Below are 55,740 nucleotides of genomic sequence, written 5' to 3' on the forward strand. Positions count from 1 at the left end.
TTCTGCGATCTTTTCATACCCTAGCTTTAGAAGATAGTCATGTAGCGTTTCAGTGCTAGGAATATATCCATAATTAAAACCACCAGATTCACGCAAAATACGATAAACAGAGCCTGAACAGTCGCATGTACCATCTGTGTAATAACGAGAACCATACATGCTGTAGTAGCAATTATTTACAAATTTTTGAACTACAGCTAACCCTTTTTCGATATTAATAGCCATTATTTTTTCTCCTCTTTTTCTTCTTTGACGTTTTCGATTTCTTTTGGTTGAGGTTGCAACCCAACGTTTTTGTCATCTGATTTTCCGTAAAGCTCCTTTGCTTTTTTCATATCCATTATTCTTTACCTCCATCATTATCTTTCGAGTTCCCGCTTCTGATTTGTAAAAAGGCATCTTTGATTTGATCCGGAAAGTTGATGAACACTGAAATGTTCTCCAAAAAACTAATACCTTCATTCGCCAAATAGAACATGATCACAATCTCTCGTAAGGGCATTGAGTCTCCAATAACCTTTTCAACCTCGACGGCTACAGCAATGACAACAAAAATAAGAACTTTCTTAATCAAACCCACAAAACCAATACGACTGCTGATCTCTTTTAAATTCCATGCTTTTAGCAATCCGGTAAGATAATCAACAATCACTAAAGCGACTAACGCGTGCAAAATAGCATCCATCCCTCCAAGCCAGCTAACAACCAATCCTCCTAACACCCCTGTAAAAACGGATGCTACATTCAAATATTTATCCAATATGATTTCCCCTCTCAAAATAGAAAGCGACCGACTAAAAAGCCGATCGCCCCAAATACTAAATATTTAACTATTCGCTTTCTTCTTGCTTTTTTGCATCGTTCACAATTTCTGTTACTTGATCGCGAATTGAAGCAGGTACGTTTTCGATTGTTCGTTTTCCGTCAATCACATGTGTTGCATAAAGCATTGCTAATGCTGAGTACATATTAGTCCCCTCCTTTCATTGCTGCTGTAGCAGACAAAACCATATCCGCTAACTCTAAAAGAGCTTCATCAGACATATCTACACGCTGACGAAGCTCTTCATTCTCTTTTTTTAGTTGTTCGGTTTCAGTCAAACTTTCCTCAACGGCTGGCGCATTTTCTGGATCATGAATCAATTTCTTTCCATCATATCGCCAATTGGTAAAATCAGTTGGTTCTCTGTCCGCTTCTACCTCTATCATTGTTTCCTGTGGAATAATCGAATATCCTTTTAAATATCCTAATTCATCTTGAATCCATACTTTCATAGGGTTCACCTCTCTATAATAGGGTAATATCAGTTAGCACAAAATCCCGTCTTTTCACTGTGCTATAATTTTCCAAGATACCCGAAATCTGATTCTTTTGTAAGATAAATGATTTGATGGTATCACTTAGTGGAATTCTATTTTCTTTTCCGTAATTTTGTTCCATGGAAGGTTTTGGAACAAAAGTGGTGTGAACGCCGTAACCAAGTGTTTTACCAGTTGAAGCATCATATCTTTCACAAGTGATTAAAATTCCTTTGTGAACATCTGCTTCATTAAATTTGAATACATTCGCATCTGAGAAGTAAATTGCACCTCTAAAAATATTCTTTTTATATACGTCTTCTTGTTGAATTGCTGCGAAGTTTTCCTGAATGGTTTCCGCACCGTTTTGCATCCCACGATAAATTTGCTTTAATTCCATTTAATCTTCCCTCACTTTACTTCGATTTCCATTGATCGATTATTATCAATGATTAGGTATTTATTTGTTTCAATCAAGGCTGCAGTCTTATCACTCATATGATAAGCCGTTGCAACTTCCAATATTCTATTTGATCCGCTAATTGTATTTTTTAAAATCGTTACGTTTGTTGGTACAGTTCCACCAAAACTTGAACCAGTGTCAAGCCCGCCATTTTCAATCCCGATAGGATCAATTGAATACTTTAAACTCACAACCTCTTTTGTAGTTGGAATTGTAATACGGCCATTCGTAGTCACAGAAACATTGCTAGATTTTGATGATTCATCTTCTCCATCAGTTTCTGTCACTGAAAATACATAGCTTGTTCCTGGTGATAAATTAGTCAAATCAGTATATAGTGTTGAAACATTTTCCTTTTTCACATTGTCCTGGTATACGTTGAAACTCATGGGGCTACACCCCTTTCACCCACGTTAACTTAGCGCTCGTTGCTGTCACATCACTAGCAACCAAATTAGTTGGCGTTTTGACGATTGGTGTTACTGTAACCGCACAAGTTGCGGTTTTACCATTTGTAGTTTTGGCAGTGATTGTTGCAGATCCAGATTTCAAACCAGTAATTAGACCACCACTTGAAACACTCGCAATAGTAGCTGCGCTTGAAGTCCAAGTAATTGTTTTATCTGTTGCATTCGTAGGATCGAACGTTACTGACAATTGGAAAGTAGAGCCTTTCGTGATTGATTTAGTAGAAGCATTGAGCGTAATAGAACTAACAGCAATTGATCCAGTAGTGAATTCGACAGCCGAACATTTTGCTGACTCGTCTTCACCGTCGGTTTCGCTGACCTCAAATGTGTATTTTGTGTTTGGAGTCAAACCTGTAATTGTTGCCGTAAGCTCTGATACTTCTTTTAGAAACGTTCCGTTTCGATAGATTTTGTAACTAATTGCCATTTAACATCCCTCTTTTCCATTTTAGTTCTACAGTTGAATCATCTTTAATAAATAGTTCCAAATTCTCAGGTATTCTAACAACTTCGGTTTGACCATCATTAATATAAGCTTTTGTGATATTCGCACTGCCCATTGTGAAGCATAAAGTTTTATTGCCTTCTATAATTAATAACGTATGTTTATCATGAACGATATAGTCGCCTGCATTCAGCGCATAATAAAGCGGCATTTCAACATGTGTTTTCTTTCGATCAAAACTAAGTTGCGTCGGAACATTGTAGATTGTTCCCCCACCAAAGTAACCATTTGTATCGAGTCCATCTGTTTCAGTGCTAAGTGCATCTTGATAATAAGTAACTTTCACTTCCGGTTGATACTCGGAATCATGTTCTATAGTAATTTTATTGCCTACCGCAATATGCTTGTACACTATAAGATCGAGTTGGTACTTAACCTTTTTGTAGATGTATTCTAAATCAGCAAGCAATCTTTCTTTAATTGAGTCATGTCGAACTCCTTGTAAATCCACTCGCGCATCCATCAATTCAGAAAGCAATACTCCTCCTGGATCGATTGATTTGAGAATATCCTTAATCGATTCAAACCAATTCAAGTAATCCCCTTGTTGTGCATCACGCCAAGCTTCAAACTCTTCTTTTCGGTCCTTCATCCATTGATCGAAGTCGCCCTTGCCTTTATTGATGTAATCGGTCATGTCTGCAATCAAATCTTCGACTGTTTGCCAATAAGATCCCATCTCTCCTTCTGTTTTTGAAACAGCACGAACAACAAAATAAGTGAAGTCTTGAGTTGTAGCAATCAAATCATCGCCTTTGTAAAAGACTAAATTCGCGGTTTGCTTATGAATGGCCTGCATAGAATATTCATCAAATGTGTACTGTACTTTACCGTTTTTGGCATCGATAATCTTTGCAGATCTTTGAATAGCGGAACCGTTGCTGAGCATTGATTCTAAATATGCCTTACATAGTGACAAATCAATAGGTATTCCATTTTGAGTCACAGTGGCTTCCATCGTTTCCGAATTCCTGTTACCTTGCCGGACTTGAATTATGCCAACGTAATTATATGGTTCTGTTGTGCTCAGTGTGATGTTCCATTTCTCCATAAGCCCATCACTCCTTTCTCAAAATCAGGCGGGATACAAATAGATGCGATTTGATCAGAATCGAAAAACTCTCGGTCATACTCAGCAACAATTTCACCCGACTCAGCATTTTGCTCATAGGTTTGAATGCGACCATTTTCAAGCCCTCTGATCACACCGGTATGACCATAATTTTGTGACGCGCACCAATTTGCTACCTTTGCTCCGCGCTTCCAGTTGATAATCGCTCCGACTACTAGTTGACCATAGCGAGGCTCCTCGATTACTGACCAAAGATAGAGTGTCCATTGATACGCCGAACCGATATCAGCTGCCGAAAAAACATTTCCATTTCTAACTTTGATTTCGTACCTCGTGCCGGCCCCCATGTCCGGTCCAATCATTACACCCGCATACTCTGCAGATAGCGCATAACATTGATGATTGCCGACTGGCTGATTCATCAAGCTTTTTAAATGATTCAATCCTTTTTTATCTATCATGTAATCACCTCTATTTCTTCGCTCTGGCAAGACAAACATCGCCTCCGTTTAGTAGCCAACCGAACGACATATCTACACGACCTACTCCGACACCGCCAGATTGCATTCCGCCCATCTCAATGATGGCGGTAGTATAGCCGTGCCAAGCTTCAGCTAAAACCGCAGTATGTCCATTTGCTCCAGCTCCGCCACCCTGATTGACGATAAGCACATCACCAGCTTTAGCTTCGTTTGCTGATATTTCCGTCAGCCAAGTTCTTGCACCCCTTGCATCAGCAGTCATGCTGCCTGTATACCAGCCAACACCAGCTGGTGTCCTGTAACCAGCTTTTGTCAATACTAGCCATACAAAAGAAGAACAATCGGCATAGCCATTCCGGTCAGGATTAGCAACCGAACCAAATTGTGTTCTTAATGGCATTGAGTAATGAAAGTATCCTAGTAAACTCTTGGCTGTATCTAAAATATCTCCTCCACTAGTTGAGGGAATCTTTAAATCTTTAAATTTGTTGTACCAATATTTAGCAAAATCAATCCGTTCAGGATGTGAGTTGAGTGGACGTTCAAAGTTTTTCTCAAAGGCAGTTGTTGCTATAGCTATATCTGTCATTTTTAAAAATTGCTGCCAAGAGTAGGGATACCCTGAAGATGCAATCCATTGTCCATTTGGTCCATGCCAGAAAAGCAACTTCATTTGAGCTTCGCTTGTGTCGGGATTTAAGGTTATTCCAGCTTTCTCCATTAAAGAAATCATATAAACACGGCCTGGAACTCCTTTTAGTGTCCATTGGAATATGCCGTAGCCTCGACCAGCTGCTCCGCCGCCTTCATCTGCAGTTGGACGTCCGTCTGATTCGCCTTGAGCGTTTCCGCATAATGCAGCAGCAACTTCTGGTGTACATCCAGCAGCAATTGCACTCGCCCAGATAATCCAGTATCTCTTATCACGTTCGTCTGTGACCTCTGGCGGGTATTGTCCATTCCAATCACCACCACCAGAAGAACCGCCTTGCCCTGGAAAAACTTCCTGCCCCTTGATGGTTAGTTTGCCTTGAACATCGAGATCACCAAATACTTGCAGTTTGCCTTGAATATTCATATTTCCGTAATGGATTGATAATCCGTTTCCCAACATCACAAGGCCCTTACTCTCAGCTGGTGAAATTAGGATATACTTTCCAGATCCATTTGATCGAATTACTAATGCGTTATCAGGTATCGGAGTGGGAGTAGTAGCATTTGGGAAAGGATTCCCAGCTGAATCGGTAGTACCTATTGTTCCAATTGCGCCTTTATCACTCCAAAATTCCATGCCCTTTTTGGATAGTTCCATTATTCTTTTTTCTTTGTTGAAAATTTGTAGGAGCCCTCCGACTAATTTGAGCGTATCCCCTACACCGTTAAACGATGTCTCCATCATTTTCGCTCGGATTCTTCCTACTCGAATAAAATCTGCATTCAAATCACCATTAATCCCCCATGCATTCACAAAGGGACCTAACCACCCGGTACGAGAAAAACCGATACCTTGGTTGTTTAATACAACCACATCTTTTGCTGTCTCCCTAGAATCCGTATCTAGATAATAGGTAGAATGAGGTTTATTTTTGGGATACTGCAGGACACTTCCACCTTCGACCCCATTGATCAAGTTCGTCACATAGTCGAGGAAATCACTCATGTAACCTTTTTTGGTTAAAGTTTTTATGGTTTCCTGTAGCTCATAATTTTGCTGTGTGTAAAACGCCACTTGAGCATCACCAGCAGAAATCTTTTTCACTTTTTCAGTCAAGCTATCATATAAAACTTCTGTGATCTTTGTTTCAATGTGGATATCGTATAACTTGTGATAAACATAAAAGGTATCGAATAACCCATAATTTCGCAGCTTGGCAAATTCTCTCGCTTCTTCCGAATCTGTCAATTTTTCAAATTCTAGTTCAATGGACACTTTTGGCTTATCACAACCGGGATTAACGGAAACAAAATACTTAGCGGCTGCTTTATCCAAGCTCGCCTGATCCTTGACACCTTGCTCCTCAGTAAATTGAACATGCTTGGCGTAAACGTCCGGATAGTTTTTTATTAGGTCGCTATCAACCTTTTTCCCATAGATGCGTTTTGTTTGACCATCTTCGCTGTCTTGTATATCTGCATATGGCAAACAACGAGTAATGATTGACTGCCAATCAAAGGTGATTTTCAGTCCTTGAAGGTCTTTCCCATACCTGATAGTCCCTACAATATCTCGACCTCTACGCCGTAACAATGACAACCGGAATGGTTCCCGTTTTATTTCTCCGCCCCAATATTGAAGCAGGGATCCTTGCTCGCCAGCAATGCAATTTAGTACATTACGTGCTTCAAACACTGTGCTCGAAACAGTTTGGATATCTGAAAATAATTCAATATCGCTTGGTTGATCCATGCCAGCGGTGATCTGTTTCATAGCACCAGAACCATTTTGCGAATTAATTTCTACGTGCTGCACTTCGCGATTCCCTAACTTATACGTTCGAGATTGCGCATAAATGAGAATATTGTTGCCATTCGCATCCTCATACGTTCGCTTAATCTCGAAGATATGATACTCTTCTTGGTCATTCGGCTTTGCTTTGATCTGGTAGCCATTCTCGAAATACTCCTTAAAACGAGATTTCAAGGGATGTTCGACTTCCAACTCGTAAATGCCATTTGCAGCTTCGCGAACATCTACACGAGTTGCATCGCTTAATATTCCTAACCCATTGTGGCTAAAGTCTTTTTCAGTTGGTAAATAAATTCTTGGTTTCAAACTTTTGTACACCACCTTGGTAGTATTTCAAAACTCGTTACTTTTCCGGACCATTGAAAATTATTCTCGCCCGGTAGTATCTCCGGAAAGTCTAAAAATTTAGTTTTATGATCTTGAACTTCTAAAACTCCATCGACAATTCGATAGGACTCTTCAATTTGAGAATCAATAACTATTTCATTTCCCACATTTACGAGATCATATTTTTGATCGTTGATCCAAAAAGAAATATCCCCCGAACCAACGATGCGAATCTTTGGTTTCGAAGGATATTTCTCCATGTTAAATATTTTTTTTTCGTTTTTTATCCAAATCAGTCCGACACGATTTGCTTTGAATGGTCGAATACTGATTTTAAAGTCAAAGTGAGTCCATAGACCATCTTTGTGTGTACTGGTAAATCTAGGTGGTTCAACGACCACTGCTTGATAAACGTACTGCTCATCAAACTGAAAGATGAAATCCGAATAGTCTTTCATATCTAACCAATGTTTGATCTGGTCTTCCAGAAAGACTAACTCTTCAAACGAATCGGCTTTGGCACCGCACTTAATAGGCCACTCAACATTTTTATAATAGTCATAGTCAACAACCACTGAATCATTTGCAGCTCGTTCACGCAACTCTATTACCCGACTTGATGAAATACGTTCAGGTCTTGCTCGCATATACGCATTGAACTCTTGACTATGTTTACCATTAATCTTGAATTGTCCCGCCTTAAATTCCATTAAACACACCGCCTTTCGGACTATCTTCTCTATCCTTCAGCTCCTTAATGAACCTGACTAACTTTCTAGCCATGTCCATCAGTTGGATGTCTGAAAGCTCCCCTAAAGCTTGAAGATTGATGTTATATGTATCTCCTTGAGTCTTAACAGGATTTCTTTCGCTTACCCCGCGATCAGTATATGGAGTTTCTCGACTTGCAGGAGATAAGGATAGATAATCCAACATTTTTGGAATATCTGCCATAGAAAGATCGTTTGTAGACATTTCAGACGCAAGCAAATCTGCCATAGAAGATACATTTGATTGAACTTTTTTGAACTCATCCATCAAGCTTTGATTCAATCCACCCATGATCGCTTTACCGTGAGGAATCAACAGTTTCCTGTCGTATTCGATAGGACCTTTATGATCTTTGATCCAACTAGCAATACCACTGACAAATTTCTTACCGTTTTCCCAGCTCGATCTTAGACCTCTTACAAAACCATCAATTATCGCTCGGCCAGCATCCATCAAATTAATGTTTGCAAGACCGTGAAAGATATTTTTAATAGTATTGATGCCATTAAATACTAAAGTTTTAGCCGTTCCCATGATGTTCTCAAAGGTTTTGGATACGTAAGACCTAAAACCATTGATGATTCCCATAATCCCATCAAGGACGCCTTTCCAATCGCCTTTAATTGCAGACAGTACAATTTTGATAATCGATTTTATCGTGTTCATGACAAAGTCAAATGAATTTTTTATCTGATCCAGCACCATTGATACAATGGCTAAGATACTTGAAAGTCCTCCTTTAAAGAGGTTTGAAACAACAGTCCAAAGAATTTGTACGATTGACCGAATGGCATTTCCGAATACTGTCCAAAGAAATTCAAGTGTGGTCAATGTCTGCTTTACAACGAATGTGATAGCAATCATTGCTAGTTCAAACACTGATTTGATTACACCCCATACCATTTGAGTGATGGCTAAAATGGTTTGCTGGTTTGTATTCCACCAACTCATTAGTTGACCCCAAACAGATCTAATGAAATCTGAAATGACTTGAACTAAAGGCTGAATGAAATCTGAGAATGCCTTCCAAGCGTTTTGCAAAGCATTTCTTACATTCTCATTCGTGTTGTACAAATAAAATAGAACACTTGCTAGTGCAGCAATAGAAAGAATAACTAATCCTATCGGGCTAGACAACGCTGAAAAAACTGTGCCCAAAATGGTCGTTGAGTCTGAAGCTGCTTTTATTCCTTTCGCTGCCAGACCTCCCACTTTTGAGACAAAATCCATTGTATGGCCTAATCCTTTAAGAAAATTCCCTACTCCGCTAGTAAGGCTCCCGATTACTTTTAAAATCGGACCCAACGTGACTAGTAATAAGGTGAATTTTCCAACAATAGCCAGTATATGCCCTTGCATAGAAGGAGATAACTTGTCCCATCTGTCCATCAGTTTATTTACAAAGGCTATTACACCCTGGAATGATTCACCAAACTTCACCCCGAGATCCGCAGCCGTATCTTCTAGTGTTCCCATTCGTTCATTAAAATCTGCAAGCATTGGTTTTAGCGTTGAAAAGAAGCCTCCACCTTTACCTCCTGCATCTAAAAAGTTTGCTCCGATACGACCAACTGAAGCCCAGATATTCGCGATTGATGCCTTGAATGAGTTCTCACCCATAATTGCAGCCGCACCACCAATATTCTTCTCAATAGCAGATAGGAACATCTCAGACGAAACTTTTCCTTCGGAAGCAAATTTCTTCACTTCACCAGCTGATATGTTAGCCTCCTTTGCGATCCATTGATAAATTGGCAACCCACGATCTGCAAGCTGATTCAGATCGTCCGTATAAGCTTGCTGTCCTGTCTGAACTTTATTAATGATCGATCCCATCTCACTCATAGACGTGCCCGCAATTGCCGCAGCATCCGCTGTTAGAGAAAGATACTTCGTCAGCTCTTGACCAGACTTAACCCCTGCAGCTACCGCACCAGCGGCGGTTGTCGCGGCTTCGTCCATCCCAAAGGACGTGCCTTTTACGGATTCTAGAGCTGATTTCATGATTTTATCGACAGACTGACCGTCATGCCCGAGTCCAAGCAGCTTAGCACGAGCATCATCAATCCCCGTTAATCGATTGAATCCTTTCACTAAAGTGATTCCTACAAGAGCAGACGTAGCCGCAAATGCAGGCTTGGTAATCTTTCTTGTTAGTTGATCACCAGCTGAAGAAATCTTTTGGCCAGCATTCGTAAGATGACCACCCACTTTTCCAAGGGTCTGAGAAAGAGAGCTATCTGCTTTTTTCGCATACCCTACGACATTATCGATCGCCGACTTCGCTGGCTTGTCATCTGCTTTAATGGTTCCAAACATTTCAAAGATGTTAATTGCCAACAAAATCACCTCCCAATAATGCTAATGCTTCCGTCATTCCTTTCACTGCAGTTGCTTCTTTTTGTGCCTTCGATTGTGAGTTTTCAGCAATTTCAGCTAAAGCTCTAGACTTAAAGTCTTCGAAGCTTTCTTCTCTAAATGGATTGGAAATCCACATTTCCCACAAAACGTCATGTCTTTCTGATTCAAACATCACCATTAAAAAATCAGGGAACTCCTCATAAGGAATATCCCTGATTAAGCTTCCTGCATCGGAGTATCGTTTGTAGAATCGATCTCGGAATTTATTTTCTCCTCCAACGAGGTCGATGGCGTAAATAATTTGGCAACTTCGCGCAACTCCGGCTTTGCGAAAAAATCTTTTAGCACCCCTACAAAATCAACAAACGGGATATCGGAAAAATCTTTCTCGGTCATACTACATAAATCGCCTAAGAATTTATAAACTTCGTCCTCAACTCCGTCAATATTTTCTAGCACGATTTCTACTAGGGAAGTAATGGCCTCAAAGCTCTCATCGTTCAGGATCCCAGCCAATTCCTTTAATCGTTTCTCGGCTTTTTCGATCTGAGTTTGTGCTTTTTTGCCTTCTTTCGATCCGGGATTTTTTTCAACAATCAACTGCCACGCCACTTTTTGAGCTAGTAATGCTTTTTGTTCATCCATCAAGTCTCGCGCTTTTTCTTGTTGTTTCAGTAAAGAAACGATCGAGTTTGTAATTCCCAACTTTTTAGCTAAGCGAATCACTTTAAACGTGTCTTTCGCTCTTAACTCACGCATGATAACACTCACTATTCTTCACCTCCTGATTCTTTCTCTTCTGTTGGTGCGCCATCAGGAGTAAATTTAAGCGATTGACCTTCAATCTCGCCTGATGTACCCTCTTTCGGAAAAAGAATCGTGACAGGGATGGATGTATTGTTTACATCCTCAGCGGCCGCTCGTGCCTCAAAAGTCAATTTATAAATGCCTTCTTGTTTGTCCTGAGGTTCAAACTCTAGTCCACCAGTGGGAAAAGCATGATGCATGATAATAATGATCGGTTTTTCTGATCCTGTAATTGTCCCAACATAAGCTAAGTTTTTGAGATAATCTGTTTCCTTTACCTCTCGTCGAGTAGTAATCACTTCATAGCCAGCAGGATAAGTTTTCCCATCCGAGTCCACCTTATCAGCTAGTAAAGCCATTCTAAGGTTATCAGCAGTCCACTCAATCATGTTAACTTCAAACTTGCCCTCAGATGACTCGATGCTATCTGACCCTACTGTTGCCGTAAATACTCCGTCGATCTCTGCTTGCCGATACGTATTTACTAAACTGATATTAGATCCTCCCGAAGTAGCACCTAAAAGATTACCTACCCACTTCTCTTCTTTATATTCTAAATTGGTGAGCAAAGCCCCGGCATTTAACTGAAATCGTTTAGGCGTATCTTTCGTATAACCTGTTTTTGGCAAATCCGTGCCGTTAATAGTAGCCATTTTATTTCCTCCAATCGATCTTAATGTAAAGCTGCAGTGTGTGTCTCTGTAAGGTATCTGATCCTGTTGGTATTCCAGTATCACTTCGGTATTCAATCTGAGCGAGAAAATCATCCGTTAGCTGATTGAATGGTCGACGATCTGGGAATTTTTCGGTTATTGCAGACACCGCATTCAGTAGATCCACATCACTGCTCTTGTTGTTGTCAAAAATATCCATGTCAATATAAAATCCTTGACCCTGAAACCGAATAGGCTCCCCAGACAAAGTAAATGTCATGTATGGATATTTGACCTCTTTCTTTCTATTTCTCATGTAATAACTTTCGGGGATTAATTCTCGAAAAAGAGATTCCAAGTAATTAATTACTTTGATCCGTTCACTCATCCAATCCCTCCAAATATCTGTTTTGCTAAAGCTTCAATCTGATTCCTTTTCTGGCGAAAAGCTGGTCTGAGATAGGGTTGTGGCGGTTGCCCATATGTAAAGAACCACTCGCCTGATGGATCTTGATAGACCCATCCGCCTTTTCTTCCTCGGCCATTTTCCGCAAACTCACCGGTCCCGAATTCAACATAGACTGCATATTCCACATTGGTACCCACATACCCAACCAATTCATTTTCATCAACGAGATAATCAATGGACCCTTTCAGTCGAGCTGTCTGAACCGCGGCCAACAATACCGCTTGACCTTGAACTAAAATACATGCTGAAAGTAACCAGCGGATCGTCGCTTGATTGATCGCTTGTTTCGCTTGGCTAGAATTATCTTTGAATACCATCAAGTCCACCTCTTACAATAAATTTCGATATGATGCTTCAGCTCCATAACGTCATCGACATAGGTGATTTCAAACTCGATCCCCGTTCGCGGGTTCTTGATTCGGTCGGTGGTCAGCACTTCAAAAGAAGTGTCCTCCGAGATTAGAACCTGCTGAGAGGTTGCAATGAGACTATTCTGATATGTCTGTTCATCCGATCCAGTGATCATGTCCATCAGGCCTTCCAGAGTGTGAATTACAGTCCATTCCATAATTGGATTGTTCCGTTCATCAACTTCACCGGTATCTTCTTCTCGCAAGATTTCAAATGGTAGCATGTTTACCACCTCAACAATCGATACTTGTTAACAAAGGACATCATTGCCGCCGGATAACCGCTGATGGTCTCTGTGCTATTCTGGTCATAGTAGGTCTTGGACATTCTAGATACAGTCTCGGATTTCAACCCGATCTTGTCTGACATTTTGAAATCATATTTCAAGAGCTTTTTCACTCCAGCAATAATATCCGTAGGATACTCGATTTTCGTGATAAAAGCTTGATGATCACAGCTGGTGAAAAAACGAGCTTCAGCAAAAGTTAAAGTATTGCCTTCTATTTCAGAAACAACGTATAAGCCATCATTCCACCTACTCCCTGAGATTTGAATTGTATCTCCTTTTCCGATTCCTTCAACATTCTGATTAACGGTCAATGATTTATCCGTTTCGAATCGGAGCTCATGAAATCGTGCCTTACGATTTTGAAAGGGATTATTTGTGATTTGTCTTATAGCCGTTTCAATCCCGTCAAGATCTTCTTGCGCAACATCAGGATAGATTTTCTGCGCCTCTTCTAAAGAAATGATCATCTGCTGCACTCCTTCCGTAAGAAAAAGGAGACAGCTTACTCGCCGTCTCCCTCAAAGTGTTTAGCATATAATGTATTCAATTTTTCATTGCTAATGTTACCCGGAAACTCAATTTCGGCTTTCTTCAGTGCCGCCATTTTCTCGTCACGAGACAGTTCTGTTGGCGGCTCATTCCAGTCAGTATCTTTTTCCAACTCAGCGATTTTCGCTTTGAGCTCATCGTTTTCAGCTTTCAAAGCATTGTATTCCGCTACCGAGTAAGTTTTGCCGCCAGTTGCTTCCTCAACAATGTCGTACTGGTTTGATTCAGAATTTAGCTCAACAACATCGTAACCTTCAGATAAATAAAAGGCCTTGTCCGCTTCATCCACGGTCAAGACCCGATTTTCTTTTCTTACCTTCATTTCGATTTCCTCCTCTTAGGCATCAATGACAAAAGCCAAGCCTTCGTGTTTTGTTTCGAACAACAATACATCGTCATAAGATTGTTCGTAATACAAATAGTTTCCTGAACTAGCCGCAGAGGGCGCATCTAGTCCAACAAAACTGTATTTTTGCGGAGCCGCCATACAAGGAATATAGATCAGGAAGAAATGAATTTGTTTCGCAGTTGGATCAGCCACCGCACCAGTCGTGAAATCGTATAAAGTTTTCATACGATCAGATGGAATTGGTGGTTCGATCGTCACGTCATCAATTCGATTGATGATTCGATTGATTGACCCGTCTGATCTCTGAACTGGCACTGTACGAGCAAAGTCCTTCAAACCTTTGATAATCTTGTTCACGGTTGGTGTACAAAAAATCGTACGTCCCGCTGACGGTACGCCCTTCTCGTCCATTTCTGTCATCAATTTATCGAAAGTAGCTAAGAAATTGGTTTCATCTAAAGTCATCTGTTCGATACCTTGACCCGTGGCGATGGTATTTTTGCGAGTGAATAAGGTTGAAGTCATCTGCTTATCCATTTCGGGGATCTTTTCCTCGTCGTTATAGACTTTTGTAATGTTTGCAATAGAAGTTGCATAGTTAGTTTCATCAATATCTGAGGGATCCACTAGCGTATCCCAATAGCGCTCATTTTTCAATGTGTACTCTTCCCATTGATTTTCGTAGTTCGCACTTGGTGTGGTAATGGTTCGTCGTGTACGATCCTTACGACCATTTTTGATCAATAATTTAGGCAGCTTGATTGTTCTGGCTCCCGTAAATTTTAACTTCCCATTTGATGGTGAATTCCATAATTTTTGTGTATACAACAATCCATTTGCTGCATAACGTTGTTCTAAGCCTTGTTGGTAGGCTTCTGCATAATTAAGTGGCATTGTTATTCCTTCTTTCTATTATTTGTTTGTTGGTTGCGGGATATCTGACATAAAAGCATCGATCATTTGTTGAGTTGGATCTGGATCTGATTGCTGTCCGCTGCCAGGCTTAGGATTAATCCGTTGAAAGTTATTCATCGGATCCGGATCTTGTTGATTGCTTCCTGCAGGCGGTTCCTGATTTGGATCAGACACTTGAAAATAGTCGGGAATCTGAGTTTGTAAGTCTTTGATTCGATTATCCAAATCTGTGATAGACTTTCCATCCTCTGATAATTCCACATCCCCAAGTTTGAAACGCGCATACTCAATATCGGTTGCTCCGGCTTCACTTAATGCAGTGTTCACCAAATCATCAATAGTTCGCTGTGTCGCTTGTCCTTCTAGCTCTGAGACACGGCTCTCTGCTTGTTCTGCACGTTGGGTTAATTGTTGAATCTCTTCGCTATTAGTAGCTTGGTCGAGCTGCCCTTCTAATTCGGTCGCTCGATTCTCAGCAGTCGTCAATCGTGTTTGCATGCCCTGCACGACCCTACCATGATCAGCCATTACCGCGTCAATCTGTTCTTCGCTTAATCCAAGTGCTCTCAATTGTTCTCTATTCATTTTTCTTTCTCCCTTACGTTTTTTAACGGTGCAACGACACCGTGGGGTGGCCGATTTTACGGCAGACCTGCCGAATTAATTAGTTTACCGTCATAATTAGGACAAAATAAAAAGCCTCGGTTTTTACTGGCTTTATTTCTGTTGATTTTTAAATTACCGATTTATAAACAACTGTCGCCCCCATGCGCTCATACCAGCTCGTTGTCTCTAAAAGATTTGGCAGTGTGTGAGATATGATTGAAATCGTCAAATTATCATCTGGTCCAACAACGACATGTGCATGATTGCCATTCCAATAAGGTTTCAGTTCATTACTGATTATTTCTCCGTCCTTATTTCTAATCGGGTTCTGTTTCCATTGAGGACTATTTTCAGCTTCTATCGCTTTTTTGTAAGCAAAGCCTAATCCCTTATGGACTTGCAACGTTAGAATTACTTCGTTGAAATCTTTCACTTTGTTCACCTCCAATTTTGGGCACAAAAATAGCACCCAATCATTTTCATGACTAAGTGCTATTGTTTAATTGATTCAACTTTATTAAGAATTTCGCTAGGCATTACTCTTTTTGCAGGTTTTTGAAGGGTGATTGAAAGCCCACTTGAAGTTTTGACCCTGCCTTCGTCATTTCTATCAAAAGCCTCGACATAATTCACGATATATTTATAAATTTGACGATCAACTTCTGCATTTTCAGCAGTATCCGTCCACAGTAGAAAGTCCTCAATAATCTCAGGTTTCTCCTGCTGTAAATAAGGTAATAATGAGCCAAATGAGGCCACACCAATTTTTCCAAGCGTCTTTTTATCCGCCTCTCTTAAAGACGGCGTGATATATGATCTCATTGTTTTGCTGCTATTTTTCATTTATACCGTCTCCATTTCTATGATTTGAATGATTCCGTCAGACATTTTTTTTGACTCCGTTTTAAGGACTCTGAATTTAGTACCGGGCTTAATCAAAAATTCTTGCTCATTTTCAAATCGACTAAGTTCGCTAATGTAGCCGCCAATGTTTGAGCCTTTTCGGACGTATATCTTATAAAAGACTTCTGAATAGGTCCCCCCGAACTGCTTCGTTTGAGATTCTAATAAACTGGTACTCATGAATCCATCATCGAATACCTCAACATCACTGATTTTGGGAAGTTCATCAAACGAGCCCGCAATCCTTCGATACGTTACAAAATCTCTTTCAGGGATATATCCATTGAGAATATCAGGCAACCTTTTTGCATTTTCAATTTGTTGTCTCCGATAGGCCTCAGGCGTACCTCTATAAAGGGGATTATTAAAATAATCTTCTGAACTAGTACGTAATATCTCATTAAACTCTTTATAGGCCGTACGGGTGTAGTCCCTAATTAATGTTTTATCATCATCAGATAAAGACTTCAGCCACTGATTATGGGATTCTTGCAAACTGAAGAATTTTCTGACTTCTGTGGATTTATCAGTGGTAAATGCCTCACCATTATTATACAACATTTGACGCTCAAGTAGTTGAGATAATTCTTTCTCATACTTGTGATATAACAATTCTATTTCATCCTCTGAAAGACTTCCCCAATCCTCATTTTCAAATTTCTCCAACTCTTTTTCGAGAAATGAAATCCGATGGCCGATTCTTTCTGGAATCATATCATTGAGAGACATTGCTTTCGAACCTAGCCAGTCATTGTAATTCTTGTAGTCGATGACTTCGTGAGACTCATTATCGCGCCGCAATGACGGTTCATACCCTTCTATAACAGAGATAGAAACGCAACGGCAATTGACATCTTCCGAAGCGACTCCAAACATGTGCGGCTGCAAAGCTCGTCGGCCGTTAACCTCGAAATACTCGTCAATTTCTCGGACCTGTCCATCAAGTTCACGGTGATTATGGCGCGTCTTTCCGTCTAAGGTAGAAATCCATTCCTTTTTGACATACACACCTAGCTCTTTTGCATGATTCTGCGACTTCTGCCGGGCAACACCAGTCACGCGGCCTGCTTCTGTTCTAGCAATGTTCATCGCTCGTCGGTATTCAGCGCCACCGATATCAGAGATCTGTCGTGCCATTTTCTGAGTTGATAATCCCTTCCCAAAGCCCTGTATAAGCACCCTGTTAAGGTTTTTCTTCATCTTCCTCGCGTTACCCTTCAAACGGGTTGAGAGCTTACGAGAAGCGACTGGCGTATTGATAATGACACTTAACTGTTTGTCTGTCAGCATACCAAAGGCAAGCGGGATCTTTTCTGACATCTCGAACTCATAGAATAGTGAGTTATATGCCGTGTCACCGTTATAACGTAAAAAAGACCAGATAGAAGACTTCTGATCCTGTTCGACTATTCTGATTTTACGATCCATCTGATCCCGGATTGCTTCGAGACGTTCCTTCTGTAGCTTCTTTGGAAACTTATCGTTTTCGTCAATCTCTTTCTGCAGAGCAACGATTTCTTTTGAAATATCATCAGCCAAGCTCTTGTACATCTGATAAAGCTCTTTGCTGACATTTCGTTCAGAGGCTTGGAGAAGTTTCTCAATCTCACGTTGATAATTGTTCAAGGCTCTCACCTCTAAAAGGTTGCGATTTTCCAAGGATCAACACTTCGATCGGTACACCCTCATCAAAATATTTCAAAGCTTTTTCAAAGGTGTATCCCAAGCACATTGCTTGATGTGCATATCTCGTTACGTATTCTAGCGCATCAATGAAACTATTGGGGGAATGCGTAGCAAGTTCGACAGCAACTGCTTCGATTTTCGCTTCATTACTCGTCATTATCCTCGCCCTCTTTCGTCACGGGTTCCTTGTAGTCCTGCTCCTCTACTCGTTGCTTGATCTCATCATAATCGATTTCTAACAAGTCGCAGATGGCCTTCAACACGGTCTCATCATCAAGACGAGCTGCTGCATCCAGAAGCGTATCAAGTTCAATCTGTTTACGTTCTGCTTTGGTCTTCTCGCGTTCTTCGACTTCGGTTTCGTCGATCATCGTGTCCCGGGTAATCGTGATCTCGATATCAGATGTATCAAAAGATTTCCCATGACGCTCATTGATGTCTGCAACGATCAGCTCCAGCATCTGCTTGACCAACTTACGCAGCCTTACTTCCATTTTGTTGCATTTTAGATCTAGTAACGTATACCGCGACTGAATTACCACATTGGTCACATTGCCATCCCCGACCTGCGACGAATCAAAGCCCATTCCAAATTTATAGATACCCTCTTTGTCGACCTTCAGTTTTTCCTTACGAGCTTCAACAGGGATATTGACGGTGTGAACATCTAACCCGCCATTCTCACCTGTTCCAACAGCGCCTCGGCTCCGAAGATTATTAATCAGTGTTTCATAACTATCCCCGGAGAAGTTTTTGACAGCAAAAAATGGCTGATCAAAGTCCTGTAAGTTATTGGACAATGCACAGGCCATTAAATCGTAGTCATCTATTAACGGTTTGATTGGTTCAAGGTCCGTTGTTTTATATTTGTTGTTGTCAAGCCGCAGGAACGGAATAAAATCCGATTTACCTAAGGCTGCACCGATCGAACGACCAAAGGCTTCGCTGGTTTTGGGATCAATTCGGGTGTCGTGGTACAACGGATTGACTTGCACATTCGGATCCAGTTTGAAGGTCTTCATATAGTCGCCTTCACTGACGAAATACCAAACTTTCTCTTTGTCCCATAGCTCCGATCGTGTCACTCGAACAGTTTTGCCGTCTTTGTAGACATCCGTGTCATAATATCGGATGATCGCAATCAGCTTGTTGTCTGCATCGTAGATCTCGATCACTTTCAAGCTGTCAGCAACAGAAAAACTCAAGCGATCCTCGCCAAGTTTCGTATAAACGAACTCATAACCTTTCTGTGAAGCTCCTTCAACGGCTTCCTGAAGCATTAGCTGGAAGTCTTCATCGATATACTGATCAAGATAATCCTGCAATCCTTGCTGTTCTGTCGTGATCTCGATCGGATTGGATAGCAGATATTGCGCTTTCTGATCAATCAACTCCGTCAAATAAGGATGTGGGATTTTTATGTTGCTCCGACTGGTCTCCTCATGCATCTTGCCCTCATTGTCAACGTAGAACAGTCGAAACTTCAAAATATCGTGTTTGTACTTGTAGTAGCGGACACCCTGCCGCATTTTATCCTTATACGATGCTACTCGATCCGAGTTAACCGCCTGCTTGATTGCAGTTGCTAATGTTTTCGGATTATCTGATAGAAAATATTTTGGATCCAAGGCATTCACTCCTTTCAGTTTGGTATAATTTGCTTATAGAAAGCGAGGTGAGCATATTGAGATATGAAGAAGACGTAAAAATATACACTCAAGAAATTTGTCTTAACGGCCATCAAATTGATATTAGCTCAGAATCTAATGAGGATCCTAATCCTCCGATTTATTGCGAAACCTGTGGAGAAAAAACAATTCGTACTTGTCAAAATTGCCATGAAGTAATAGATGGTCGCCGACAGTATCCGGATGTTTACGGTATGGTTAGTGTTAGTATTCCGAGTTACTGTAGGAGTTGCGGAAAACCCTACCCTTGGACTGAAACCGTTCTTGCAAGTGCTACGGAATTAATCGCTCTTGATACAGGCTTGTCTTCTGAAGACAAGGATCTGATAAAATCCGCAATACCTGATTTAATAGTTGATACTCCTAAAACTCAGGTTGCTGCTGCAAAGTATCAAATAGTAATGAGCAAAGCTACAAAATTCGTGAAAGATGGCTTGTATAATCTACTCGTTGATGTAGCTTCCGAAACAGCTAAAAAGATTATCTTTCCAAGTTAAGCCCTTTATTTCAGGGCTTTTTTTAATATAGCCATCCGTTCTGCGCCTTCATGTATGGTTCCAACGCATAGCGCAAGGGGTCAATAATGTGGTTGTTCTCATCGATCGGAGTATTCAACCATTTCCCTTTTTTATCCTGCTGGTACACATATGTATTGAATTCTTCCAGCGTTTTCTCGCATAGAGGATGAATGAAAATTTTTAGCCCCTGCATAAAGGTGATCCCGTGCTCTATCGAGTCAGGACCTTTCTTCGCTCCTACAATTCGGGTGACTCCGCTATTCTTCAACTCCGCGATCATTTGCGGGCTCGCACTATCGGCTCGAATAACGGCTTTCATCAATTCTCGTTTTTCTATTTCTCGAACGATCTCCTTGATCAGCATTCCCTTTTTATACAGCTCATCGTAAATCCACAGCTCCCCGGCTTTCTCGTCATAGATTGCACTAGGCAACGTTGTTGGATCATTGGTAAATCCGAAATCCATGCCGTGTATGGTTAAGCCGATTTGCTTTTTCTTGACCTCTGGATCAAAGTCTCTGACCTCATAGCAGCCATCGAAGACTAGACCTTCAGCGATTCCCCAATCGCCGTCACAAACAACTCTGGCTCGCCGTGGATTGGTACGATATAGATCTGTATATCTCGATCTATCCTGCTCGTCTAACCACTCGTTATCCCGGAAAGTCGTTGTGTCACTGAAGACATCCTTTAGCTTAGTTTCCTCATCAAAAAAAGCCGCCTTCAACCAGTGATGCTCTGACCACGGGTTAAAAGTGACTGTGACTTGTTTATAATAATCCTCGGCTTCATATACCCCACGAATAGACTCGACAACAGTATCGAATTTCGCTTGGTTTTCGATTTGATACGCTTCTTCAAACCATGCCCAGCACAAAACACCGACATCGACTGTAATCGAAGTGATTTTCAATTCGTCGTCCAACCCACGAAAAAGTATTTTCTGTCCTGTAGCTTTGACGGTGATTTCCGGTAACGATTCATTGAACTTAAACAAGTGGAATACTTTAAGCTTATGCGCTGCCCACTTAAAGTCTGTGTAGGTGGATTGCTTATTCGTATTGGAGAAGCGCCGGATCACTAATAAGTTCGCCCAGGGATATTTTAGAATATCGTGGATGTAGCAAAGAGCTGCTGACTTCGATTTTTTACTACCGCGGGATCCTTTGACAGCTCGATAGAAGTTGCGACAATGGAAAAAACGATTATATCCTTTTCCCAAAGCCTCACGCATGGAAACTGTTGCCTCAGTCATCGTCATCCACCGGAACATCGTCCACAAAGGTCACTTTCATGTTCGCATTCACGTCTAACTTATCGTTGAACATTCCTAAATGGCGACCGAGCTGATCCAAAGCCTTCGCTTTGTCTGCGATCTTGACTTCTCGTTCAACGCTTTCACCGAACTCCGTCACTGATTTTTTAACCTTGATTCCTTGGATAACTGCTAGATCGTCATCGGAAGCAAAATCCGAAACCTCTCCAGACTCCGGATCCACCAAATCTGTAACTTTGACAAAGGCGATGCGCGCCAATTCCTGCAACACGCGATCTTGATTAATGCCCGTTCGTTTAGATCGTTCTGCCTTGGCTTTGTCTACATATGCGCGAATATGAGGTTTTTTCAGGTTTTCGTATCCAATCTCTGCTGCTGAATCTGTGCTATATCCTGCACGAATAGCGGCTTGCGTGGCATTCAAGTCAATCAAATACTCATCTGCAAACAGCTGCTGCTTGGGTGTTAATTTGGCCATCCTGCCACACTCCTTCCTTGAAAACACAAAAAAGGCACCCAAAACGGGTACCTCGAAATCTCGCTTCAATTTCACACTACCATTTTAACACATAAAACCTTCGTTTTTTTTCAAACTTTTTTTAACGTTATTGGAAGTCGATTGCGTCAATACCAAACAAAAGGACGGACATATCTTTAATGGCGGCTCTAGTATCTCGATATACAGTCCCTTGTTCAATATTGAAAAATTCACAGATTTCCTTCACTGACATAGTATTTTCGATTAAGTATCTTTTCCTAAGAATTTTGTATCGTCGCTGCTCCTCCACTGAGCCTCGTTTACAATGCCATTCATAGGACACCAGCATTTTATCAACATGATTCATCATTTTTAGGGTTTTCGCCCGATAGGTGCTAAGACTTTCTAGGGTTAACGATTCTAGACTAAACTCCGGATAATCCTCTGGGATACTCTGTTGTGTTGTTTCTTCGCAAAGATTTTTCAATTTGATATAGTTTTTTAGAAGCAGTTCTGTGTTTCTCAAATTACGCTTTTTTACTTCTTTTTTCTGTTTCATAGCTTTTTTCTCATACGCTGATATTGCTTCTTGAGCAGAAGCGGCTGCAATAATCTCAAGTTGATGCTTAGTAATTCCATTTGACTTCCCCAAAACTGCTCCCTCCGATACATTGTTTTTTGTTTCCTGAATGGTAGATGCGGTTATTTCAAATTAAGAAATTGTATGGCATTGATACTAATTTGATTAAACGTCTTTAATCTCATGTCATCGTCATAAGCCTTGTCATAGTATTCTCGCTTGCCTACAACATTTTCTGGTGGATTACAAATGATTTCCGGCTTAGGTAAATCAGGCATATTTACAAATACTTTAATCCCCCATCCGTAATTTATTGCCTTGTCCACATTGGCTAAAAAATCTTTTTTATTCATACATCATCCTCTTTTCTTTTTCGTGATAGTGGTCGTTACTAGAACTTTTTCCCACCGTGTTTATATGGTCGAGTCTGGTTATATGCATGTTTTGCTTGAATTACGGTTTGAAGATCAATTCCATATCTTTCACAGATATCCATAATCCGAATCACTACGTCGGCCAATTCAGCAGGCACACCTTCAAGTTTTCTATCATCGCCAGTTGTATAAATTTTATTGATCGGATAACCATTTCTTGATTCCTCCAAAGCCTCGGATAGCTCTGAGTGACATAGAGCAATTAGAGTCCCGAACTCTCTTTCTTCTTCCCACCAGCCATGTTCAATAGCATTTTTATGAACTGCTTTTTGCATAGACTTAATCGTTTTTTCCAAAATTAATATCCTCCTTTGTTTCTTCCGATAACTCACTTTTTGTAAGTCCCTTTTAATCTTCGAGTCTATTAGTAGTTATTGTGAACATTCTTCCTGATTCTCTTAATGCCCCACTGAAAGCTTCCACACCATCAAAACCTATATCTAATGCATCCTCGAAACCTTCATCATCTCCGTACAAAATACTGTCAATAATTAATGCAATATCTTCCGCACTAATCATTGCTTTCTCCATTTTTCCCATATTATTTCCTCCTTGATAGCCCCAACTACTGGAGCTTTTTCCTTCATACCTTCCTTTAAGCTACGATATCTCGCCTTTCAGCTTTTACCGCTTCAATCAAGCGATCCTGAGTCAGCTTTTTCCCTCGTAACCGATCAATCACTCGATCGTCGAATGTTCCTTTTGCTCGGATGATGTTCAAGATCGTTGCATGCTTCTGACCACTTCGCCAGATCCGTTTGTTGGCTTGTAGCCATTGCTCCAATGACCACGTTAATCCGTACCAAGTGACTCGGTGTCCGCCGTATTGTAAATTCAATCCGTGCCCTGCACTTGCGGGATGAGCGATCAATACTTCCAATTCTCCGCGATTCCATTTCTCACGATCTGATTTATTCTTTACTTTGCCATAGATGATCTTTTTCTTCTTCAGCATTTTCTCAATTAACAACTCATCATGCTTGAAGGCATAAAACACAAGCATTGGACTCTTATTCGCGTTGTCGATGATCTGCTCCAAAGCTTCAAGCTTCTTTTTGTGGATCGGTTGGATATCGCCATTCTCGTTATAGACTGCCCCGTTTGCCATCTGCAGAAGCTTCCCGCCTAACACAGCTGCATTCGCTGCCGTGATATCTCCTTCATCAAACTGTAAGAGCATTTCGTTTTTAAACTTGTCATACAACTTACGTTCATTGCCCTCTAAAGTGACGTTGAAGACGTTCTCGACTAGCTCCGGTAATTCTATCCAGTCTTCTGTTTTCAAGCTCATAGTGACGTCTGAGATACGTTCATGGATAAGCTCTTCATTTCCTCTTGGACAGTACCACGAAAAAACGCGTTTCCCGTTTGTTTTAGCCGGAAGAAAATATCTCGATCGGTACTGGTAGAAATTATTGCCGAGTCGTTTCCCTCCATCGATCATATAGATCAGCGTCCAAATATCTAATAAGCCATTTGGGGCTGGCGTCCCGGTAAGCTCAACAAAGCGCTTTGTTCGAGCGATAATTTTTCGCAAGTTCTGGGTTCTTTTGGCATCCGGATTTTTAAACATGGACGCCTCGTCGATCACCAGCATGTCAAAGAACCAGTTCATTACGCCGACTTCTTTCACAAGCCAGTCAAATGTCCCCACACTCAGAACATAGATGTCACCTTCTTGTTTCAATGCGGCCTTTCGTTGTTTCGGATTTCCAACTAGACTCACGACCTTCAATCGACGAGTCGCATCCCATTTCTCTACCTCATCGGACCATGTATCAGCTGCCACAAGTGGTGGTGCAATAATCAACACTTTCTTGACTTGGAACGTGTCTATCAAGTAATCAATCGCCATCAACACACTGATCGTTTTCCCCATACCCATATCGAGAAATAGCCCATAACGAGGATTTTTGACAACCATATTGGCGCTATAGCGTTGATAATTTCGCATGACTAGGTGTTCTCTAGTCTGGGTAGTCAAGAAGCCTCACCTCTGTTTTTTCTTTTTTTTGATAATGTCCTACTAGATACTCTTGCTCAAAATCATCAAGTCCTGTTTTTCCAGCGATAATAAACACATCGAAGCCAAGTTTGTTTAAACGGTCAACCTGCTTGAGCTGGGATGGTCTCGGATCTTTGCCCTGTTGTTTAACCTCTGCAAAAAAGGCCCAGCCGGGTAACGCGCAAAATCGGTCAGGCACTCCCACATCACTGTCAATTTTCCAGCAGACCCCCCTGTAGCTTTCTATCAATTTCTTGAGTTCGCTAGACGTCACTCCCTCTTTTCTTGTCTCAATCTGCATCAGATCAACCTTTCTGAATTAAATAACTACATATCAAACTTTATAACACTTTAATTGAAACCTAAATACCCTTGGGTTTAAGAGCTTATTAGCTATTTTGAAACCTAAAATGAATTTGGTTTCACACTAGGTTTCACTTAAAAACCTATTATTTCCATACCTTTAAGGTACGTTATTATTGAAATTGAAACTTTGAAACCACATTTTCCTATATAAATATACGCGCGCATGCATTTTACGAAATCCTCTTACGTATATAGAAAACTACACATTAATTAAATAGATTTAGGTTTCAGTTTCACCGAGAGAAAGAAGTGGCTCAACCACGCGGATAAGAGCTGAAACCTAACCCGAAACCTAGTATAAATTAGGTTTCACACCATTTATATGACAGGCTTTTTAACCATGAAACTGAAACCTAATATTTTTTCTTGATCTGCTAAAATGCATAATTCTCGGAATTGTCGTAGAATTCCACACAACTTAAACTAGCAATCTAGATTTTTGCTTTATTTGTATCTCGGTATTGTGTCAAATTCTCGTGCAATTCAAGCTTATAATTTCTTTGAGGCAACTTTTTTCTTATTAGCTGTCCCATTTTTTATTGCTGCCTCGATGGCTTTGCGCGTTTTCTTTTTTACTTTTGATCGTTTCTTCCTCATGCTTGCCCTCCTAATATTGTCGAACAAAATATTTTTGATATCCATGTACTCCAAAACGTTTTCCCGTAGAAGCTCGCTTCCAGCCGCCTATCTGTAACAGTGCACCAGTGATCTCCCGGCTATCTAATCTGGTCATCCGGTCAATCTCTTTCCCAAGGGCTTCCGTCCAAATTTCCGCCGTGCAAACTTCTTGTCTCACCGCTGCCCCCTCTTTAATCATTTCTTTTATATCTTCATCTTTCCGATGTCTGAAATTCAATGACCTTTCTGCTGGAGACATATTCTCCCATTCTTCACATAACGGGTATTCCAAGTATTCCCGAATTATAGGAACAATCGGGCTTTCTTCTGTGTATTGCGCTTGAACCTGCTCAGCGGTCGAATCCAGTTCCTCAGGAAGATAAATTGAAAAACCTTCCTCATAGAGCGTCTTTGCTTCTGCCCAAATTTGATCGATCATCGCGTCTGTCAGATGTTTCCAGCTTTTCATTTTCTGTGCTTCCTTGTCACAGCCAATCGGGTAATACCGTCTATTCCCTGTTGTATCCTTTAAAAAGTTCAAATCGTTGGACGATCCCCAGAACGTGCAGGCTCGCTCATAGGTAGCTGTCCGTTTGCCGTAGCTTAATCTAAAACGATCTTCTCTCTTCGATAGAAAGTGCTTAATTGTTTCATTGTCGGATTTCTTCATCGCTGACATCTCCGGCAACTCAATGAGCCAGCTCCCAATCAACGCCTCATAGGCATCCTTGTTGTCCACTCGTTGCAGACTGTCATTTCCCCAACCTTTTGCGAGCTTATCGATAAAATACGATTTTCCTAGCCCTTGGCCGCCGACAAACACAATAGCAGTATCATACTTGATCCCTGGGTGATAAATACGGGCAACACTTGCCACAAAATGAATTTTCGAAACTGTTCTCGTGTACTCGGTATCATCTGCACCAAAGAACTTCTGAAAAATCTGTTCTATGCGTTTCTTGCCATCCCATTCCAAAGAATCAAGATACTCCTTCACAGGATGGAAACTATTCTCTAAAGCAATCTCATTCAACGCGTTCATAATTTTATTCGGACCAACCACGCCGTAATACTGCTCAAGATAGATCTGCAGGCTTCCGTCATCACTATCTAGCCAGTCGCTTCCAGATCTAGCCCATGGTAGCTTTCCCCGAATAATCATACGCCGCGAAAATTCATCAATCGCAACCTTCCCTTTTAAGTTGGGATCATTGCTAAGAATAATTTTGACGTTTATACCTGTTGACTCAATCTGTCCTCGGTCATCTCTAGATAATTGTGCGAGCCACTTTTTCGCTTGCTTGGCACTCGTATTGGACTCTTCCCAATCGTCGTCATCGTCTATCCAATCATCATCCTGTTCATCAAATTCCTCGTCCTGTTTTGAATCATCGAACACATCAAATGGTAATTCAGAAAGATCCACAAGTTCTGAGTTTGTCTGTTCGTCGTCATGGATGAAACTCATCATCTCTTTATAAGAAGGTCGCTTCGTTGCTGGGACTTCTGGCGCTACATCAAAATCCAAGTCACCAAACAGATGCAACCGTAAAAAATCAAACGCATTCGTTAGTTGTCCACTAGTAGGGCTAGTGCCGTGGTGGCTGTAGGCAAATAGTCCGTCTTGGTAAAGAATCAAACCACCTGCAGTGGATCCATCCAAGTAGGTATAACGATCCTCTTTGAAAAATTCGTATTGATCAGGTAGCCATTTCTCTATGACATCCTCAATCCGATATGCTCGGTTGAAGGCGCCGATATACCCGCGTTTCTCTAACGGATCTCCCTGCTTCTTGGCTAAGTGCTTAACATTGGCCATCTCATCGGCAGCATGTGGCCAAGCATATACATCTTTCCAATCGTCATATCGATCAAGCTGTTCCTCAGGATCCAAATAGTCGCCATCTTCCACATGGAAAACAAATTCTCCATCCTTCGCAACGGATCCCCAAAACATCAGTCGAGATGGTTGATAAGTTGTTTTGTCCATCGCTTCGATATTGATATCTGCCGCAATGCGTCGAGCGATCGGCTCGTACTGTTCAAGTTTTACATTTTTCAGTAATGGGACGATAACCCGAAGTCGCGGCGCATCTGCACGATGCTTGTGTGTCGAATACACTGCATAGGTATAACCGTGTAATGCTTGCTTGATGTCATCCAACACATCTGCATCGCCGTTATCCAAATCAAGGGTTAACATCGATCGCCAGCTTACATTGTTTGCTAGTCGACGACCCTGAGCCAAAGAACCTCCAACGAAGCCGCCGACATCTTTTACTTTCCCTTGTTGGGCTTTCGACATCTTCACGAATTCTTTATATAGCTCTTGCGTCCGTGTCGGTGTCGCTAGTTTCTTGGCAAGATCGGACCAGCCTATTTCCACATTTTTCCAACGCTTTGCTTGCGCCGACGGTGCTGTGGCGATTGTCAGTTTTCGATCATTGTCTAGTCCGACAATAATTTCTTTTTGGCTACTCGATAGGGCCATTACAATGCCACCTTTCTAATCTTTCATATAAAATGGACTGATAAAACCTGCGGCATCTAGTACAAGATCATCATCGGCCCACTTCACTGGTCTTCTTAATATATTGTTCAACTCTTCTAAGTCAGCTCCTTCACGTGCCTCAGTAATCACCTCATCATGTACATGACCAACGACTTGAAACGGACAATCGGTTGTCTCGATGTAACGGATCGCATCCATGAGGATATCACGAGCGACCGCTTGGACAATGTTCTCGAAAAGCTTTCCACCGTATGTCTGTTCAGTTCGCCAATGCCCAGCAACAAGTGTTTTAAAATAGATCACATCGCGTTCGAAAGGTTGAAATTTCTGGTTTCCTTTCGGCTTAACAAGTTTTGTTTTTAGATATACTTCTGGATAAGCAAGCTCGCGCCCACTTGGCAATCCAATAAACAGAGTTCCTCTTCGGATCTCGAAATAGATTCCTTTTACGATATCCACTCGTACCCTCTTCTTATAGGCTCTTATTGCGGCGTTCTCTAGTGTGCGCCACATGGTCGGGATTTCCGGACTCGCTTCGCGCCAGAGCCGTTTGAGACGGTCATAATTGTCCTCAATCATCAGATCCTCCAAGGAAGCCCAATCAATCGGATCATCTGGATCCAACTTGTTTTTCTCCGCATATGCTCGTTTTGCATCATCGGACAGATCTGGTCGAACTTTACCGCCGAAGTCCATTTGTGCCATCGCCCCAGCACCGCCACCGTATCCGAGCGCCAGCTCTGCGACCTTGCCTTGTTGGCGAAGCGGGCTATCTTTCGTGATCTCTTCAACGGGTACATTGAACATCATCGAAGCGGAAGATTCGTAGATTTTCCCGGTTGTCTTGAATACATTCAGCCGCCATTCAACACCCGCGATCCAAGCGCTGACACGAGCTTCTATACTATTTAAATCGGACACATACAGGAGTTTCCCTTTTGGAGCAACAATGGCAGTTCGAGTTAATGCGGAGATCGTTTCCGGAACACTGTCAACAATCATCTCCAAGAAGTCAAAATCTTGGTGCTGGACTAAGTAAACCAATTCCTTCAATTCTTCCATCGAGTAGTGCATCCGAGGAAGGTTCTGTAACTGGATCCCTCGACCTGCCCAACGTCCCGTATGACTACCATAATATTGGAATAATCCTCTTGCCCGTCGTCTAGGATTATTAGTTGTGTAGTGAAGCATTCGCTCATATTTTGATATGGAAGACTTTGAGAGAAACTGTCGGTTTTGCAGGACTTCATCTTCAAGCACCAGCCCTTTCGCTTGAAAATGATTTCGGTGGCTTTCGATCGTTGCCGCCTGAAGGTTGGGCAATTCTATGCCACGATCTCGGAACCATTCTAAAAGTTGAGGGACACTGTTTGGGTTTGCTAACTGTGTAATTTGTTTCTGCCGTTGCATGACCCGTAATTTGAAATGATCATAGAATTCAATGACACCCTCAACATATCGCCGATTGATCATCGCCCCACGTCGATTAATTTTCAGATCAATCCACCAGTTGGACATGTCTTCCCAATCAATTCCATATCTCGAAACCATGAACTCACGAGCTGCTCGTTCTGTTGTCACGTCCTGCCGACAGTAAAGCTTGTATTCTAACCACTTACCTGGATCATGATGAGGGTAATTTCGTGTTCTCCCTCCATTAATTTTCGTGGGCTTACAAGGCATAGAGAAATACTTAATCAAGTTCTTACCTTTTGCATCCTTTTGATCTCCGTGACCGTTGATGGCCTTTCCTAATTGATCTAGCGATAGCGGATAGCCAAGGTATGCAGCAATGATCATCGTGTCAATCCATTGATTTACTGGAAGTTGCTTTCCGATATGCTTGGATAAGCAGTACAACTCGAAAGCAGCATTCTGTGCTGACTTAATGTAATCAGGATCCATTAATGCATGTAACACTTGGCTTGGAATTTCATCACCTTGGGCTAGATCGATCGTTTTAACTGTTCTGTCATCAACTGCATAACAGAAAATCAGAACTTCGAAAGATGGATCGTCTACATATTCATACAAGCCGCAGGACTTCAAATCTGTTTCTGAATAAGTTTCAATGTCAATCGAGAGAACTCGTTTGCCTCTGTATGGATTTTCTACTCGCAACATGATGCATCAATCCCAGTCATCGTCATCATCTTCCCAGGTATCATCACTTGAAGGAGTTTCATCAGAATTATCGTCATCCCAGTCTGGCTCTACTTTCTTTCGAAGATCCTCTCCATAGAGACCTTTGGGATTTTCTTTTGCATCTCCTAAGAATTCTTTTGCATTAGGAAGCTTGTACTGTTCCACAATTTCTTTCATTCGTTTTGTAAACTGATCAAACTCAGCTTTTAGTTGTTCCAAATTTTTCGCTTCACTAAATATTGGAAGTTCGTTCTCACAGATTTTAATCGCTCCTGCAAGATTAGATGCATACGCGGTTTTAGTCCGCGCTACTTTCTGACCATCTTTTGTCTCAAATATAGTTGTTCGTACTTCAATATTCCGAACATCTCTCGCGGCGATCTCTAAATTGTCATTGATCTTGATTCTTAAACGATCTTTTGCCATACACTCACATCCTTTCATTTGAATAGGACGGGCTACTTGCCCGCCCTTGCTCAGAACTCCTTAAAATGGCAGATCATCGTCATCTATATCAATGCTTCGTCCCCTGCGACTTCTTCCACGGTTACGATCGGGGCCAAAATCATCGTTTTCGAAGTCCTCATCAAAATCGTCATCACGTTGGCGTCGGTTGTTTTTAGTCTTCTTGCTGCGACGATCTGTTTCATAATCATCAAAGTCTTCGGATCCATCATCACCAAAATCTTCATCATTTCGCTTGCGTTTTCCGCCCCCGCGACGGCTGCCTCCAAAGTCATCGAATTCTCCACCTAGATCGTCATCATCTTCATAGTCTGCATCAAACTCATCGAACAGATCCGAGCTAAATGTTGATCCTAAAGGTTCGCCATCGGCTACTTTTTGAATTCCTAACAATCCAAAGCCGATACCCTGGTTTCCTTGGCTGTTATAAGCGAATAGCTCAACAAATACATTGGCATAGCATCCGCTGTATACTTTACTTTCGTCTGTGATTTCACGTCGGCGATTATCAACGATCTGCGGAGGATAATTTTCTCCAGCCTTAGCGTTGATATACCACATGCCTTCATATCCATCTAAAATGGTATCTTCGTCATCCCCAACAAACTTGTCATCCCCATCGCGAACTCCCCTATCGAACTTCTTAGGGTTGATACGTCCGAGTTTAGCTTTTCCTTCTTCTGTCGCCGCCTTGATTGCTTTGCTTAACATTCCCATATTCTTTTTGTCGCGTTTGTCGATCAATAGGGCAGTGGAGAATTTTGGTTCCGCCTTCTGATCATTCGCTGGTGCCACTGGTCTCCAAATATTTGCATAACTTAAACGTACATTTCTCAATTGAATTCTTGTTCCCATCTAATTACTTCCTCTCTTTATTCATTGGATAAATCATCAAACGCTTGTGAAGCATCGAATGACTTCCACTCTGGACGTTTGTCTGATTCTTTTGCTAGTTTCGGTTGCCCCTCAGCTTGTGTTAAATACGGTCCTACTAGGTCGCTGAAGGCTTCCAAGCCAAGTGTCTTTTCTAGATCGCCGATCCCTTTCATTTGAGGAGGTTTGTAGATATCTTCCTCAGGGTACCCTTCGAACTGAAGGTCAATGGCTAGTGCCTCTGGGTCTCGTACTGTTCGTTTACCAGACCTGCCTTGAACGACTTTGTAACCATCTATGTGGACTCCCTCAATAGCAAGCTTTAATGCATACTTCTCTACTTTATCGATCCATTGCTTAACCTCAGATCCTTTGTTTACGATTTCCGCCACTTCTGACGGACTTAGCCATTCCTCAGGAGTAAAGTCCACGCCTGCGAGTAATGTTTCTGCTCTTTTCTTGCAGACATCTTTAATCGGACACCATTGGCACCAAGACCCTGCTGATAGTTCGCCTTGACCGCAATAGGCTTTATTAGCAGCCGGCCGCAAAACAGTCTTGCCCCAGCGCAACAGATCAGTGGAACGGATCGTTGTCGAGGAACGATCATGCAGCCGCGGTTGTACAATCGTAAATGTAATGTCTTGCACAAAATCCAGATACTTCTTGAAGGATTTCATCGCCCCAAGTCCGTAGGCTTTGATTTGCGGGTTGTCTAATGCCGAGACTGGTTTGCCTTTCCCGTACTTCAGATCTGTAATGAACATCTTGCTTCCGCCAATAATCACCACGTCACTTGTCCCAAAGCCCTCAGGAATGTAATCGCTCGTATCAACGCGGGCTTCAAAGAAAATTAACGGTTCTTTGACTCCGATACTCTTCAAATACTTACGTTGCGAAGGTCTCATCGCCTCGAAAGCATTGATAGCCTCGGCGTATTGCTCATGAACGACGTTTTCGAACTCTCGAACATAATCAGCCATTGCCTTGTTGTAAAGCGGACGCTTAAGTAATTTGTCGTACTCAAGTTCGTCAGTAGTGTCGAAGCCCTCATATTCAAATCGCAGATTCATTTCCGCTAAAGCATGAGCAACTGTCCCCTCCTCTGCTTCAGCGGATCCCGAATCTTGAAAAGCTTGTGTTAAACGAACACTTCGCGGACAGTGGATCCACCGATCTGCATCACTTGCTGAGAGTAAGGCGTGTTCGCTCGGCATATTACTCGCCTGTCACTTTCGCAACGGCTTTTTCGTAGTTCTTCCATCTCTCTTTTAGTTCGGCATCGATCGCGGCACGTCCTTCGACATCATCCTCAAATTGTCCGATGCTAGCAATATTTGTTTTACTGTGCTTCTTCATTAGCTTCTTGGCGCGATCTACATTTTTATCACCAAACAGTTTTACCACTTGTTTGAAGGTTGGAAAATCGATCACTTTCACGTCAGATGTCGTCCAGTTATCATCTTCAAAATCGTCATCCTCGTCTTCAAAACCATCTTCTTTGTCATCGTTTTTTCCCGAAAGTTGTGCCTGTTCCCAAGCTTGATATTCTTTCTTCGTCACGTTTTTTCCACGATCTTCTGGTGCAGGTAACTCTTCGCCTTTTTTAATTGCTACCATCGTGCCATCAACCAGCTGGATCCATCGGTTTTGAGTAGCGATTTCTGGTTCATCGTCATCTACGGCGGTCTTCTCCGCTTCCGGCTTTTCCTTAGTTGGTGCCTTTTCTTTTTGAGCCTTATCCATGATGAGCGACTTTACTGGTCCGATCCCTACCGCCAACTCTGCGGCAGCTGCATATACTTCTTCCATTGATTCTCCACTAAGTGTTACGCTAAATTTCTTCATATTCCTTTTCCTCCTAATTGGTGCTACAATGTAGCTATAAATTTATTGATTTATGTTATGGCTTATCTCGGGTGCGACCGAGGTAGGCTCTTGTTTTTCTCTTAATAAGATAGCTTCATGCACCAGTTCATTCCAGGTCCACTTAACTTCCAATCCATCGGCAAACCGTATAACAGGAGATTGACTCCAAGTAGTTAATAACTCGAATTCCTCGCCGTTGTCCAAAGTTCCTTTACCTACATAAATTGTTGGTGTGATGGTTCTAACTTCTTCCCCATTTTCGTTTATTGAAACACAATCTTTTGTTTTGATCTCAGGCATTATTATCACTTCCTTTCAAATCTAATATGTTTGTTTACACTCGACGATTTCTGCTTCGCCTTTCTTGATCGCTTCGATGATTTTGTTTTCTTCAACTCGTCCGCCTTTTAGGGTCCAGTAGCCATACTGACCGATGCGACTATTATCCAGTATTTCTTCCACTCGCTCTAAGTCATCCTTAAACTCTTCATCACGTCATCACGCCAAACTGCTACACGACCATTCACAGATAATTTACCGCCGTCCTTATAGTGAATTTTGATGCGATACCTATTTATTCTCTTACCCATTGACTAGCCCTCTCCCGCCACTTCAACAAGTTCAACTCTTTCACGAGCTAAGTCGTCATACAACTTCGACAGTTCATTTGCATATTCTCGCGCTTCAACAAGTTTCCAATGTAGTTTTTTACCTTCTTGATAGTAGTCCTTATACATTTTGCTTTTTTCCAAGTCCTGGACCACCAAACGTGCCTTAACCAAAGCTTCGTAGCTGAGTTTCAGGATTAATTGTTCCCGTCGGTAATTCGTTAAGGTTTCAGAATCATCCGAAAATACGCTTGAGTTAACTGATAGATTTACAACGATCTTTTTGCCATCAACAATTTTGTATAGCCTTTGGTTTGCACCTTGAAAATACTCACCTTCGCTTGTGTTGTAATAGATAACAACTCCCGTATTGGTCATTTTCCACACTTCGATATTATTATCGAAGAAATATTCTTGAACTGGTTCCACTATGATCGATCCTTTCTCTGAAAAATATTTGCTATGGCAACAATTCCCAACAAAGCAAAACCTGTAACCCATGCCTTGAAAAGAAATGCTGTAACCATTGCACCTGTTAAAATTGCCTTTTTCGTTTTCCGGTTTGCTCTTTTTTGCGCGACGTCTCTTGGTAAGAAAAACTCAAAATCTTGTCTCATGTTTCCCTCCTCAGGTACTTCCAAAGCTCATTATCAATAAACTCAATCAGTCCTTGTGACTTGAATAGCCAGCGATCACTTTGAGAATATGGATAATAAACCCATCCGCCATTTTCTACATCAAGCTTTTTGATTAATGAAGGATTATTTAAAATGTTGTCTTTAAGCCAAGTTGATGATCGATTTGCTCTCGCTGAAAAATCTTTCATTGTAAAAGTTTGACCGGCAAATTCTTTATCTTCTAATTCCTTTAGCCGGACCCTCTCGACAAGAATTAAATTATCAGGAATATCAATAGTCACTTTGGCTTCGATTTGTTGAGTTGCCATTTCCTCCCTCTCCTATCTAATTCGAAAATCCGAAATAATTTTTAAAACTAATTTGTTAGCTGCAGTTGAATTTTTTAATTTCCCTGTCAAATAGCTGGTTACGTCCTGCTTTGTCATTCCGTAATACACTGCAATATCAACGATTGTTGTTCCTGATTCTTCGATAAACTTTAAAACCTTCTCACGACCATTTGTTGATTCTGGCATGTTTCCACCTCTATTCATTTACAGTTTAGTAAGATAAATAGTAAGAAATCTAGTTTAACTATTGACATTTTTATAGAAAACTATAAAATGAAATCATAGTTAAATAAGCTTGGTTAAACCTATTAAATTGACGTTCTAAGTTTGGCGACCTCGAATTGTTTATTTTAATTAGGTGTCTTTCCTTTTGCTTTTTTCTTACTATTTATCTTACGAGGTCTATATTATAGCAAACTATAAATTCAGTCAAGTGTTTTCTATAGTTTTCTGTAATTTAGTTCTTCGACGAAAGGAATCGTTGATATGACAGTCTTTGAAAGAATTAAAAAATTGGCTGACGGACAAGGCATAAGTGTTTCAAAAGTAGCTACTGATCTTGGGTTTAGCGAAAATCTTTTTTATCAATGGAAAAAAGCGAGCCCAAAATCTGACAGATTAGAAAAAGTTGCAGACTACTTTGATGTTTCCGTAGACTATCTACTGGGAAGAACCGATGACCCTCATTTCACTCCTAGCCACATTGAAGACGAAGATGATTATGAAAAAGAGCTTATTATGATGTTCAGGAAAGGTGAAAAAGAAGTTGCTCCTGAGAAACGTGATCTTTATAGAAAACAAACTAAGGATCTTATGAGTTTTATTTCAAAAACCATGCAAGAATTAGACGATGAGGAAAATGAGTAGCTCGGGAGTGTAAATGTTGGAAGATTTAAAAGGCAATCGCTTGTCACTTATTAATTTATTAGTTAATCAGTTTTTGTTGAAAGAAAATATTGAACCTGAAGAATATACTTTCTCTGATTTTATATCTTCTTATATTAAAGAAAACAAAATCAAGATAATCTCGGAAATTCCAATAATTGATGAGGAGTTTTTTCTTGGGGTTACTGTTAGGAGTAAAAAAAGTATTTGCATTTTTCTAAATCCTGATGTTTTTAAAAGACGTTTTAACTTTAGTACTTGTCACGAGATAATTCATTGTATCTTCGATATGAATATGAAAAAAAAGACACAAAAGTTTTTCAACGTTGACAATAATCCTTCTTTCTATAACGAAGAAGAGTGGATTCTAGAGAAATTAGCTAATGGTGGAGCAGGTGTAATAATGCTGCCTGACATTAAGTTAGTAAAATATATGAGAAGCAATAAATCATTTCGCTTGATTTCAGACGAATGTCATATCAGTCAGCAAGCTCTGTATAATCGATTTATCGATTTTGGCATTTACAGTTGCGGAATGAGTGAAATAACAGCTGTACGAGCCACTAAAAATTTTCAATATCTTGGTGATCGAACATTATTTAGGATGTATCTTACAGGCGTTCATTCTACACGAGAGAAACAAATTATTTATGATTACGAAAACTCAATTTAAGTAGCTCGTGCTGCAACACGGAACCTTCTCTTCTTCTGAGCGTTTACAAATTAGTATATAAAAGAAATGAGGAATAGTTAAAATGAAAAAAATTTGTTTAGTGGTTTTACCTTTATTATTACTTACTGCATGTTCCGGTAACAAAGAACAAGCGAAAAATTCAAGTAGTTCATCTACCACAGTAAGTTCTATTGAAAAGGCATCTAATAGCAAAGAAAAACAAAATAGTAGTTCTACAGCTAGTAGCTCAAGTGACAATAATGTTAATATTGATAAGTTTCAAGAATACCTTTCGACAAATCCTAAAGATTTTGAAAGCTTTGTGGATCAATACTACTCAATTACCCCTACTACTGACCAATCAAAAGTATTTTCTAAATTGATAAAAGGAAAAACTTTCACCTTCACTGGTACTGTAATTGAACCTATGGGTCAACGAATTGCCGTTATTGCTGATAATAAATTTTCTAATCAGTCTTGGACTGATTCAGTCTCTACTAGTCCGTCAGCATCATACGTAATCTTTGTAAAAGATTTAAATAATACAAATGAATTTAATATCGGTGATAAAGTAACATTCACTGGAATTATGAGTTCAGCTGGCGCAAACTTTGATTCTATGCACACTCAATGGGATATGACAAACGGTAAAATGCAAAAATTGCAATAAAGATTAGCCTTCGGGCTTTTCTTTTTACACAATTTCAGAACATACTGTCCACGGAAAGGGCTGATATCAGGGTGGCAAGATTTGTAAAACGTGGGAAAACATGGCAATACGAAATTTCTTATAAAGACGATGATGGGAAATATAAAAAGCTTCGAAAAAGTGGTTTCTCAAAAAAAGGAGAGGCTATAGCAGAAGCTGGGGAAATAGAATCAAAACTTGCTAAAGGTCTAAAAGTAACAAGTAAAGATGTTCTTCTTTCTGATCATTTCGAACAATGGATGAATGTCTATAAAAAAGGGAAAGTTTCAGATGTCACATTCAGGAAATATAAAAATACTTTGATGAATATAAAAAAGTATTTTCCAGATGATACTATTAAAAAAATCTCTAGAACGTATTACCAAGAAATCATAAATGAATTTTCTAAGGAACATGCTGATGCCACCGTTGAACGTTTTAACACTCAAATAAAGGCAAGTCTAAGAAATATCGTAGATGAAGGTATTATCCCTTTTGACTTTACAAAAGGAGCTGTCATCAAAGGAGAGGCTCCAAGCTTGAGCGAACAAGATAAATTTTTGAACTTCACAGAATTTGAAGCATTAGTCAATTTGGCAAAAGAAAGATTAGATGCTCACTTTGCTTCTAGATTTATGATTGTTGTTGCTGCGGCAACTGGATTGAGATTCGGCGAATTACTTGGATTGACTTGGGATCGTGTGGATTTAAAACGTGGAAAAATATTCGTGGATCGCGCGTGGGATTACACGGAGACTCATGGCTTTGTACCACCAAAAAATGAGCAGTCTATTCGAAAAGTACCCTTAGATAGAGAAACAAATGAGATTATGAAGACTTTCAAAAAGGAACAAAAAGAACTATTCAAAAAAATGAAAATCAAACCTAAATATGACTTTGTTTTCTACAACGCAAAAGAAGGATTGATTTCAAACAATGCTGCTAACAAAAAACTAAAAGAACTCCTAAGACAACTGAAAATTGATACTCCCCTCACTATGCACGGATTAAGGCACACGCACGCCTCTGTTTTAATATTTAAAGGGGTTAACATTATGGCAGTGTCAAAACACCTAGGACACAAAAATTTAGCTGTCACAATGGAAGTTTACAGTCATGCAGTGAAAGAACTAGAAGAAAGAGAAGATGACCACATTAAATCAATTTTCGATGAAATATATGAAAGTCAAAAGTGATTTGGCACACGTTTGGCACAAAAGAAAAGACAAACCTTGATATAATAAGGTTTGTCTTTTAGTTTAAATGCCAGCTGCAGGATTCGAACCTGTGACCTACGCGTTACGAGTGCGTTGCTCTACCAACTGAGCTAAGCTGGCATTTCGTACAAGAGAAATTATAAAAAACTTCTGCGAAAAAGTAAAGTAAGATTCTTCTCAAAAAGCGATTACATGAAAAAAACTTGAAAACATGCTAAAATTAGGTATGTGATAAAAGGAGGCGTTCGAAATAGATGGCTACATTTGGTAAAATAGAGGCACACGTTGATCCTTCCGAAGCTGGGAAAAAGTTTCCCGTAAAGACACACGTCATGTTCACTATTCGCGGTCAATCTCAAACTGGGGTGGTCGCTAAACAATTGAAAAACGCAGCAGTCATTGAAATCGATGAGAAGCAAGACAATGAAGACTTAATTACTCATTCCAATGGCGTTGTCGTCGTCAATTATAAACAAATGAAAAAGATTTAGATCCTCAATCGCAACAGGCAGTACGGAGACTTCCGTGCTGCTTTTTTTATCTAGTCTTCACATTCATACAGCAAAAAATAAAAAACGCGAAAGCAGGAAATTCCTGCCTTCGCGTTTGTACTTATTTTGTTCCGAATAAACGGTCACCTGCGTCTCCTAGACCAGGAACGATATAGCCTTGATCGTTCAATTGATCGTCTAACGCTGCGGTGTATATGTCAACATCTGGGTGTGCTTCCTGTAATGCTTTAACGCCTTCAGGTGCAGCCACTAAACAAACAAATTTCATGTTTGAAGCCCCACGTTTTTTCAATGAGTCAATCGCCATGATTGCTGATCCACCTGTCGCTAACATTGGGTCAACGATAAATAATTGACGACTATCGATATCTTCTGGCATTTTGAAGAAGTATTCATGTGGTTCCAACGTTTCTTCGTCACGGAACATGCCAATATGCCCAACTTTTGCAGCAGGAATCAATTCTAAGATACCATCTACCATGCCGATACCCGCACGTAGAATCGGTACGATCGCAACTTTTTTACCAGATAAAGTTTTTTGAGTAGACAACGTGATCGGTGTTTCGATCTCGATATCTTCTAATGGCATATCCCGTGAAACTTCATACGCCATCAACATCGCGATTTCATTTACTACTTCACGAAACACTTTCGTTCCACAGTTTTTATCACGAATAATCGTTAACTTGTGTTGGATCAATGGATGATCAATTACTTGAAACTTGCCCATAATAAATTGCTCCTTATTCATTTTAATAGAATCATTTTTCATGCCTTCTATCATGTCTCTAAGGTATAGATAGAATTAAATCTACTAGCTAGAGAACCTGATATCCTGCACTCTGCATTTCTCCTAATTATAAGACAACTGCTATAAGAAAACTAGTCTAATGTGCATGAATCGGATGAGAATCTGTTAATTCTAAAACGGCTTTGCGAATCTCTGATAGTTTTTCCTCGTCCCCTTTTGAACGCAGGGTTTCAATGATTAATTCAGCGACCTGCTTTGCATCCTTTTCTTCAAAACCACGACTAGTAATCGCTGGTGTCCCAATTCTGATCCCACTCGTTTCTTTGAAGCTTTTTGATTCAAATGGAATAGAATTCTTATTTACGGTGATGTGCACACTATCCAACAATTCTTCCGCTTCGCGTCCAGTAACATCAAAACCTGTAACTTCAAGCAGTAACAAATGGTTGTCGCTCGCTCCAGAAATCACCCGTGTTTCAGGTGATTGGTTAAAGACTTTGACCATTGCTTGGGCATTTTTTAGAACCTGTTCACTATATTCTTTAAACTCTGGTGCTAGCGCTTCTTTAAAGGCAACAGCTTTTCCTGCGATTACATGTTCTAATGGGCCGCCTTGCAATCCAGGGAACACTGCGCTATTAATTTTTTTCGCTAAATCCGCATCATTTGTTAAGATCAATCCGCCACGAGGCCCACGTAAAGTTTTATGAGTTGTTGACGTTACTACATCTGCATAAGGTACTGGGTTGGGATGTAGACCTGTTGCGACTAATCCAGCAATGTGTGCCATATCAACCATTAATTTCGCATCCACTTCATCAGCGATTTCTCTGAAGCGCGCAAAGTCGATGGTACGGCTATACGCACTCGCACCTGCTACGATTAATTTAGGTTGATGTTTCCGTGCCAAAATACGAACAACTTCATAGTCGATCGTTTCTGTATGAGGATCCACGCCATAGCTGACAAAATTATAGAGCTTTCCACTGACATTCACAGGTGAACCATGTGTCAAATGTCCTCCAGCGGATAAATCCATTCCTAAAACGGTATCTCCCGGTTGGATCAATGAGAAATATGCTGCTTGGTTGGCTTGAGAGCCTGAATGAGCCTGTACATTTGCAAATTTTGCATCAAATAATTCCTTCGCACGATCAATTGCCAAATTTTCAACAACATCGACAAATTCACAACCGCCATAGTAACGGCGACCAGGATAGCCTTCCGCATATTTATTTGTTAAGACGCTCCCCTGTGCCATTTGTACCGCTTCTGACACGATATTCTCTGAAGCAATCAGCTCAATATTTTGTTCTTGACGCTCCGCTTCATTTTCAATTGCTCCCCATAGTTCGGGATCTAGTGCTTTGTAATCCATCCCAACGCCACCTTTCAATTTTCTGATTTAAGTATACGAAAGTTTCAACAGATAATCGAATCTTTTGTTTACTTTTCGCTAAAATAATTTTGAGCTGCCGCTTTCTTCAAACGATTCATATAGGCCAATCCTAAGTGATCTTCAGGAAAAACCTCAGCAAAGATAACATCGGACTTTTTAGCCTCATCCAAGGCACGTAAGCCACTAAACAATCCTCGAGTAGCCGCCTCAATGGTGTCCTCTTCAAAAACAAAACGATCCGCTGAAGTGTATTTGTTAGCAGTCGTTGGTGTCACCAACAAACCAACTTTTTTATCCTTCGCTTCAGCCCACTCCATCGCCTTTTGCCAATCTTGAGGTTTGATCATTAAAACAGATGTCTCAGGCGAATAATGTTTATATTTCATTCCAGGTGCCTTTGGTGTTTCGCTTTCCTTAACCAAGTGCTTATCCAATGGCACTTCTACGCCTAAAACTTCTTGCAAGGCTTCTTGTGTCACTGCTCCAGGTCGTAAAATTGTTGGCTGGTCTCCGCTTAAATCTAAGACTGTCGACTCTACACCGATTTCTGTCGCTCCATCGTCTAAAATCCCGGAAATTTTTCCACTAAGATCATGGTAAACATGTAAAGCAGTCGTTGGACTTGGCTTCCCTGACGTATTTGCACTTGGTCCTACTAGTGGCGCTCCTGTTTTTTCAATTAAAAATAATGTTTTTTTATTATCTGGCATTCTGAAGGCTGCTGTGGATAACCCTCCCGTAACAACAGGACTCAAACTCCCCGTTTTGATCTTAAAAATCAAGGTTAATGGTCCTGGCCAAAAATGTTTGATGATTGTTTCAGTTAACGGGTGATAGCTCTCAACAAACTCTTCTGTCATCGAAAAGTTCGCCACATGAACAATTAATGGATTATCACTAGGACGCCCCTTAACTGCAAATACTTGCTTCACCGATTCGGCTAGAAGCGCATTAGCACCGAGTCCATAGACCGTCTCTGTCGGGAAAGCCACCAACTCTCCATTGCGCAATAACGCTGCCGCTTCCTCTATTTGATCTGATTGAAATATTTTCGTTTCCACAGCTTCTCCACAGCTCCTTTTTCTAACTTTCCTTATTTAAATACTTTCTTTTTCTACTTATCCCCGAGGTGTGGATAATCAAGTTGTCAAGTGTGCATAACCATGTTGATAACTTTTTTTCGCTCGTAAATCCCGTCAATTCAATGTTCTTTTATTATTTTGTTTGATAAAAATAATTTTACGCAATCACGACCATACGATCATTTCCAGACATATCTTGGTGAATACTTACCTTTTTTTCGGGGAAGGCCGTTTGAAAAATTTCCTTTACCGCTATTCCTTGACGAAACCCAATCTCTAAAAAAATCATGCCATCTATTTTTAGATGATCACGACTTTCCAAAGCGATCTTTTGGTAAATAGCTAGCCCATCCTTCTCAGCAAAAAGCGCCGTTTTGGGTTCATAAGTTCGTACACTTTCATCCATTAAATCCCACTCGTCTTGACTGATGTAAGGAGGATTGCTGATAATGACATCGTATTTTTCAGAAGTTCCCGATAAAACATCACTTTTCTTAAAATCAATAACTGCCTGCAGCGTCTCCGCATTTTCTTTTGCTACTTTTAGCGCAGCTGCGGATATATCAACAGCGGTTACCTGCCACATTGGACGCGCCAACTTTAAACTTATTGCAATTGCTCCCGTACCTGTCCCAATGTCAATAACGTTTTTAGACTCACGATCGTTATTCATGGATAAGCACAAAGCCACCAGTTCTTCTGTCTCTGGTCGTGGAATCAATGTATCTTTGGTGACTTTAAAACGATGATCAAAAAAATATTCATAGCCCAGCAAGTACTGAGGAGGAATGTTCTCCATCAGTCTGGCTAAATCTTTTTTTATCATTGCTTCATCCGAAGAGGAGATTTCCTCCCGCATGTGAAGCAGCCATTGTGTTTTATTCCAATTTTTGCGGGCTAAAAATAGGTATTCGATCGCATAGCCCTCTTTGCCAGAAGCTTCTAAAAAAGAAGAAGCCCCTGACAGGACTTCTACATAAGTTTTAGCCATTTTGCATCTCTTCCAGCTTCGTGGTTTGATCATACATAATTAAGGCATCAATAATCTCATCCAGCTTACCTGCTAGGATCTGATCTAATTTTTGAATGGTTAGGCCGATACGATGATCCGTCACACGATTTTGTGGAAAGTTATACGTACGGATACGTTCGGAACGATCTCCAGTACCGACAGCTGATTTACGGCTTGCATCATATTCACTTTGTGCTTCTTGTTGAATCTTATCATAGACACGAGCACGTAAAATCTTCATTGCTTTTTCTCGGTTTTTGATTTGAGAACGTTCATCCTGCATAGCGACAACGATCCCCGTTGGAATATGGGTTAAACGAACGGCCGACGCTGTCTTATTGACGTGCTGTCCACCAGCACCTGATGCGTGATAAATATCTGTCCGAATATCCTTATCGGCGATATCAATTTCAACTTCCTCTGCTTCCGGCATCACCACGACAGTCGCAGTCGATGTATGAATACGTCCTTGAGATTCCGTTGATGGAACACGTTGCACACGATGCGCGCCGCTTTCGTATTTCAGTTTTGAAAAGACGCTGTCGCCTGTAATCATCATGATGACTTCCTTGTACCCGCCGATTCCAGTTACATTGGCCTCCATGACCTCTGTTTTCCAGCCTTGGCTTTCAGCATACTTCTGATACATGTTGAAAAGATCCCCAGCAAATAACGCTGCTTCGTCACCACCAGCGGCTCCGCGAATTTCCATAATGATATTTTTATCATCGTTCGGGTCTTTTGGTAATAGCAGAATCTTGATCTCATCTTCTAAAACTTCTTTTTCTTTTTTTAAGTCTGACAGCTCTTCTTTTGCCATCTCAGCCATTTCAGCATCTAAGTTCTCACCTAGTAACTCCTCAGCATCACTGATTCCCTCCACCACTTTTTTATAGCGGCGGTAAGTTTCTACTGTATCGCGCGTATTGGCTTCTTCTTTTGAAAGCTGCATGAAACGCTGGGTATCACTGATGACTTCTGGGTCACTCAATAATTCACCTAGCTCTTCATAACGATCTTCAATTGCTTGCAGTTGATCGTACATGGATTAGTTCTCCTCCTTAATTTCTGGATGTAAATAATGTTTGCGGCAAACTGGGTAATAGGCTTCATTGCCCCCAATTTGGACCTGATCGCCTTCGTAAACTGGGCGACCATCAATATAATGCAGATTCATCGTTGCCTTTTTATGACAAAACCAACAAATCGTTTTTAATTCTTCTAATTTATCCGCATACAGCAGTAAATATTTCGATCCTTCGAACATCTCATTACGAAAATCATTTTTCAAGCCAAAGGCCATAACCGGGACATCTAAATCATCCACGACTTGTGCCAATTGCAGGACATGTTCTTTTGATAAAAATTGAGATTCATCAATCAAGACACAATAAGGTTTGTAATCGAGACTTTTGATGAATTCAAAAATATTGGTTTCAGAAAAAATCGGTACTGCTGGGCGACTTAAGCCGATCCGACTAGAGATGTTCCCCACCCCTTCGCGTGTATCTAAGCCACTGGTCATCAGTACTACCGGTTTATTTTGTTCTTCATAATTATGGGCGACTTTCAATATCTCGATCGTCTTCCCGCTATTCATTGCACCGTATTTAAAAAAAAGCTGGGCCATTTCATGTCACCTTTCCCTTTTGTTCCTATCGTATTATAGCGGAAAAGCTGGATTATTTACAGTAATAATTTTCATTAAGTAATCTCTTAGAAGAATCCTTGCTGATTTTCCAGAAAGTCACAGGCGATCTTTTTAGGATTATAAGCCTTCAGTGCTATACTTTTTAATAGTAATTATTTTTTATTAATACAAACTATAGGAGGCTTTTTCATGGAACAATCGGACAAAAAGAAACGGCGCAGTTTTCCTTCCGCGTACACAGTCATCATCATTGTATTGATTATGGTTCAGGCACTAACCTTTTTCATCCCTTCTGGAAAATACAGTACCCTGACCTATGACAGCGGAAAAGACCAATTCGCCATCACCAATGCACAAGACAAAACAGTCATGGAGCCAGCAACGCAAAAAACATTAGACAAATATGATATTCATATCAAAGTCGACAAGTTTCGCGACGGAACAATCTACCGGCCTGCAGCAATTCCAAATTCTTACGAGCAAATCAAAAAACCAAAACGTGGGATAACAGGAACCATCACTCAGTTTTTACGTTCTCAAGTTCAAGGGATTACTGAAAGCGTCGATATCATGATCTTTATTCTAATTTTGGGCGGCGTCATCGGCATCGTCAATGCCACCGGAGCAATGGATGCTGGCATGATGCGCCTTTCAGAGAAGCTCAAAGGAAAACAAAAATGGCTGATCGTAATCGTCACTACGTTAATCGCAATTGGTGGAACAACTTTTGGACTAGCGGAAGAAACCATCGCTTTTTATCCAATCTTGATTCCGATCTTCTTATTAGCAGGTTATGATACCTTAACGGCTGTCGCCACGATCTACTTAGGGACGGCCATCGGGACAATGAGCTCCACCATTAATCCATTCTCCACGGTTATTGCATCGAATGCCGCGGGGATCAGCTTTACTGATGGCATGCCCTTACGTATTTTGATGTGGATCGCCGCTGTCGGTATTTCGATTCTCTACACGATTCGTTATGCCGAAAAAGTACGCTTGAACCCCGCAGCTTCTTTAGTCGCTGAACAGGCAGTGAGTGATCGCGAACGCTTTTTAGGTGGACAGGATCGTGAAAAAAACGCTGATTTTACCAGACGTCAAAAATTTTCATTGATCGTTTTTGCCCTAGGTTTTGTAGTTATGATCTATGGTGTCCAGCAGTTAGGTTGGTATTTTACTGAGATCGCTGTAGTCTTTTTAGCGGTAACCTATGTCTTAGCTTTTGTCTCCGGCTTAGGGGAGAAAAAATTCATCGACAGTTTTGTTACAGGTGCGGCTGATCTTCTTGGTGTTGCTTTAATCGTCGGTTTGGCACGTTCTGTCGGTATCGTGATGGAAAATAGCTTCATCAGCGATACAATCATGAATTTCTTTAGCAACGCAATTAGTGGCATGAACAACGTTATCTTCATTTGGTTTATGTTTCTTGTTTACATTATCTTAGGCTTCTTCATCCAGTCTTCCTCTGGGCTAGCCGTATTATCAATGCCGATCATGGCGCCTTTAGCGGATGTTGTCGGAATTGATCGTGCATTGATTGTAGATGCCTACAATTGGGGCCAAGGCTTGATTGGATTGGTAGCACCAACGGGGTTGATTCTTGTTTCTCTATCTGTAGTCAACGTTGGGTTTGATAAGTGGATCAAGTTTGTTACCAAGCTATTAATCACGATTATTGTTTTGATCCTCGCCTTCCTAGCCATTGGTGTATTGATCTCTTAGTAAAAATCCTGGATCTTAAACGGATCCAGGATTTTTTGATGCTAAATATTTTTGATGCCACTTGCCATCAACTTGCCGGGTCCCCTCTTTGAAGAAAACTTCTTCCGTTCCTGCTTCATTGGCGGTTTGATAGTACCATTTTTTCCAGCGTAAAAAATCAAGCTGTGTTTGTAAATCATAGATTTTTTTCTCCAATGCTGCTTCTTGCTCGATCATAAATGCATACCGCTGTGGCAATGTCTCGTCGCCTTCTACACACCAGTCCATGAATTTCGCGATTTCCTTAACAGGAATTCCTGAGCGTTTCAAACAGTCGATTACTTCTATATAGCCCAGATCGTCTTCAGTAAATTCTCTACGACCAGCATTATTCTTCTTTACAAAAGGTAATAACCCTGCTTTATCATAGTATCTTAGGGTATCCTGAGAGATCCCATACATTTTAGTAATATCACCAATCAAAAATTTTTTCATTTTCCATACTTCCTTCTTGACCTGGAGTTAACTCCAAGTAGTAGAGTAAGTCTATCATAATTTTGAAAGAAGGCAATTTTAATGGAAAAATCTTTAATCGTCATTACAGGTGCAAGTTCTGGCTTTGGTGCAGAAATCGCTAAACTTTTTAATCAGGCAGGTAACCCACTGCTTTTACTCGGTCGTCGGACTGAAAAAATCGAGGCTCTACCGTTAAATTTTGACAACGTCATGGTTGAACGGGTTGATGTTACTGACTACCAAGTCTTTGAAGCAAGCATCAAAAAAGCCGAAGCAGCTTTTGGACCTGTCGATCTTCTAGTCAATAATGCTGGGGTCATGTTGTTAGGAAATGTCTTGACTCAAGATCCTAAAGAATGGCAAACCATGATGAACACGAACGTAATGGGTGTGTTAAATGGGATGCAGATCGTTCTACCTGGTATGAAAGAGCGCAAACACGGAACGGTCATTAATATGTCTTCACTTGCCGGAAAGAAAACTTTCACTAATCACGCGGCCTATGTTGCTTCAAAATTTGGCGTTCATGGTTTGAGCGAAACGATTCGAGAAGAATTATCTGGTGACAATGTCCGTGTTTCATTAGTTGCTCCAGGCGCTGCTGAAACAGAATTATTAACCCATGTCACCGATCAAGGGGCTTTAACTGACTATCAAGCTTGGAAAGAAGGCATGGGCGGTATCACACTTAACCCTGTCCACGTAGCTGAAAGCGTCAAATTTATTTATGATATGCCTCAAGAGGTCACTATTCGTGAAATTGACATCGCTGCAACTGCACAAGATAATTAACAGACATGAACACCTTCCTTACTCCTGCCAAATCGGTGGGAGTTTTTTTTATTGAAGCATGCTATACTGTCTCTATTGTTAAAATTTCGAATAGATGATTTAAGGAGTGCCCCATGAAGTTTGATCGACGAATAAGTTTTCTCAAAAAGAGTTGGAAAAAAATCAATAATCGTTTTTCTTCGATTCAGATCATTGTCTTCTATTATTTGGCCATGACAGTTCTTTCATTGATTTTATTTAGCTTGCCTTTTTTTCGTGAACCCGGTTCTCACGTGTCTTTTTTGGATATGCTTTTCATGGCGATTTCAACCATATCGGTCACAGGGTTAACGACCTTTGATATTAACTCGGTCTTCAATGACGCTGGCATCCTTATGCTGGAGGTTTTATTCCATATCGGCGGATTAGGAATCATGATGATCACTACCTTCTTTTTTATTGTTTCTAAGCGTCGAATCACCTTAAAACAGCGACAGCTGATTATGACGGATATGAACCAGCCTCGACTCAGCGGCATCGTCAATTTAATTCGTATTACTTTTACGATGCTGCTAGCAATCGAGGTTATATTCGGAACGATCTTCTCTATTTATTTCTATTTGGCTGGATACTATCATAAACTCTCAGAAGCCATCTTCTTTGGCTTTTATCAGGCGATTTCGGCAGTGACAAACTCTGGCTTTGATGTCACCGGCGAATCGATTATCCCTTTTTCTCATGACGTGTTCTTTATCGTAACGATTATGGTATTAATTTTTATCGGCGGCATCGGCTTCCCAGTCTTGATGGATTTTCATGGATGGATTTATCATAAAAAATCTAAGTCACGGATTCCGTTTCGTTTTAGTCTATTTTCAAAAATTGCGTTACTGGCATTCTTCGTGCTGTTTATCGGAGGAACTGTAGCCATTTGGCTGCTGGAAAAAGACCACAACTTCTCCAATATGAATTTATTTGATCAGTGGTTGAACTCTTCCTTCTACTCGATGACCACACGTAACGCCGGCCTACAGATTCACGATCTGAATCTCTTCCAAAATACGACATTGATCATTTTCTCCTTATTGATGTTTATTGGCTGTTCACCAAGTTCTGTCGGTGGAGGAATTCGGACGACGACAATTGCAATTATTGGATTGTACCTCTATTCCTTCTTAAAAAATGAAAATGGTATTAATATCTTCGGGCGGAAAATCGCGCAGGAGGATGTTCGGAAATCGGTGGTGGTCTTTATGCTCTCTGCAGGCATGTGTCTCTTTAGTATCCTATTTTTGACCGCAACAGAAGATCACTCGCTTATCTCAATCATAGTAGAGGTTACTTCAGCATTTGGAACGACGGGCCTCTCCTTAGGGATCACCGATGATCTTTCCAACACAGGCAAGATCATGATCGCTATTTTAATGTTCATTGGTCGTGTGGGTATGCTGTATACATTGATGCTATTCGTTCCGAAAGAAACACAAGACTTAGGCTATGAATTTCCAGAAGAAAAGATTATTATTGGCTAGGAGCAAAAACTTGCTCCAGCCTTTTTTTGTATGTGGTATTCTACACTTTGATGAAGCAAATGAATGATAAACAAAATATCTTTCAAGAAGGATACTGCTGTAATCATTAAGAAAAAGGAAAGCTATTTAAACTTTTTTTTCAAATATGATAAGATGAATTAAATTTGTTACAGACATGGAGGATGTGTAATGGGGTTACGAAGTCAACTGGCAATCTCGGCCGGCAAGACCGCCCAATGGGTATTAAAAACGTTCTTTAAAGGAGGATCCAGTTATCCGGGTCAGCTTGCTTTAAAGATGGATCCGAAAATTTTAGATACATTAGTCAAAGACTATAAAGTCGTCGTTGTTACGGGAACCAATGGAAAAACGTTGACGACCGCTTTAACAGTAAATATTTTGAAGCAGGAATTTGATTACGTACTGACGAATCCAACGGGGGCTAATATGGTTCAAGGGATCGTTTCTACCTTCTTAAACGCGAAGGGAAAAAAAGGCGGAAAGAAAATCGCTGTTTTAGAAATCGATGAGGCCAGTTTGAGCAAGGTGACAGAATACATCAAGCCTGAACTGTTCTTATTCACAAATATTTTCCGTGATCAGATGGATCGCTACGGTGAAATCTATACAACGTATAAATTAATCGTGGATGGTGCTGCAAAATCACCGAATGCGCCGATTTTGTGCAATGGGGACTCTCCCATCTTTAATTCATTGGAAACAGTTAATCCAAGAAAATATTATGGCTTTGATCATCTGCCTGATAAGGATCAAGATGCGCACTATAATACAGATGGGTTGCTTTGTCCGAAATGTCAGCACATTTTAAAATATAAAATGATTACCTATGCCAATCTTGGAAAATATTATTGTCCAAACTGCGGGTTTCATCGACCAGAATTAGATTACAAATTGACTGAGATGAAGGCAATGGATAATAAATCTTCAGAATTTATCATTGACGGGCAGGATTATAAAATCGAAGTCGGTGGTATGTACAATGTCTATAATGCCCTCGCCGCAACTGCTGTAGCTGAATATTACGGTGTGTCAAAAGAAAAAATCAAACGTGGTCTCGGATATGATGAAAAAGTCTTCGGACGGCAAGAAGAATTTGAGATCGAGGGTAAAAAATGTACACTGGTCTTGGTAAAAAATCCTGTGGGTCTGAATCAAGTTATTGATATGATTGGTTTAGCACCGTATCCTTTCTCATTAGTATCGCTTTTGAACGCCAACTATGCTGACGGAATTGATATTAGTTGGATCTGGGACGGCAATCATGAAGCATTTGCTGAGATGGACATTCCCGCAGTGATTGCTGGAGGCGACCGTCATACTGACATGGCTCTTCGCTTAAAAGTCGCAGGCATTCCTGAGGATAAATTGACCGAGACAGAAAGCTTGACGGATGTCATCGAAAAGATCAAACTATTGCCGACGGAACACGTGTATATCCTAGCGACCTACACTGCCGTCTTACAATTACGTAAAGAATTAGCCCAAAAAGGCTACATTGATGGAGGTATGGATCGTGGCTAACTATGAATTGAACTTAGCACATTTATACGGAAATTTATTAAATACCTATGGTGATAACGGAAACCTTCTAACCTTGAATTATTACGCGAAACAAATGGGCATCGAGCTTCACTCAGAAATCGTAAGTATTTATCAAGACTTCGATCCTGATAAGTATGATTTTGTTTTTATTGGCGGCGGTCAAGATTATGAGCAGGTGATCGTATCCAAAGATATTCAGGATAAAAAAGAAGATTTAATCAAGTACATCGAAAACGATGGGGTCATCCTATCGATTTGCGGAGGCTATCAATTATTAGGACACTATTACATTGGTGCAAATGGTGAAAAAATCGATGGGATCGGGGCCCTGGATCATTACACATTAAGCCAAGACAACCACCGCTTTATCGGTGATATTGAGATCCACAATGAAGAGTTCGGTGAGACCTATTACGGATTTGAAAACCATAACGGACGGACATTTTTAGGAGAAGGCGAACGACCTCTAGGCACGATTGTCAAAGGAAATGGCAATAACGGCGAAGATCAAGGAGAAGGCGTCATTTACAAAAATGTTTATGGCTCTTATTTCCACGGACCGATCTTAGCCCGTAATAAATCTTTAGCTGTGCGTTTACTCCACACCGCATTAAAAAATAAATATGGCGAAGACGTCATACTTCCAGAATTACCATAAAAAATGACCATCAGCTTCTCGCTGATGGTCATTTTTTTCTTTATTTCGTTCCTGGCGTTGATGCGATTATCTTCATCTCGCCTTCAACTTTCCATTCTGTGATTTGAGCTGGTAGAATACAGCTTGTTCCAGGCTTCATTTCATAGCTTTGACCGTCAACGATCAAGTTTCCATAGCCTTCAACAACGGTTACTAGTGTATAGTCGCCCTCTTTTTTAAGAGAAAGCTCACCAATAACATCCCATTCATAAACGTTAAAGAAATCTGTTTTTAGGTAAGTGATCACTGATGAGGTTCCTTTTTTACTTTCAGAAACCTCTAGTTCAGGACTAATTGCAGGAACTGTTGTGACATCAATAGATTGTTGGATGTGTAACTCACGGGTATTCCCTTGATCATCTTTGCGATCGTAGTCATAAACACGATAAGTTGTATCCGAACTTTGTTGCGTTTCTAAAATCATGATTCCTTTACCGATCGCATGGATCGTTCCGCTTGGTACGTAGAAGAAATCTCCTTGTTTAACAGGGACACGGCGCAATAAATCATCCCAACGTTCTTCTTTGATCATTGCTGCCAACTCTTCACGTGTGGTTGCGTTGTGTCCGTAGACAATTTCCGAACCTGGTTTTGCATTAATAATGTACCAGCATTCTGTCTTTCCTAATTCACCTTCATGTTCTAACCCATAGCTGTCATCAGGATGAACTTGGACCGATAAATCATCCTCCGCATCTAAAATTTTCGTCAACAATGGAAAGACATCCCCTTCAGCGTTTCCGAATAATTCACGATGTTCGCTCCAAAGATCACTAATCTTCCAGCCTTTATATGGGCCATTTTCTACAATACTAACGCCATGAGGATGTCCGCTGATCGCCCAATCTTCTCCAATTTTATCGTTAGGAATATCAAAGCCAAAAACGGTGTGTAATTGATTACCGCCCCAAATTTTTTCTTGAAAAACTGGTTTTAAAAATAATGGTTCCATGATTCTTGCTCCTTTTTATTCGATTTATTTTCAAGTCTAATACTACTCACCTAGTCCAATATCATTCGATTGGGTTCTCTTTTCTCATTACTTTTGATAGTTTTTCATCCGCTCATTTAAGTAGCAGTTCAAAATCTCATCGCGGTGAGTAATATAGCTTTCTCGATGATCTTCTAAGTGTACACGGTTGGATAGAAAAATGAAGGCAGATTTTTTTATGATGTCCAGCATCAAAAAAGTCCCTGTATACCCTGTATGAAAAAGTAATGGTGTTTGATCCAATGGACTGAATTTCAAGTCCCACCCAATTGAACGTTTTCCTTTTTTGTTTGGTGTCTGATCGTTAAGTAAAGCTAAAATTGTCTTGTCATGCAAATAAATAATATCGCTAACACGTCCAAGATTCAAATACATTTTTGCAAATTTACTTAAATCTTTCACATTCGTAAAAAGACCTGCATTGCCGGCATGCTCAGCCAAGACTCGAGCTTTTGGATCATGCGTTACGCCTTTCAAAATTGTCCCGTTAGGAAGCTTTTCTGTCGGAACGATTTTATCCTCTAACGACTGTGGCAAAAAGATACTCTCTAACAGACCAAGCGGCTGTAAAACTTCCTCCTTGAATACTTCGATAACGTCTTTTTGATAAAGCTCTTCAATCAAAAAGCCTAGCAAAATCGTTCCCGCATCTGTATATTGAACCACTTCTCCAAGTTTGTCCCCTGGTTGAAGAGTTAGATAGGCCCCACGTAGTTCTTGCGCATCCAACTGGTCACGATTCGGTATATAGGTCTGGATATTCGATGTATGGGTCAGCAAATGTCGAATGGTAATCGTTTCATTTTGAAATTCTGGTAATAGTTCGTGCAGCGATTGGTCCCAAGAGACTTTCCCTTCTTCTTTGAGCTTTAGCATCACCGTCGTCGTACAGACCACTTTTGTTAAAGAGGCGACATCAAAAAGAAAATCTTCCTGCATGGCAAGCTTTGTTGGTTCGATTTGTGCAAATCCGTAGACTTCTTCTTCCTCTTGCTCGCCTTCGATAAAACGAAGGACTGCACCAGGAAAAACACCGTCTCTCATTTTTTCTTCAATTAAATGACGTGTTTCAGGATACATGACCGTCCTCCTTAAAAATATTACCCAAAAAAGTATAGCATAAAATAAAATTTGAAAGCTTCGGACAATTAAAAAAAGATTTTATTTTTAGCCAGCAGCCATATATAGAAAAAAACCGCGATTTCTCGCGGCTTTTATTATTTCAATACGAACCACCATTCGATGCCTGCTGCATCGTAAAGGGTAATCAGTGATTTTTTCTTATCACAAAAATAGTCTAACTGTTCTTCAGCCAAGTGCTGACGCAGTTCTGACAATGTCTCCTTCGAGACTTTAAATTGTAGGAAATCTAAACCTAAAACTTTGTCTGTTGGTAAATCAATTGTCCCACCAGTAGCTGCTGTTAACCCTACATTAAAATCGCCCCTGTTCAAAAGAGAGGCTTCATCGCTCTCATCATGCACCTTCAATCCCAGAATATCTTCTAAGAATGATTGCTGCTTCTTCAAGTCACTCACATTTAAGTGAACCTTGTCAAAATAAGCACCATGAATTTTTTCCCGCTTTGTAGCCTTGGTTAACAATTCGGTAAAATCGATTTCGATCGGTTCCGAAGTTGAACGTTCCTTGCTAGGAGCATAGAAAATTTCAATCTCATTTCCTTCAGGGTCTTCAAAGAGCAAGCCCTTTTCATCATCCGCCTGCAAGGCAGATTTGACTGGATAGTTTTCTTTTTCTGCTCGATAATAAACGTTCGCTAATTCTTCTACATTAGGCACAACTAGTGAAAAGCGGTGCATCTTTTTTATTTCTCCACGATGTTCATCTGCCCGTGGGCTTTCTTCCAACCAAAGCAATTCGCTGGCTGGATCTTTATATCCTAGAATTGCCAATTCATTTTCTTCCCGCAATAAATGTAAGCCAATAATATCACGATAGAAGTGAATCAATCCGTCACGATCTCGTACTCGAATAGCGATCGTTTTTAAATTAAGTTTCCCTAAATGAAAATTTCCCATTATTCTCTTCCCTCCGTCACTACCATTTTAACGATGCGATCGGTTTCGCGCAAGCAATATCATTTTATAAATAATTTTAAACTCTGGGAAAATTTTTCACTGTTCTTCTACCAAAGAATAAATGATTTTCTATGAATGCAAGAAAAATGCTTATCAATATTTTCTCTAAATAAAAATTTTTTGAATGTTTTCTTTACTTTTCATCAAATTCCAGTAAAATGACTATGATAACACTTGTAATAAGACAATAAATATATTAGAGTTGAAATCAATCTTAAGAAAGAAAAGGCTGTTGAGAAAAATGAATTACTCAGTAACAACAAAAGAATTTATGATGCTTGCCGCGAAAGAACCCTTGGATGTTTTGGACTTGAGAGACCCTGATTTAAATGATTCCTTTGAGCTATCAGAAGGATCAAATGTCACCCGTATTCCGCTAACCCAATTGCCTAATCGTTTAAGCCAACTTGACAAAGGTAAAACGTATTACCTGTTCACTCAATTTGGTGGTCGTTCAAAAACGATGGCGCAATTTTTAAGAAATGAAGGCTACCAAGTAGTAAATGTGATTGGTGGAACTTCTGCGTATAAACAATATCTAGCAAGTTAACAAAAAATGTTTTTAATGTTTGCATTGAGCAAATAAATTGTCTGTTTTAGATATATTGTGTACGATTCGTTTGTAATTAAATTTAAGGAGTGCTAGTTTTGGCAAATGTTTTAGTAGTGAATGCGCATCCGTTAGCCGCAGAAGACTCACAAACTGTAACTGTTTTGGACACTTTCATTAAGGCCCATCAA

Annotated in this window: 71 protein-coding genes and 1 tRNA gene (1 of these 72 only partly in view); 13 read left to right on the forward strand and 59 right to left on the reverse strand. The window is 40.5% G+C overall.

The annotated features are described in order from the left end of the window. The 27 genes from RV13_RS14345 to RV13_RS14470 all read right to left on the reverse strand — a co-directional run. Positions 1-225: peptidoglycan amidohydrolase family protein (locus RV13_RS14345; protein WP_282957007.1), on the reverse strand; the 225-nt coding region annotated here is incomplete at its 3' end. A gap of 115 nt (positions 226-340) precedes the next feature. Continuing rightward, positions 341-760 (reverse strand): phage holin family protein, encoded by a 420-nt coding sequence (locus RV13_RS14350; RefSeq protein ID WP_060789128.1) that lies wholly within the window; start codon positions 758-760, stop codon positions 341-343. A gap of 70 nt (positions 761-830) precedes the next feature. Further along, on the reverse strand, positions 831-968 hold the full coding sequence (locus RV13_RS21050) for a CD1375 family protein (RefSeq protein WP_010745847.1): 138 nt from the start codon (positions 966-968) through the stop codon (positions 831-833). A gap of 1 nt (position 969) precedes the next feature. Beyond that, a complete protein-coding gene (locus RV13_RS21160; RefSeq protein ID WP_060789129.1) occupies positions 970-1,275 on the reverse strand; it encodes a hypothetical protein in 306 nt (101 codons plus the stop codon). A gap of 13 nt (positions 1,276-1,288) precedes the next feature. Then, positions 1,289-1,699 carry a hypothetical protein gene (locus RV13_RS14360; RefSeq protein ID WP_060789130.1) on the reverse strand — a complete coding sequence of 137 codons (411 nt, stop codon included), beginning with the start codon at positions 1,697-1,699 and terminating at the stop codon, positions 1,289-1,291. Positions 1,700-1,710: 11 nt separating this feature from the next. Then, positions 1,711-2,151: a fibronectin type III domain-containing protein gene (locus RV13_RS14365; RefSeq protein WP_060789131.1), complete on the reverse strand. Its 441-nt coding sequence runs from the start codon at positions 2,149-2,151 to the stop codon at positions 1,711-1,713. 4 nt (positions 2,152-2,155) lie between these two features. After that, positions 2,156-2,659: an Ig-like domain-containing protein gene (locus RV13_RS14370; RefSeq protein ID WP_060789132.1), complete on the reverse strand. Its 504-nt coding sequence runs from the start codon at positions 2,657-2,659 to the stop codon at positions 2,156-2,158. Then, entirely contained in the window at positions 2,649-3,788 is a 1,140-nt protein-coding gene (locus RV13_RS21675) for a BppU family phage baseplate upper protein (RefSeq protein WP_060789133.1), read from the reverse strand. Before RV13_RS21675 ends, RV13_RS14370 begins: the two co-directional genes overlap by 11 nt. Next, positions 3,764-4,270, reverse strand: coding sequence for a CHAP domain-containing protein (locus tag RV13_RS14380; RefSeq protein ID WP_060789134.1), 507 nt, complete (start codon positions 4,268-4,270; stop codon positions 3,764-3,766). The genes RV13_RS21675 and RV13_RS14380 overlap by 25 nt, the downstream gene beginning before the upstream one ends. Before the next feature lie 10 nt (positions 4,271-4,280). After that, positions 4,281-7,064 (reverse strand): phage tail spike protein, encoded by a 2,784-nt coding sequence (locus tag RV13_RS14385; protein ID WP_060789135.1) that lies wholly within the window; start codon positions 7,062-7,064, stop codon positions 4,281-4,283. Beyond that, positions 7,061-7,795, reverse strand: a complete 735-nt coding sequence (locus tag RV13_RS14390; RefSeq protein ID WP_060789136.1) for a phage tail protein — start codon at positions 7,793-7,795, stop codon at positions 7,061-7,063. Before RV13_RS14390 ends, RV13_RS14385 begins: the two co-directional genes overlap by 4 nt. Beyond that, positions 7,785-10,196, reverse strand: coding sequence for a phage tail protein (locus RV13_RS14395; RefSeq protein WP_060789137.1), 2,412 nt, complete (start codon positions 10,194-10,196; stop codon positions 7,785-7,787). Before RV13_RS14395 ends, RV13_RS14390 begins: the two co-directional genes overlap by 11 nt. Then, on the reverse strand, positions 10,186-10,395 hold the full coding sequence (locus tag RV13_RS14400; protein ID WP_010745837.1) for a hypothetical protein: 210 nt from the start codon (positions 10,393-10,395) through the stop codon (positions 10,186-10,188). Before RV13_RS14400 ends, RV13_RS14395 begins: the two co-directional genes overlap by 11 nt. 38 nt (positions 10,396-10,433) lie before the next feature. After that, a complete protein-coding gene (locus tag RV13_RS14405; protein WP_010745836.1) occupies positions 10,434-10,988 on the reverse strand; it encodes a hypothetical protein in 555 nt (184 codons plus the stop codon). Next, positions 10,988-11,677 (reverse strand): hypothetical protein, encoded by a 690-nt coding sequence (locus RV13_RS14410; protein ID WP_010745835.1) that lies wholly within the window; start codon positions 11,675-11,677, stop codon positions 10,988-10,990. The genes RV13_RS14405 and RV13_RS14410 overlap by 1 nt, the downstream gene beginning before the upstream one ends. A 1-nt stretch (position 11,678) precedes the next feature. After that, entirely contained in the window at positions 11,679-12,065 is a 387-nt protein-coding gene (locus tag RV13_RS14415; protein ID WP_010745834.1) for a hypothetical protein, read from the reverse strand. Continuing rightward, positions 12,062-12,463: an HK97 gp10 family phage protein gene (locus RV13_RS14420; RefSeq protein ID WP_010745833.1), complete on the reverse strand. Its 402-nt coding sequence runs from the start codon at positions 12,461-12,463 to the stop codon at positions 12,062-12,064. Before RV13_RS14420 ends, RV13_RS14415 begins: the two co-directional genes overlap by 4 nt. Next, complete coding sequence (locus RV13_RS14425; RefSeq protein ID WP_010745832.1) at positions 12,463-12,780, reverse strand: head-tail adaptor protein; 318 nt, start codon at positions 12,778-12,780, stop codon at positions 12,463-12,465. Before RV13_RS14425 ends, RV13_RS14420 begins: the two co-directional genes overlap by 1 nt. A gap of 2 nt (positions 12,781-12,782) precedes the next feature. Next, a complete protein-coding gene (locus RV13_RS14430) occupies positions 12,783-13,313 on the reverse strand; it encodes a hypothetical protein (protein ID WP_010745831.1) in 531 nt (176 codons plus the stop codon). A gap of 35 nt (positions 13,314-13,348) precedes the next feature. Continuing rightward, positions 13,349-13,717: a hypothetical protein gene (locus RV13_RS21165; protein WP_060789138.1), complete on the reverse strand. Its 369-nt coding sequence runs from the start codon at positions 13,715-13,717 to the stop codon at positions 13,349-13,351. A gap of 15 nt (positions 13,718-13,732) precedes the next feature. Next, complete coding sequence (locus RV13_RS14440) at positions 13,733-14,638, reverse strand: hypothetical protein (protein ID WP_010745829.1); 906 nt, start codon at positions 14,636-14,638, stop codon at positions 13,733-13,735. A gap of 18 nt (positions 14,639-14,656) precedes the next feature. Beyond that, on the reverse strand, positions 14,657-15,244 hold the full coding sequence (locus tag RV13_RS14445; RefSeq protein ID WP_060789139.1) for a phage scaffolding protein: 588 nt from the start codon (positions 15,242-15,244) through the stop codon (positions 14,657-14,659). A 148-nt stretch (positions 15,245-15,392) separates the two neighbouring features. After that, positions 15,393-15,698, reverse strand: coding sequence for a hypothetical protein (locus tag RV13_RS14450; RefSeq protein ID WP_060789140.1), 306 nt, complete (start codon positions 15,696-15,698; stop codon positions 15,393-15,395). 59 nt (positions 15,699-15,757) lie between these two features. Then, positions 15,758-16,108: a hypothetical protein gene (locus RV13_RS14455; protein ID WP_060789141.1), complete on the reverse strand. Its 351-nt coding sequence runs from the start codon at positions 16,106-16,108 to the stop codon at positions 15,758-15,760. Continuing rightward, positions 16,109-17,827, reverse strand: a complete 1,719-nt coding sequence (locus tag RV13_RS14460; RefSeq protein WP_143142296.1) for a phage minor head protein — start codon at positions 17,825-17,827, stop codon at positions 16,109-16,111. It abuts the gene before it with no gap. After that, positions 17,775-18,011 carry a hypothetical protein gene (locus RV13_RS14465; RefSeq protein ID WP_060789143.1) on the reverse strand — a complete coding sequence of 79 codons (237 nt, stop codon included), beginning with the start codon at positions 18,009-18,011 and terminating at the stop codon, positions 17,775-17,777. Before RV13_RS14465 ends, RV13_RS14460 begins: the two co-directional genes overlap by 53 nt. Further along, positions 18,001-19,482, reverse strand: a complete 1,482-nt coding sequence (locus tag RV13_RS14470) for a phage portal protein (RefSeq protein WP_060789144.1) — start codon at positions 19,480-19,482, stop codon at positions 18,001-18,003. The genes RV13_RS14465 and RV13_RS14470 overlap by 11 nt, the downstream gene beginning before the upstream one ends. A 56-nt stretch (positions 19,483-19,538) precedes the next feature. Between RV13_RS14470 and RV13_RS14475 the strand changes: the two genes are divergently transcribed. After that, positions 19,539-20,039, forward strand: a complete 501-nt coding sequence (locus RV13_RS14475; RefSeq protein ID WP_060789145.1) for a DUF2321 domain-containing protein — start codon at positions 19,539-19,541, stop codon at positions 20,037-20,039. Between the two features lie 22 nt (positions 20,040-20,061). Here RV13_RS14475 and RV13_RS14480 read toward each other — a convergent pair whose 3' ends face one another. From RV13_RS14480 to RV13_RS14570, 21 genes are all read right to left on the reverse strand, one after another. Beyond that, the gene (locus tag RV13_RS14480; RefSeq protein ID WP_060789146.1) at positions 20,062-21,315 is read right to left on the reverse strand and encodes a PBSX family phage terminase large subunit; all 1,254 of its coding nucleotides are present in this window, start codon (positions 21,313-21,315) and stop codon (positions 20,062-20,064) included. Further along, positions 21,308-21,814, reverse strand: a complete 507-nt coding sequence (locus RV13_RS14485) for a terminase small subunit (protein WP_060789147.1) — start codon at positions 21,812-21,814, stop codon at positions 21,308-21,310. Before RV13_RS14485 ends, RV13_RS14480 begins: the two co-directional genes overlap by 8 nt. A 127-nt stretch (positions 21,815-21,941) precedes the next feature. Next, positions 21,942-22,466, reverse strand: coding sequence for a hypothetical protein (locus RV13_RS14490; RefSeq protein ID WP_060789148.1), 525 nt, complete (start codon positions 22,464-22,466; stop codon positions 21,942-21,944). Between the two features lie 50 nt (positions 22,467-22,516). After that, on the reverse strand, positions 22,517-22,747 hold the full coding sequence (locus tag RV13_RS14495) for a hypothetical protein (RefSeq protein WP_060789149.1): 231 nt from the start codon (positions 22,745-22,747) through the stop codon (positions 22,517-22,519). Positions 22,748-22,785: 38 nt separating this feature from the next. After that, complete coding sequence (locus tag RV13_RS14500) at positions 22,786-23,124, reverse strand: nucleoside triphosphate pyrophosphohydrolase family protein (protein WP_249024485.1); 339 nt, start codon at positions 23,122-23,124, stop codon at positions 22,786-22,788. Positions 23,125-23,176: 52 nt separating this feature from the next. Further along, the gene (locus RV13_RS14505; protein WP_060789150.1) at positions 23,177-23,368 is read right to left on the reverse strand and encodes a hypothetical protein; all 192 of its coding nucleotides are present in this window, start codon (positions 23,366-23,368) and stop codon (positions 23,177-23,179) included. 55 nt (positions 23,369-23,423) lie between these two features. After that, the gene (locus RV13_RS14510) at positions 23,424-24,782 is read right to left on the reverse strand and encodes a DEAD/DEAH box helicase (protein WP_060789151.1); all 1,359 of its coding nucleotides are present in this window, start codon (positions 24,780-24,782) and stop codon (positions 23,424-23,426) included. A 13-nt stretch (positions 24,783-24,795) separates the two neighbouring features. Then, complete coding sequence (locus RV13_RS14515; protein ID WP_060789152.1) at positions 24,796-25,134, reverse strand: PDDEXK family nuclease; 339 nt, start codon at positions 25,132-25,134, stop codon at positions 24,796-24,798. Positions 25,135-25,806: 672 nt separating this feature from the next. Continuing rightward, a complete protein-coding gene (locus tag RV13_RS14520) occupies positions 25,807-28,308 on the reverse strand; it encodes a virulence-associated E family protein (protein ID WP_060789153.1) in 2,502 nt (833 codons plus the stop codon). A 15-nt stretch (positions 28,309-28,323) separates the two neighbouring features. Continuing rightward, positions 28,324-30,453 carry a DNA polymerase gene (locus tag RV13_RS14525; RefSeq protein ID WP_060789154.1) on the reverse strand — a complete coding sequence of 710 codons (2,130 nt, stop codon included), beginning with the start codon at positions 30,451-30,453 and terminating at the stop codon, positions 28,324-28,326. Positions 30,454-30,459: 6 nt separating this feature from the next. Beyond that, positions 30,460-30,900 (reverse strand): hypothetical protein, encoded by a 441-nt coding sequence (locus RV13_RS14530; RefSeq protein ID WP_060789155.1) that lies wholly within the window; start codon positions 30,898-30,900, stop codon positions 30,460-30,462. A 60-nt stretch (positions 30,901-30,960) separates the two neighbouring features. Next, positions 30,961-31,794: a DUF2815 family protein gene (locus RV13_RS14535; RefSeq protein WP_060789156.1), complete on the reverse strand. Its 834-nt coding sequence runs from the start codon at positions 31,792-31,794 to the stop codon at positions 30,961-30,963. A gap of 17 nt (positions 31,795-31,811) precedes the next feature. After that, positions 31,812-33,029 (reverse strand): DUF2800 domain-containing protein, encoded by a 1,218-nt coding sequence (locus RV13_RS14540; RefSeq protein ID WP_060789157.1) that lies wholly within the window; start codon positions 33,027-33,029, stop codon positions 31,812-31,814. A 1-nt stretch (position 33,030) separates the two neighbouring features. Further along, the gene (locus RV13_RS14545) at positions 33,031-33,660 is read right to left on the reverse strand and encodes a hypothetical protein (RefSeq protein WP_060789158.1); all 630 of its coding nucleotides are present in this window, start codon (positions 33,658-33,660) and stop codon (positions 33,031-33,033) included. A 42-nt stretch (positions 33,661-33,702) separates the two neighbouring features. After that, positions 33,703-33,981, reverse strand: coding sequence for a hypothetical protein (locus RV13_RS14550; protein WP_060789159.1), 279 nt, complete (start codon positions 33,979-33,981; stop codon positions 33,703-33,705). A 21-nt stretch (positions 33,982-34,002) separates the two neighbouring features. After that, positions 34,003-34,143: a hypothetical protein gene (locus RV13_RS21055; protein ID WP_156424133.1), complete on the reverse strand. Its 141-nt coding sequence runs from the start codon at positions 34,141-34,143 to the stop codon at positions 34,003-34,005. A 5-nt stretch (positions 34,144-34,148) separates the two neighbouring features. After that, the gene (locus RV13_RS21555) at positions 34,149-34,271 is read right to left on the reverse strand and encodes a hypothetical protein (protein WP_255212352.1); all 123 of its coding nucleotides are present in this window, start codon (positions 34,269-34,271) and stop codon (positions 34,149-34,151) included. Between the two features lie 3 nt (positions 34,272-34,274). Beyond that, on the reverse strand, positions 34,275-34,718 hold the full coding sequence (locus tag RV13_RS14555; RefSeq protein WP_060789160.1) for a hypothetical protein: 444 nt from the start codon (positions 34,716-34,718) through the stop codon (positions 34,275-34,277). Next, positions 34,718-34,906 carry a hypothetical protein gene (locus RV13_RS14560; protein WP_010745803.1) on the reverse strand — a complete coding sequence of 63 codons (189 nt, stop codon included), beginning with the start codon at positions 34,904-34,906 and terminating at the stop codon, positions 34,718-34,720. Before RV13_RS14560 ends, RV13_RS14555 begins: the two co-directional genes overlap by 1 nt. Beyond that, a complete protein-coding gene (locus RV13_RS14565) occupies positions 34,903-35,235 on the reverse strand; it encodes a DUF771 domain-containing protein (protein WP_010745802.1) in 333 nt (110 codons plus the stop codon). Before RV13_RS14565 ends, RV13_RS14560 begins: the two co-directional genes overlap by 4 nt. A 12-nt stretch (positions 35,236-35,247) precedes the next feature. Beyond that, the gene (locus RV13_RS14570; protein ID WP_010745801.1) at positions 35,248-35,442 is read right to left on the reverse strand and encodes a hypothetical protein; all 195 of its coding nucleotides are present in this window, start codon (positions 35,440-35,442) and stop codon (positions 35,248-35,250) included. A gap of 300 nt (positions 35,443-35,742) precedes the next feature. Here RV13_RS14570 and RV13_RS21400 point away from each other — a divergent pair, with 300 nt between their 5' ends. The 4 genes from RV13_RS21400 (at position 35,743) to RV13_RS14590 (ending at position 38,698) form a co-directional block, all read left to right on the forward strand. Further along, complete coding sequence (locus RV13_RS21400) at positions 35,743-36,123, forward strand: helix-turn-helix domain-containing protein (RefSeq protein ID WP_010745800.1); 381 nt, start codon at positions 35,743-35,745, stop codon at positions 36,121-36,123. A 13-nt stretch (positions 36,124-36,136) separates the two neighbouring features. Further along, positions 36,137-36,814 (forward strand): ImmA/IrrE family metallo-endopeptidase, encoded by a 678-nt coding sequence (locus RV13_RS14580; protein ID WP_010745799.1) that lies wholly within the window; start codon positions 36,137-36,139, stop codon positions 36,812-36,814. A gap of 82 nt (positions 36,815-36,896) precedes the next feature. Further along, complete coding sequence (locus RV13_RS14585; RefSeq protein WP_060789509.1) at positions 36,897-37,484, forward strand: hypothetical protein; 588 nt, start codon at positions 36,897-36,899, stop codon at positions 37,482-37,484. Positions 37,485-37,555: 71 nt separating this feature from the next. Next, positions 37,556-38,698, forward strand: coding sequence for a site-specific integrase (locus RV13_RS14590; protein WP_060789508.1), 1,143 nt, complete (start codon positions 37,556-37,558; stop codon positions 38,696-38,698). A 68-nt stretch (positions 38,699-38,766) separates the two neighbouring features. Here RV13_RS14590 and RV13_RS14595 read toward each other — a convergent pair. Next, a tRNA-Thr gene (locus tag RV13_RS14595) sits at positions 38,767-38,839 on the reverse strand. 134 nt (positions 38,840-38,973) lie between these two features. On the opposite strand from RV13_RS14595, the gene RV13_RS14600 reads away from it, so the two are divergent. Further along, on the forward strand, positions 38,974-39,210 hold the full coding sequence (locus RV13_RS14600; protein WP_010745796.1) for a hypothetical protein: 237 nt from the start codon (positions 38,974-38,976) through the stop codon (positions 39,208-39,210). Positions 39,211-39,331: 121 nt separating this feature from the next. Here RV13_RS14600 and upp read toward each other — a convergent pair whose 3' ends face one another. From upp to RV13_RS14630, 6 genes are all read right to left on the reverse strand, one after another. Then, on the reverse strand, positions 39,332-39,961 hold the full coding sequence (gene upp, locus RV13_RS14605; protein ID WP_010745795.1) for a uracil phosphoribosyltransferase: 630 nt from the start codon (positions 39,959-39,961) through the stop codon (positions 39,332-39,334). A 157-nt stretch (positions 39,962-40,118) separates the two neighbouring features. Then, complete coding sequence (gene glyA, locus RV13_RS14610) at positions 40,119-41,360, reverse strand: serine hydroxymethyltransferase (protein ID WP_028020363.1); 1,242 nt, start codon at positions 41,358-41,360, stop codon at positions 40,119-40,121. A gap of 68 nt (positions 41,361-41,428) precedes the next feature. Then, positions 41,429-42,442: an L-threonylcarbamoyladenylate synthase gene (locus RV13_RS14615; protein ID WP_028020364.1), complete on the reverse strand. Its 1,014-nt coding sequence runs from the start codon at positions 42,440-42,442 to the stop codon at positions 41,429-41,431. Positions 42,443-42,620: 178 nt separating this feature from the next. Further along, a complete protein-coding gene (prmC, locus tag RV13_RS14620) occupies positions 42,621-43,454 on the reverse strand; it encodes a peptide chain release factor N(5)-glutamine methyltransferase (RefSeq protein WP_028020365.1) in 834 nt (277 codons plus the stop codon). Further along, the gene (prfA, locus tag RV13_RS14625) at positions 43,447-44,520 is read right to left on the reverse strand and encodes a peptide chain release factor 1 (RefSeq protein WP_010745791.1); all 1,074 of its coding nucleotides are present in this window, start codon (positions 44,518-44,520) and stop codon (positions 43,447-43,449) included. The genes prmC and prfA overlap by 8 nt, the downstream gene beginning before the upstream one ends. Positions 44,521-44,523: 3 nt before the next feature. Further along, on the reverse strand, positions 44,524-45,105 hold the full coding sequence (locus RV13_RS14630; RefSeq protein WP_010745790.1) for a thymidine kinase: 582 nt from the start codon (positions 45,103-45,105) through the stop codon (positions 44,524-44,526). 210 nt (positions 45,106-45,315) lie between these two features. Between RV13_RS14630 and RV13_RS14635 the strand changes: the two genes are divergently transcribed. Beyond that, positions 45,316-46,851: a YfcC family protein gene (locus RV13_RS14635; protein WP_028020366.1), complete on the forward strand. Its 1,536-nt coding sequence runs from the start codon at positions 45,316-45,318 to the stop codon at positions 46,849-46,851. A 15-nt stretch (positions 46,852-46,866) separates the two neighbouring features. Here the strand turns inward: RV13_RS14635 and RV13_RS14640 are convergent, their stop codons facing one another. After that, positions 46,867-47,325 carry a MerR family transcriptional regulator gene (locus RV13_RS14640; RefSeq protein WP_028020367.1) on the reverse strand — a complete coding sequence of 153 codons (459 nt, stop codon included), beginning with the start codon at positions 47,323-47,325 and terminating at the stop codon, positions 46,867-46,869. Between the two features lie 81 nt (positions 47,326-47,406). Between RV13_RS14640 and RV13_RS14645 the strand changes: the two genes are divergently transcribed. From RV13_RS14645 to RV13_RS14660, 4 genes are all read left to right on the forward strand, one after another. Further along, complete coding sequence (locus tag RV13_RS14645) at positions 47,407-48,138, forward strand: SDR family oxidoreductase (RefSeq protein WP_028020368.1); 732 nt, start codon at positions 47,407-47,409, stop codon at positions 48,136-48,138. Between the two features lie 113 nt (positions 48,139-48,251). Continuing rightward, on the forward strand, positions 48,252-49,649 hold the full coding sequence (locus tag RV13_RS14650; RefSeq protein WP_060789507.1) for a TrkH family potassium uptake protein: 1,398 nt from the start codon (positions 48,252-48,254) through the stop codon (positions 49,647-49,649). Positions 49,650-49,838: 189 nt separating this feature from the next. Beyond that, complete coding sequence (locus tag RV13_RS14655) at positions 49,839-51,191, forward strand: Mur ligase family protein (protein WP_028020370.1); 1,353 nt, start codon at positions 49,839-49,841, stop codon at positions 51,189-51,191. Continuing rightward, complete coding sequence (locus RV13_RS14660) at positions 51,184-51,870, forward strand: type 1 glutamine amidotransferase (RefSeq protein ID WP_028020371.1); 687 nt, start codon at positions 51,184-51,186, stop codon at positions 51,868-51,870. The genes RV13_RS14655 and RV13_RS14660 overlap by 8 nt, the downstream gene beginning before the upstream one ends. A 40-nt stretch (positions 51,871-51,910) precedes the next feature. Here RV13_RS14660 and manA read toward each other — a convergent pair whose 3' ends face one another. The 3 genes from manA to RV13_RS14675 form a co-directional block, all read right to left on the reverse strand. Beyond that, entirely contained in the window at positions 51,911-52,861 is a 951-nt protein-coding gene (gene manA, locus RV13_RS14665; RefSeq protein ID WP_028020372.1) for a mannose-6-phosphate isomerase, class I, read from the reverse strand. 87 nt (positions 52,862-52,948) lie between these two features. Next, positions 52,949-53,980, reverse strand: a complete 1,032-nt coding sequence (locus RV13_RS14670; protein WP_028020373.1) for a serine hydrolase domain-containing protein — start codon at positions 53,978-53,980, stop codon at positions 52,949-52,951. 137 nt (positions 53,981-54,117) lie between these two features. Continuing rightward, the gene (locus tag RV13_RS14675) at positions 54,118-54,939 is read right to left on the reverse strand and encodes a VOC family protein (RefSeq protein WP_010745781.1); all 822 of its coding nucleotides are present in this window, start codon (positions 54,937-54,939) and stop codon (positions 54,118-54,120) included. Between the two features lie 301 nt (positions 54,940-55,240). On the opposite strand from RV13_RS14675, the gene RV13_RS14680 reads away from it, so the two are divergent. Both RV13_RS14680 and RV13_RS14685 read left to right on the forward strand, forming a co-directional pair. Continuing rightward, on the forward strand, positions 55,241-55,549 hold the full coding sequence (locus RV13_RS14680) for a rhodanese-like domain-containing protein (RefSeq protein WP_028021304.1): 309 nt from the start codon (positions 55,241-55,243) through the stop codon (positions 55,547-55,549). Between the two features lie 98 nt (positions 55,550-55,647). Continuing rightward, positions 55,648-55,740, forward strand: partial view of an NAD(P)H-dependent oxidoreductase gene (locus tag RV13_RS14685; protein WP_010745779.1) — the 5' end (the start) only. 528 nt of this gene lie beyond the right edge of the window; only the first 93 of its 621 coding nucleotides appear in the window; the start codon lies at positions 55,648-55,650; its stop codon lies off the right edge, out of view.

It is taken from the genome of Enterococcus raffinosus, assembly GCF_001886185.1.
GTDB lineage: Bacteria > Bacillota > Bacilli > Lactobacillales > Enterococcaceae > Enterococcus_A > Enterococcus_A raffinosus.

What these genes read in the sequence shown, in the direction of transcription:
- RV13_RS21050 (WP_010745847.1), bottom strand. Translation starts at nt 968, where the DNA reads ATGTACTCAGCATTAGCAATGCTTTATGCAACACATGTGATTGACGGA.
- RV13_RS21160 (WP_060789129.1), bottom strand. Translation starts at nt 1,275, where the DNA reads ATGAAAGTATGGATTCAAGATGAATTAGGATATTTAAAAGGATATTCG.
- RV13_RS14360 (WP_060789130.1), bottom strand. Translation starts at nt 1,699, where the DNA reads ATGGAATTAAAGCAAATTTATCGTGGGATGCAAAACGGTGCGGAAACC.
- RV13_RS14365 (WP_060789131.1), bottom strand. Translation starts at nt 2,151, where the DNA reads ATGAGTTTCAACGTATACCAGGACAATGTGAAAAAGGAAAATGTTTCA.
- RV13_RS14370 (WP_060789132.1), bottom strand. Translation starts at nt 2,659, where the DNA reads ATGGCAATTAGTTACAAAATCTATCGAAACGGAACGTTTCTAAAAGAA.
- RV13_RS21675 (WP_060789133.1), bottom strand. Translation starts at nt 3,788, where the DNA reads ATGGAGAAATGGAACATCACACTGAGCACAACAGAACCATATAATTAC.
- RV13_RS14380 (WP_060789134.1), bottom strand. Translation starts at nt 4,270, where the DNA reads ATGATAGATAAAAAAGGATTGAATCATTTAAAAAGCTTGATGAATCAG.
- RV13_RS14390 (WP_060789136.1), bottom strand. Translation starts at nt 7,795, where the DNA reads ATGGAATTTAAGGCGGGACAATTCAAGATTAATGGTAAACATAGTCAA.
- RV13_RS14400 (WP_010745837.1), bottom strand. Translation starts at nt 10,395, where the DNA reads ATGGTGATGTTTGAATCAGAAAGACATGACGTTTTGTGGGAAATGTGG.
- RV13_RS14410 (WP_010745835.1), bottom strand. Translation starts at nt 11,677, where the DNA reads ATGGCTACTATTAACGGCACGGATTTGCCAAAAACAGGTTATACGAAA.
- RV13_RS14415 (WP_010745834.1), bottom strand. Translation starts at nt 12,065, where the DNA reads ATGAGTGAACGGATCAAAGTAATTAATTACTTGGAATCTCTTTTTCGA.
- RV13_RS14420 (WP_010745833.1), bottom strand. Translation starts at nt 12,463, where the DNA reads ATGGTATTCAAAGATAATTCTAGCCAAGCGAAACAAGCGATCAATCAA.
- RV13_RS14425 (WP_010745832.1), bottom strand. Translation starts at nt 12,780, where the DNA reads ATGCTACCATTTGAAATCTTGCGAGAAGAAGATACCGGTGAAGTTGAT.
- RV13_RS14430 (WP_010745831.1), bottom strand. Translation starts at nt 13,313, where the DNA reads ATGATCATTTCTTTAGAAGAGGCGCAGAAAATCTATCCTGATGTTGCG.
- RV13_RS21165 (WP_060789138.1), bottom strand. Translation starts at nt 13,717, where the DNA reads ATGAAGGTAAGAAAAGAAAATCGGGTCTTGACCGTGGATGAAGCGGAC.
- RV13_RS14440 (WP_010745829.1), bottom strand. Translation starts at nt 14,638, where the DNA reads ATGCCACTTAATTATGCAGAAGCCTACCAACAAGGCTTAGAACAACGT.
- RV13_RS14445 (WP_060789139.1), bottom strand. Translation starts at nt 15,244, where the DNA reads ATGAATAGAGAACAATTGAGAGCACTTGGATTAAGCGAAGAACAGATT.
- RV13_RS14455 (WP_060789141.1), bottom strand. Translation starts at nt 16,108, where the DNA reads ATGAAAAATAGCAGCAAAACAATGAGATCATATATCACGCCGTCTTTA.
- RV13_RS14465 (WP_060789143.1), bottom strand. Translation starts at nt 18,011, where the DNA reads ATGACGAGTAATGAAGCGAAAATCGAAGCAGTTGCTGTCGAACTTGCT.
- RV13_RS14480 (WP_060789146.1), bottom strand. Translation starts at nt 21,315, where the DNA reads ATGACTGAGGCAACAGTTTCCATGCGTGAGGCTTTGGGAAAAGGATAT.
- RV13_RS14485 (WP_060789147.1), bottom strand. Translation starts at nt 21,814, where the DNA reads ATGGCCAAATTAACACCCAAGCAGCAGCTGTTTGCAGATGAGTATTTG.
- RV13_RS14495 (WP_060789149.1), bottom strand. Translation starts at nt 22,747, where the DNA reads ATGAATAAAAAAGATTTTTTAGCCAATGTGGACAAGGCAATAAATTAC.
- RV13_RS14505 (WP_060789150.1), bottom strand. Translation starts at nt 23,368, where the DNA reads ATGGGAAAAATGGAGAAAGCAATGATTAGTGCGGAAGATATTGCATTA.
- RV13_RS14510 (WP_060789151.1), bottom strand. Translation starts at nt 24,782, where the DNA reads ATGCGAAATTATCAACGCTATAGCGCCAATATGGTTGTCAAAAATCCT.
- RV13_RS14515 (WP_060789152.1), bottom strand. Translation starts at nt 25,134, where the DNA reads ATGCAGATTGAGACAAGAAAAGAGGGAGTGACGTCTAGCGAACTCAAG.
- RV13_RS14520 (WP_060789153.1), bottom strand. Translation starts at nt 28,308, where the DNA reads ATGGCCCTATCGAGTAGCCAAAAAGAAATTATTGTCGGACTAGACAAT.
- RV13_RS14525 (WP_060789154.1), bottom strand. Translation starts at nt 30,453, where the DNA reads ATGTTGCGAGTAGAAAATCCATACAGAGGCAAACGAGTTCTCTCGATT.
- RV13_RS14530 (WP_060789155.1), bottom strand. Translation starts at nt 30,900, where the DNA reads ATGGCAAAAGATCGTTTAAGAATCAAGATCAATGACAATTTAGAGATC.
- RV13_RS14535 (WP_060789156.1), bottom strand. Translation starts at nt 31,794, where the DNA reads ATGGGAACAAGAATTCAATTGAGAAATGTACGTTTAAGTTATGCAAAT.
- RV13_RS14540 (WP_060789157.1), bottom strand. Translation starts at nt 33,029, where the DNA reads ATGCCGAGCGAACACGCCTTACTCTCAGCAAGTGATGCAGATCGGTGG.
- RV13_RS14545 (WP_060789158.1), bottom strand. Translation starts at nt 33,660, where the DNA reads ATGAAGAAATTTAGCGTAACACTTAGTGGAGAATCAATGGAAGAAGTA.
- RV13_RS14550 (WP_060789159.1), bottom strand. Translation starts at nt 33,981, where the DNA reads ATGCCTGAGATCAAAACAAAAGATTGTGTTTCAATAAACGAAAATGGG.
- RV13_RS21555 (WP_255212352.1), bottom strand. Translation starts at nt 34,271, where the DNA reads ATGGGTAAGAGAATAAATAGGTATCGCATCAAAATTCACTATAAGGAC.
- RV13_RS14560 (WP_010745803.1), bottom strand. Translation starts at nt 34,906, where the DNA reads ATGAGACAAGATTTTGAGTTTTTCTTACCAAGAGACGTCGCGCAAAAA.
- RV13_RS14565 (WP_010745802.1), bottom strand. Translation starts at nt 35,235, where the DNA reads ATGGCAACTCAACAAATCGAAGCCAAAGTGACTATTGATATTCCTGAT.
- RV13_RS14570 (WP_010745801.1), bottom strand. Translation starts at nt 35,442, where the DNA reads ATGCCAGAATCAACAAATGGTCGTGAGAAGGTTTTAAAGTTTATCGAA.
- RV13_RS21400 (WP_010745800.1), top strand. Translation starts at nt 35,743, where the DNA reads ATGACAGTCTTTGAAAGAATTAAAAAATTGGCTGACGGACAAGGCATA.
- RV13_RS14580 (WP_010745799.1), top strand. Translation starts at nt 36,137, where the DNA reads ATGTTGGAAGATTTAAAAGGCAATCGCTTGTCACTTATTAATTTATTA.
- RV13_RS14585 (WP_060789509.1), top strand. Translation starts at nt 36,897, where the DNA reads ATGAAAAAAATTTGTTTAGTGGTTTTACCTTTATTATTACTTACTGCA.
- RV13_RS14600 (WP_010745796.1), top strand. Translation starts at nt 38,974, where the DNA reads ATGGCTACATTTGGTAAAATAGAGGCACACGTTGATCCTTCCGAAGCT.
- upp (WP_010745795.1), bottom strand. Translation starts at nt 39,961, where the DNA reads ATGGGCAAGTTTCAAGTAATTGATCATCCATTGATCCAACACAAGTTA.
- glyA (WP_028020363.1), bottom strand. Translation starts at nt 41,360, where the DNA reads ATGGATTACAAAGCACTAGATCCCGAACTATGGGGAGCAATTGAAAAT.
- prmC (WP_028020365.1), bottom strand. Translation starts at nt 43,454, where the DNA reads ATGGCTAAAACTTATGTAGAAGTCCTGTCAGGGGCTTCTTCTTTTTTA.
- prfA (WP_010745791.1), bottom strand. Translation starts at nt 44,520, where the DNA reads ATGTACGATCAACTGCAAGCAATTGAAGATCGTTATGAAGAGCTAGGT.
- RV13_RS14630 (WP_010745790.1), bottom strand. Translation starts at nt 45,105, where the DNA reads ATGGCCCAGCTTTTTTTTAAATACGGTGCAATGAATAGCGGGAAGACG.
- RV13_RS14635 (WP_028020366.1), top strand. Translation starts at nt 45,316, where the DNA reads ATGGAACAATCGGACAAAAAGAAACGGCGCAGTTTTCCTTCCGCGTAC.
- RV13_RS14640 (WP_028020367.1), bottom strand. Translation starts at nt 47,325, where the DNA reads ATGAAAAAATTTTTGATTGGTGATATTACTAAAATGTATGGGATCTCT.
- RV13_RS14645 (WP_028020368.1), top strand. Translation starts at nt 47,407, where the DNA reads ATGGAAAAATCTTTAATCGTCATTACAGGTGCAAGTTCTGGCTTTGGT.
- RV13_RS14650 (WP_060789507.1), top strand. Translation starts at nt 48,252, where the DNA reads ATGAAGTTTGATCGACGAATAAGTTTTCTCAAAAAGAGTTGGAAAAAA.
- RV13_RS14655 (WP_028020370.1), top strand. Translation starts at nt 49,839, where the DNA reads ATGGGGTTACGAAGTCAACTGGCAATCTCGGCCGGCAAGACCGCCCAA.
- manA (WP_028020372.1), bottom strand. Translation starts at nt 52,861, where the DNA reads ATGGAACCATTATTTTTAAAACCAGTTTTTCAAGAAAAAATTTGGGGC.
- RV13_RS14670 (WP_028020373.1), bottom strand. Translation starts at nt 53,980, where the DNA reads ATGTATCCTGAAACACGTCATTTAATTGAAGAAAAAATGAGAGACGGT.
- RV13_RS14675 (WP_010745781.1), bottom strand. Translation starts at nt 54,939, where the DNA reads ATGGGAAATTTTCATTTAGGGAAACTTAATTTAAAAACGATCGCTATT.
- RV13_RS14680 (WP_028021304.1), top strand. Translation starts at nt 55,241, where the DNA reads ATGAATTACTCAGTAACAACAAAAGAATTTATGATGCTTGCCGCGAAA.